The 57,671-nt window shown below is 61.8% G+C and carries 45 protein-coding genes, 2 tRNA genes and 3 rRNA genes (1 of these 50 only partly in view); 17 read left to right on the plus strand and 33 right to left on the minus strand.

Going from position 1 to position 57,671, the window contains the following annotated elements; translation table 11 throughout:
* Nucleotides 1–216: 216 nt before the first annotated feature.
* The 4 genes from ACZ5BO_RS29635 to ACZ5BO_RS29650 are packed head-to-tail and all read right to left on the minus strand — an operon-like array spanning nucleotide 217 to nucleotide 6,059.
* The gene (locus ACZ5BO_RS29635; RefSeq protein WP_025131777.1) at nucleotides 217–3,381 is read right to left on the minus strand and encodes an efflux RND transporter permease subunit; all 3,165 of its coding nucleotides are present in this window, start codon (nucleotides 3,379–3,381) and stop codon (nucleotides 217–219) included.
* Between the two features lie 43 nt (nucleotides 3,382–3,424).
* Nucleotides 3,425–4,609, minus strand: coding sequence for an efflux RND transporter periplasmic adaptor subunit (locus tag ACZ5BO_RS29640; protein WP_464697251.1), 1,185 nt, complete (start codon nucleotides 4,607–4,609; stop codon nucleotides 3,425–3,427).
* 17 nt (nucleotides 4,610–4,626) lie between these two features.
* Nucleotides 4,627–4,812 carry a hypothetical protein gene (locus ACZ5BO_RS29645; protein ID WP_081818730.1) on the minus strand — a complete coding sequence of 62 codons (186 nt, stop codon included), beginning with the start codon at nucleotides 4,810–4,812 and terminating at the stop codon, nucleotides 4,627–4,629.
* Entirely contained in the window at nucleotides 4,809–6,059 is a 1,251-nt protein-coding gene (locus ACZ5BO_RS29650) for a TolC family protein (RefSeq protein WP_025131775.1), read from the minus strand. Before ACZ5BO_RS29650 ends, ACZ5BO_RS29645 begins: the two co-directional genes overlap by 4 nt.
* A gap of 398 nt (nucleotides 6,060–6,457) precedes the next feature.
* On the opposite strand from ACZ5BO_RS29650, the gene ACZ5BO_RS29655 reads away from it, so the two are divergent.
* Nucleotides 6,458–7,132 carry a heavy metal response regulator transcription factor gene (locus tag ACZ5BO_RS29655; RefSeq protein ID WP_025131774.1) on the plus strand — a complete coding sequence of 225 codons (675 nt, stop codon included), beginning with the start codon at nucleotides 6,458–6,460 and terminating at the stop codon, nucleotides 7,130–7,132.
* Between the two features lie 51 nt (nucleotides 7,133–7,183).
* Here ACZ5BO_RS29655 and ACZ5BO_RS29660 read toward each other — a convergent pair whose 3' ends face one another.
* Entirely contained in the window at nucleotides 7,184–8,080 is an 897-nt protein-coding gene (locus ACZ5BO_RS29660) for a cation diffusion facilitator family transporter (protein WP_025131773.1), read from the minus strand.
* A gap of 317 nt (nucleotides 8,081–8,397) precedes the next feature.
* Between ACZ5BO_RS29660 and ACZ5BO_RS29665 the strand changes: the two genes are divergently transcribed.
* Together ACZ5BO_RS29665 and ACZ5BO_RS29670 are read left to right on the plus strand one after the other, a co-directional pair.
* Entirely contained in the window at nucleotides 8,398–9,768 is a 1,371-nt protein-coding gene (locus ACZ5BO_RS29665; RefSeq protein WP_025131771.1) for a GntT/GntP/DsdX family permease, read from the plus strand.
* Nucleotides 9,769–9,840: 72 nt separating this feature from the next.
* Nucleotides 9,841–10,257 (plus strand): lysozyme inhibitor LprI family protein, encoded by a 417-nt coding sequence (locus ACZ5BO_RS29670; protein WP_464697252.1) that lies wholly within the window; start codon nucleotides 9,841–9,843, stop codon nucleotides 10,255–10,257.
* 63 nt (nucleotides 10,258–10,320) lie between these two features.
* Here ACZ5BO_RS29670 and ACZ5BO_RS29675 read toward each other — a convergent pair whose 3' ends face one another.
* A complete protein-coding gene (locus ACZ5BO_RS29675; RefSeq protein ID WP_051586123.1) occupies nucleotides 10,321–10,848 on the minus strand; it encodes a hypothetical protein in 528 nt (175 codons plus the stop codon).
* Nucleotides 10,849–11,025: 177 nt separating this feature from the next.
* The gene (locus ACZ5BO_RS29680; protein WP_025131768.1) at nucleotides 11,026–12,345 is read right to left on the minus strand and encodes an MFS transporter; all 1,320 of its coding nucleotides are present in this window, start codon (nucleotides 12,343–12,345) and stop codon (nucleotides 11,026–11,028) included.
* A 174-nt stretch (nucleotides 12,346–12,519) separates the two neighbouring features.
* On the opposite strand from ACZ5BO_RS29680, the gene panB reads away from it, so the two are divergent.
* Nucleotides 12,520–13,347, plus strand: a complete 828-nt coding sequence (gene panB / locus ACZ5BO_RS29685; RefSeq protein WP_025131767.1) for a 3-methyl-2-oxobutanoate hydroxymethyltransferase — start codon at nucleotides 12,520–12,522, stop codon at nucleotides 13,345–13,347.
* On the opposite strand, the gene ACZ5BO_RS29690 is transcribed toward panB, so the two are convergent.
* Entirely contained in the window at nucleotides 13,335–14,723 is a 1,389-nt protein-coding gene (locus ACZ5BO_RS29690) for an aminotransferase-like domain-containing protein (RefSeq protein WP_464697253.1), read from the minus strand. The genes panB and ACZ5BO_RS29690 overlap by 13 nt on opposite strands.
* A gap of 4 nt (nucleotides 14,724–14,727) precedes the next feature.
* On the minus strand, nucleotides 14,728–14,961 hold the full coding sequence (locus ACZ5BO_RS29695) for a helix-hairpin-helix domain-containing protein (protein ID WP_464697254.1): 234 nt from the start codon (nucleotides 14,959–14,961) through the stop codon (nucleotides 14,728–14,730).
* A gap of 114 nt (nucleotides 14,962–15,075) precedes the next feature.
* Here ACZ5BO_RS29695 and ACZ5BO_RS29700 point away from each other — a divergent pair, with 114 nt between their 5' ends.
* From ACZ5BO_RS29700 to ACZ5BO_RS29720, 5 genes are all read left to right on the plus strand, one after another.
* On the plus strand, nucleotides 15,076–16,494 hold the full coding sequence (locus tag ACZ5BO_RS29700; RefSeq protein WP_025131764.1) for a short-chain fatty acid transporter: 1,419 nt from the start codon (nucleotides 15,076–15,078) through the stop codon (nucleotides 16,492–16,494).
* Nucleotides 16,495–16,689: 195 nt separating this feature from the next.
* Nucleotides 16,690–18,390: an acid phosphatase gene (locus ACZ5BO_RS29705; RefSeq protein ID WP_025131763.1), complete on the plus strand. Its 1,701-nt coding sequence runs from the start codon at nucleotides 16,690–16,692 to the stop codon at nucleotides 18,388–18,390.
* Nucleotides 18,391–18,663: 273 nt separating this feature from the next.
* On the plus strand, nucleotides 18,664–20,361 hold the full coding sequence (locus ACZ5BO_RS29710) for a molecular chaperone HscC (protein ID WP_025131762.1): 1,698 nt from the start codon (nucleotides 18,664–18,666) through the stop codon (nucleotides 20,359–20,361).
* A gap of 11 nt (nucleotides 20,362–20,372) precedes the next feature.
* Nucleotides 20,373–22,031: a J domain-containing protein gene (locus ACZ5BO_RS29715; RefSeq protein WP_464697255.1), complete on the plus strand. Its 1,659-nt coding sequence runs from the start codon at nucleotides 20,373–20,375 to the stop codon at nucleotides 22,029–22,031.
* Nucleotides 22,032–22,149: 118 nt separating this feature from the next.
* Entirely contained in the window at nucleotides 22,150–23,322 is a 1,173-nt protein-coding gene (locus ACZ5BO_RS29720; protein WP_025131760.1) for a hypothetical protein, read from the plus strand.
* Nucleotides 23,323–23,498: 176 nt separating this feature from the next.
* On the opposite strand, the gene can is transcribed toward ACZ5BO_RS29720, so the two are convergent.
* Nucleotides 23,499–24,143: a carbonate dehydratase gene (gene can / locus ACZ5BO_RS29725; protein ID WP_092305967.1), complete on the minus strand. Its 645-nt coding sequence runs from the start codon at nucleotides 24,141–24,143 to the stop codon at nucleotides 23,499–23,501.
* A gap of 152 nt (nucleotides 24,144–24,295) precedes the next feature.
* On the opposite strand from can, the gene ACZ5BO_RS29730 reads away from it, so the two are divergent.
* Nucleotides 24,296–24,634 carry a hypothetical protein gene (locus ACZ5BO_RS29730; protein WP_025131758.1) on the plus strand — a complete coding sequence of 113 codons (339 nt, stop codon included), beginning with the start codon at nucleotides 24,296–24,298 and terminating at the stop codon, nucleotides 24,632–24,634.
* A gap of 138 nt (nucleotides 24,635–24,772) precedes the next feature.
* On the opposite strand, the gene rimI is transcribed toward ACZ5BO_RS29730, so the two are convergent.
* Together rimI and ACZ5BO_RS29740 are read right to left on the minus strand one after the other, a co-directional pair.
* Nucleotides 24,773–25,225, minus strand: coding sequence for a ribosomal protein S18-alanine N-acetyltransferase (gene rimI / locus ACZ5BO_RS29735; RefSeq protein ID WP_025131757.1), 453 nt, complete (start codon nucleotides 25,223–25,225; stop codon nucleotides 24,773–24,775).
* 8 nt (nucleotides 25,226–25,233) lie between these two features.
* A complete protein-coding gene (locus tag ACZ5BO_RS29740; RefSeq protein ID WP_043274727.1) occupies nucleotides 25,234–26,022 on the minus strand; it encodes a hypothetical protein in 789 nt (262 codons plus the stop codon).
* A 178-nt stretch (nucleotides 26,023–26,200) separates the two neighbouring features.
* Between ACZ5BO_RS29740 and mksB the strand changes: the two genes are divergently transcribed.
* From mksB to mksF, 3 genes are read left to right on the plus strand one after another with little or no spacing between them, the layout of a single operon-like run.
* A complete protein-coding gene (mksB, locus tag ACZ5BO_RS29745; RefSeq protein ID WP_043274734.1) occupies nucleotides 26,201–27,478 on the plus strand; it encodes an Mks condensin complex protein MksB in 1,278 nt (425 codons plus the stop codon).
* A complete protein-coding gene (gene mksE / locus ACZ5BO_RS29750) occupies nucleotides 27,468–28,175 on the plus strand; it encodes an Mks condensin complex protein MksE (protein WP_025131754.1) in 708 nt (235 codons plus the stop codon). The genes mksB and mksE overlap by 11 nt, the downstream gene beginning before the upstream one ends.
* Complete coding sequence (mksF, locus tag ACZ5BO_RS29755; protein ID WP_464697256.1) at nucleotides 28,172–31,021, plus strand: Mks condensin complex protein MksF; 2,850 nt, start codon at nucleotides 28,172–28,174, stop codon at nucleotides 31,019–31,021. The genes mksE and mksF overlap by 4 nt, the downstream gene beginning before the upstream one ends.
* Before the next feature lie 117 nt (nucleotides 31,022–31,138).
* Here the strand turns inward: mksF and ACZ5BO_RS29760 are convergent, their stop codons facing one another.
* The 17 genes from ACZ5BO_RS29760 to mrcB form a co-directional block, all read right to left on the minus strand.
* Complete coding sequence (locus tag ACZ5BO_RS29760) at nucleotides 31,139–33,442, minus strand: PqiB family protein (protein WP_025131752.1); 2,304 nt, start codon at nucleotides 33,440–33,442, stop codon at nucleotides 31,139–31,141.
* Complete coding sequence (locus ACZ5BO_RS29765; RefSeq protein ID WP_464697257.1) at nucleotides 33,435–34,058, minus strand: paraquat-inducible protein A; 624 nt, start codon at nucleotides 34,056–34,058, stop codon at nucleotides 33,435–33,437. The genes ACZ5BO_RS29760 and ACZ5BO_RS29765 overlap by 8 nt, the downstream gene beginning before the upstream one ends.
* Nucleotides 34,045–34,704, minus strand: coding sequence for a paraquat-inducible protein A (locus tag ACZ5BO_RS29770; RefSeq protein ID WP_025131750.1), 660 nt, complete (start codon nucleotides 34,702–34,704; stop codon nucleotides 34,045–34,047). The genes ACZ5BO_RS29765 and ACZ5BO_RS29770 overlap by 14 nt, the downstream gene beginning before the upstream one ends.
* A gap of 148 nt (nucleotides 34,705–34,852) precedes the next feature.
* Nucleotides 34,853–34,968: ribosomal RNA gene (gene rrf / locus ACZ5BO_RS29775) — 5S ribosomal RNA — on the minus strand.
* 134 nt (nucleotides 34,969–35,102) lie between these two features.
* A 23S ribosomal RNA gene (locus tag ACZ5BO_RS29780) occupies nucleotides 35,103–37,994 on the minus strand.
* A 233-nt stretch (nucleotides 37,995–38,227) separates the two neighbouring features.
* Nucleotides 38,228–38,303 (minus strand) — tRNA-Ala (locus tag ACZ5BO_RS29785).
* A 10-nt stretch (nucleotides 38,304–38,313) separates the two neighbouring features.
* A tRNA-Ile gene (locus ACZ5BO_RS29790) sits at nucleotides 38,314–38,390 on the minus strand.
* A gap of 123 nt (nucleotides 38,391–38,513) precedes the next feature.
* A 16S ribosomal RNA gene (locus ACZ5BO_RS29795) occupies nucleotides 38,514–40,052 on the minus strand.
* The 16S, 23S and 5S rRNA genes sit together here with 2 tRNA genes alongside, the layout of an rRNA operon.
* 554 nt (nucleotides 40,053–40,606) lie before the next feature.
* Nucleotides 40,607–41,227 (minus strand): protein-methionine-sulfoxide reductase heme-binding subunit MsrQ, encoded by a 621-nt coding sequence (gene msrQ, locus ACZ5BO_RS29800; protein ID WP_025131293.1) that lies wholly within the window; start codon nucleotides 41,225–41,227, stop codon nucleotides 40,607–40,609.
* On the minus strand, nucleotides 41,227–42,240 hold the full coding sequence (msrP, locus tag ACZ5BO_RS29805; protein ID WP_464697258.1) for a protein-methionine-sulfoxide reductase catalytic subunit MsrP: 1,014 nt from the start codon (nucleotides 42,238–42,240) through the stop codon (nucleotides 41,227–41,229). The genes msrQ and msrP overlap by 1 nt, the downstream gene beginning before the upstream one ends.
* A 63-nt stretch (nucleotides 42,241–42,303) precedes the next feature.
* Entirely contained in the window at nucleotides 42,304–43,161 is an 858-nt protein-coding gene (pssA, locus tag ACZ5BO_RS29810; protein ID WP_011063487.1) for a CDP-diacylglycerol--serine O-phosphatidyltransferase, read from the minus strand.
* Nucleotides 43,162–43,307: 146 nt separating this feature from the next.
* A complete protein-coding gene (gene ilvC / locus ACZ5BO_RS29815) occupies nucleotides 43,308–44,324 on the minus strand; it encodes a ketol-acid reductoisomerase (protein ID WP_007959661.1) in 1,017 nt (338 codons plus the stop codon).
* Between the two features lie 45 nt (nucleotides 44,325–44,369).
* The gene (gene ilvN, locus ACZ5BO_RS29820) at nucleotides 44,370–44,861 is read right to left on the minus strand and encodes an acetolactate synthase small subunit (protein WP_011063488.1); all 492 of its coding nucleotides are present in this window, start codon (nucleotides 44,859–44,861) and stop codon (nucleotides 44,370–44,372) included.
* A gap of 1 nt (nucleotide 44,862) precedes the next feature.
* Entirely contained in the window at nucleotides 44,863–46,587 is a 1,725-nt protein-coding gene (locus tag ACZ5BO_RS29825) for an acetolactate synthase 3 large subunit (RefSeq protein WP_025131291.1), read from the minus strand.
* 625 nt (nucleotides 46,588–47,212) lie between these two features.
* A complete protein-coding gene (locus ACZ5BO_RS29830; RefSeq protein ID WP_025131290.1) occupies nucleotides 47,213–47,548 on the minus strand; it encodes a YqcC family protein in 336 nt (111 codons plus the stop codon).
* Nucleotides 47,548–48,279: a tetratricopeptide repeat protein gene (locus tag ACZ5BO_RS29835; protein ID WP_464697259.1), complete on the minus strand. Its 732-nt coding sequence runs from the start codon at nucleotides 48,277–48,279 to the stop codon at nucleotides 47,548–47,550. Before ACZ5BO_RS29835 ends, ACZ5BO_RS29830 begins: the two co-directional genes overlap by 1 nt.
* Nucleotides 48,280–48,295: 16 nt before the next feature.
* Complete coding sequence (mrcB, locus tag ACZ5BO_RS29840; protein WP_025131288.1) at nucleotides 48,296–50,620, minus strand: penicillin-binding protein 1B; 2,325 nt, start codon at nucleotides 50,618–50,620, stop codon at nucleotides 48,296–48,298.
* A 115-nt stretch (nucleotides 50,621–50,735) separates the two neighbouring features.
* Here mrcB and ACZ5BO_RS29845 point away from each other — a divergent pair, with 115 nt between their 5' ends.
* The 4 genes from ACZ5BO_RS29845 (at nucleotide 50,736) to ACZ5BO_RS29860 (ending at nucleotide 54,042) form a co-directional block, all read left to right on the plus strand.
* A complete protein-coding gene (locus tag ACZ5BO_RS29845) occupies nucleotides 50,736–52,292 on the plus strand; it encodes a bifunctional aminoglycoside phosphotransferase/ATP-binding protein (protein ID WP_464697260.1) in 1,557 nt (518 codons plus the stop codon).
* 93 nt (nucleotides 52,293–52,385) lie between these two features.
* Nucleotides 52,386–52,730, plus strand: a complete 345-nt coding sequence (locus ACZ5BO_RS29850) for a pentapeptide repeat-containing protein (RefSeq protein WP_025131286.1) — start codon at nucleotides 52,386–52,388, stop codon at nucleotides 52,728–52,730.
* A gap of 225 nt (nucleotides 52,731–52,955) precedes the next feature.
* A complete protein-coding gene (locus ACZ5BO_RS29855; RefSeq protein WP_025131285.1) occupies nucleotides 52,956–53,228 on the plus strand; it encodes a TfoX/Sxy family protein in 273 nt (90 codons plus the stop codon).
* A 13-nt stretch (nucleotides 53,229–53,241) separates the two neighbouring features.
* On the plus strand, nucleotides 53,242–54,042 hold the full coding sequence (locus ACZ5BO_RS29860) for a Crp/Fnr family transcriptional regulator (protein ID WP_464697261.1): 801 nt from the start codon (nucleotides 53,242–53,244) through the stop codon (nucleotides 54,040–54,042).
* A 236-nt stretch (nucleotides 54,043–54,278) separates the two neighbouring features.
* Here the strand turns inward: ACZ5BO_RS29860 and ACZ5BO_RS29865 are convergent, their stop codons facing one another.
* The 4 genes in view from ACZ5BO_RS29865 to ACZ5BO_RS29880 are tightly spaced (at most 24 nt apart) and all read right to left on the minus strand, a layout consistent with a single transcriptional unit that may run on beyond the window.
* The gene (locus tag ACZ5BO_RS29865; RefSeq protein ID WP_464697262.1) at nucleotides 54,279–55,136 is read right to left on the minus strand and encodes a ChaN family lipoprotein; all 858 of its coding nucleotides are present in this window, start codon (nucleotides 55,134–55,136) and stop codon (nucleotides 54,279–54,281) included.
* 24 nt (nucleotides 55,137–55,160) lie between these two features.
* On the minus strand, nucleotides 55,161–55,928 hold the full coding sequence (locus tag ACZ5BO_RS29870; RefSeq protein WP_025131282.1) for a heme ABC transporter ATP-binding protein: 768 nt from the start codon (nucleotides 55,926–55,928) through the stop codon (nucleotides 55,161–55,163).
* On the minus strand, nucleotides 55,928–56,965 hold the full coding sequence (locus tag ACZ5BO_RS29875) for a FecCD family ABC transporter permease (protein ID WP_025131281.1): 1,038 nt from the start codon (nucleotides 56,963–56,965) through the stop codon (nucleotides 55,928–55,930). Before ACZ5BO_RS29875 ends, ACZ5BO_RS29870 begins: the two co-directional genes overlap by 1 nt.
* Nucleotides 56,962–57,671, minus strand: the 3' portion of a protein-coding gene (locus ACZ5BO_RS29880; RefSeq protein WP_025131280.1) for a heme/hemin ABC transporter substrate-binding protein. Its footprint extends 166 nt past the window's final position; only the last 710 of its 876 coding nucleotides appear in the window; its start codon lies beyond the right edge, outside the window; the stop codon is at nucleotides 56,962–56,964. Before ACZ5BO_RS29880 ends, ACZ5BO_RS29875 begins: the two co-directional genes overlap by 4 nt.

Below are 57,671 nucleotides of genomic sequence, written 5' to 3' on the forward strand. Positions count from 1 at the left end.
CGTCACTGGTTCATCGCCACGGCGAGGCCTCCTGCCGAACCGCCCTCGATCCCTGGGTCGCTGCTCGCCTGCCCGTCGGCCACGGCCCGGTGGACCCAGCGCCAGCGGTGCCGGGCCAGGCCGGGGCAGGCCAGGCCAGGCCGGGGCAAACAGCGGGGCAATAAAAAGCCCCGCCCCTGGATCACAGGGGCGGGGCCGGTTGAAGCCGAGCCAGCGTCAGTCGCTCAGCATGTCCTGCAGCTCCTGTTCTTCCTCCTTGCGATGAGCCCAGTAGTACAGGGCCGGCAACACCAGCAGGGTCAGGGCCGTGGAGGAGATGATGCCGCCAATCACCACGGTGGCCAGCGGTCGCTGTACCTCGGCGCCGGTGCCAGTGGCCAGGGCCATGGGAATGAAGCCCAGGGAAGCCACCAGCGCGGTCATCAGCACCGGGCGCAGTCGGGTCAGCGCCCCCTCGTTGACCGCCACCGACAGCATCCGCCCTTCTTCACGCAGGTTGCGGATGAAGGCAATCATCACCAGGCCATTGAGCACCGCCACCCCTGACAGGGCGATGAACCCCACCCCCGCCGAGATCGACAAAGGAATGTCCCGCAGCCACAGGGCCATGATCCCGCCAGTGAGGGCGAAGGGAATGCCGGTGAACACCAGCAGGCCGTCCTTGAGGTTGTTGAACATCATGAACAGCAAGCCGAACACCAGCAGCAGCGCCACCGGCACCACGATCTCCAGGCGCTGGGAGGCTTCCTGCAACTGCTCGAACTGGCCGCCCCAGGTGATCCAGTAGCCACTCGGGATCTGCACCTGGTCAGCGATCGCCTGGGTGGCCTCCTCGACAAAGGAGCCCATGTCACGCCCCCGCACGTTGGCGCTGACGATCACCAGGCGCTTGCCGTTCTCGCGGCTGACCTGGGCCGGGCCGAGCACCAGGTCGACGCTGGCCACTTCCGACAGGGCAATGAAACCCAACTGGCCATTGCTGCTGCCCGCCGTGGCTGCCACCGGAATCAGCAACCGCGACAGCCCGTCGATATCGGTGCGCAGCTTGTCGGACATGCGCACCAGCATGTCGAAGCGACGGTCGCCCTCATACAGGATGCCGGCCTTGCGTCCACCGACGGCAATCGCCACGGCGTCCTGCACATCGCCGACGTTGAGGCCGAAACGCGCAGCCTTGTCGCGGTCGACATTCACCGTCAGCACCGGCAGGCCGGAGGTCTGCTGCACCTTCACTTCAGCGGCGCCATCGATCTTCTGCAAGGTCTGCGAGATCTCTTCAGCGGTCTTGTTCAGCACGTCCATGTCATCGCCGAAGACCTTCACCGCGACATCGCTGCGCACCCCGGAAATCAGCTCGTTGAAGCGCAGCTGGATCGGTTGCGACAGTTCATAGACGTTGCCCGGCAGGCTGTTACTGACCCGCTCGATATCGGCAATGATCGCCTCGCGCGACTTGCGCGGGTCCGGCCACTGGTCCTTGGGCTTGAGCATCAGGTAGGCATCGGAGATGTTCGGCGGCATCACGTCGGACGCGATCTCGGCGGTGCCGGTACGGGCGAACACCCGCTCGATTTCCGGCACCTGGGCCACCAGGGCCTTTTCCAGGGTCTTTTGCATCTCCACCGATTGGGTGAGGCTGGCATCGGGCACCCGCATCGCCTGCTGGGCGAAGTCGCCCTCGCTCAGGCTGGGAATGAATTCACTGCCCATGCGGCTGGCCACCAGGCCCGACAGGAGCACGCTGAGGAACGCCAGGCCAAAGGCCAGGGAGCGATGGCTCATGACCCAGTTGAGCACCGGCTCGTAACCACGCCGGGCACTGCGCATGACCAAGTTCTCTTCTTCCTTGACCTTGCCGGTGACGAACAGCGCAATGGCTGCCGGAACGAACGTCACCGAGAGAATCATCGCCCCCAGCAAGGCGATCACCACGGTGAAGGCCATCGGGTGGAACATCTTCCCGGCCACTCCGGACAGGGCAAAGATCGGCAGGTACACCACCATGATGATCAACTGCCCGTAGATCAGCGCACGCCGGGCTTCCTTGGCCGCGGCAAAGACTTCGTGCAGGCGTTCGGAGCGGGTCAGCATCCGCCCGTGGTGCTGCTGTGCATGGGCCAGGCGGCGGATGGCGTTCTCGACGATCACCACTGCGCCGTCGACGATGATCCCGAAATCCAGTGCCCCCAGGCTCATCAGGTTGGCGCTGACCTTGTTGGTGAACATCCCGGTAAAGGTGAACAGCATGGCCAGGGGGATCACCATCGCGGTGATCAGCGCTGCCCGGATATTGCCCAGGAACAGGAACAGGATGGCGATGACCAGCAACGCGCCTTCGATGAGGTTCTTCTTCACCGTGGCCACGGCCTTGTCCACCAGGTTGGTGCGGTCGTAGACGGTCACCGCCATCACGCCCTTGGGCAGCGAGCGGTTGATTTCCGCCAGCTTGGCGCCGACCACCTGGGACACCGTGCGGCTGTTTTCCCCCACCAGCATGAACACCGTGCCAAGCACCACTTCACGGCCGTTTTCGGTGGCCGCGCCGGTGCGCAGCTCACGGCCGATGTCCACGGTCGCCACGTTGCTGACACGGATCGAGGTGCCGTCCACGGTGTTGATCACGATGTTGGCGATGTCTTCGATGGACTTGACCTGGCCCGGCGCGCGAATCAGCAACTGCTGGCCGTTGCGCTCGATGTAGCCGGCGCCGACGTTGGCGTTGTTGCGCTCCAGGGCGGTCATCAGGTCGGTCAGGCTCAGGTTGTAGGCTGCCAGGCGCTTGGGGTCCGGGGCGATCTGGTAGACCTTGGCAAAACCGCCGATGGTGTTGATCTCGGCCACGCCCGGCACGTTGCGCAGTTGCGGGGCAATCACCCAGTCCTGGATCACCCGCAGGTCGGTCGGGGTGTAGGGCGTGCCGTCTTCCTTGAGTGCGCCCTCCTCGGCCTCCACGGTCCAGAAGAAGATCTCGCCCAGGCCGGTGGAGATCGGCCCCATGCTCGCCTCCACCCCTTCGGGCAATTGCTCGCGGGCCACTTGCAGGCGTTCGTTGACCAACTGGCGGGCGAAGTACAGGTCGGTGCCTTCCTTGAAGATCACCGTGACCTGGGACAGGCCCGAGCGTGAGGTCGAACGGGTCTGCTCCAGCCCCGGCAGGCCGGCCATCGCCACCTCCACCGGGTAGGTGATGCGCTGCTCGGTTTCCAGCGGCGAATAGCCGGGCATCGAGGCGTTGACCTGGACCTGGACGTTGGTGATGTCCGGCACCGCGTCGATCGGCAGTTTCTGGTAGCTGGCGATGCCCACCCCGGCCATCAGCAGCACCGCAAGCAGCACGATCAGGCGCTGCTCGATGGCGAATTGAATGATGCGTTCAAACATGGGAAGTCACTCTGTAGGTGAAGCCGCTCGGTAGTGCAGCGAATCAATGGCCGTGTTCGGCCGAGCCCTTGCCCAGTTCGGACTTGAGGATGAAGCTGCCGGTCGTGGCCACCTGGGCCCTGGCCTCCAGCCCTTGCTTGATTTCGACGAAGCCCGCCTCACTGCCCCCCAGCACCACCGGCGTGGCCTGGAAGCCTTCGGCGTTGCGCACGAACACCGAGGGCTTGTCTTCCACGGTCTGGATCGCGCTCTGCGGCACCACCACCTCGGCCTCATAGCTGTCGGTCGCCACCTGTACCGCGACAAACAGCCCCGGGCGCCAGGCATCGTCGGGGTTGGGCACCGTGACCCGCACCGTGGCGGTCCGGGTCTGCTCCCCCAGCAGGCTGCCGACATAGGCCACCCGCCCCTGTACCTGGGTGCCCAGTTCGGTGGAATGAACCAGCACCGGCTTGCCGACCTGGACCTTGTTCAAGTCCTTGGGGAACACACCGAACGTGACCCAGACCTGGGACAGGTCCGACAAGGTGAATGCCGCGCTGGTCTCGCTGACCACTTCGCCGACACTCAAGTGCTTTTCCACCACCACGCCGTCGAACGGCGCGCGCATTTCATAGCGATTGCCCCCCGCCAGCTGGGCGCTGCCACTCAGGGCGTTCATCTTCTGCCGGGCGTTGTTGAGGGCAATCTCCGCCTCTTGCAAGGATTGGCGAGCCAGCAGGTAGTCCTGCTCGGCGGAAATCTGGTCCTTCCACAACTGGCGCTCACGCTCGAAGGTGGTACGGGCCAGTTCGACCCGTCGACCGGCTGCGGCCAGCTCGCTGCGCAGGTCGGAAATCTGCTGGCTGGCGATGACCGCCAGCAGGTCGCCCTTCTTCACGCTCTGACCGAGGTTGGCTTGCACCGTCTCCACCACCCCGGCGGCCCGCGGCACGATGTGCGAGGTGCGGTCTTCGTCGAAACGGATTTCTCCCGGCAGGCTGATCAGCCGGCTGATTGCCCGGGGACCGGCTGCGGCCAACTCGATCCCGGCGCTCTTGATCTGCTCGGCACTGAGTTCCAGGTGACCTTCCGGTTCTTCCTCGGCATGCCCGGCCTGCTCGGGGGCGGCGGGAGCCTGGATGCTGGCGGGGGCCGGATTGGCAAACAGGTCCGGTAGCAGCAAGGCCGCCAGGCCCAGGCCGGCCACTGCCGTGATGGCCACAACGAGGCTGCGTTTTTTGTCCATGGGTGCTCCTGAAGGAATCAAGGGTCGGCGGCGCCAGGCGCAGCCTCATGAGGTAGACGGAAAAAGAATTCGCCAAGGGCCCGGTGCCACTCGTGCACGCACCAGTGCCGGGGCGGTTCGTCGCCGGGCACTGGCGGCGCGCCGTTGCGGTCGCCGAGCAGCAACGCGGCGATGCACGCCAGGCCAAACAGCCAGGCTTTCACCAACGGCGCAGATCCCCGTAGATACGTTCGATCCGCACCCAGGCGTCAGTGGTTTGCGCCACCGCGGCAAGGTACTGGCTGCGCGCGTTGATCAGCGTGCGCTGGGCATCGAGGACATCGATGAAACTGAACTTGCCCATCTCGAACCCGCGGGTGGCGCTGTCCACTGCAGTTTGAGCACCGGGCAGGATGGTCTGGTTGAATGACAGCACCTCACCCCGGGCGGTGTTCCATTGCTCCAGGGCCTGGCGGGTTTCAGTGCGCAGGCGCAACTCGGTGGCGTTGCGCAGGTCTCGGGCCTGATCGGCCCGCCGGGCGGCGGACAGCACATTGCCCTGGTTGCGGTTGAACAGCGGCAAGGGCATCGACACCCCCACCAGGTTGATCCTTTCACGGGTGCTGGCGTCGTACTGACTGCCGAAGCTGACATCCAGATCGGGAATCCGCTGGGCCTTTTCCAGCCCCAGGGAAGCCTCGCGCTGCACGATCTCCTGCTCCGCCAGGCGCAGCTCCGGGGTTTGCGGCAGGCGGTCCAGCAACTGCGCCGACGCCGGCACCGAGGCCACTATCAGCGACTGCTCCTGCACCGAGGCAAAGTCCGTGGTCGCGGTGCCTGTAACCATGGCCAGGCGCCGATAGGCATTGTCCTGCTCCATCTGCCCACGGCTCAGTTCCAGGCGCACCTCGGCCAACTGCACCTGGGCCCGCGTGGCTTCCACCGGCGAGGCCTTGCCCGCGTTGACCCGGCCCTGGGCCACACTGACCCCGCGTTCGGCCAGAGCCAGGGAACGCCCGGCCAGCTGGGTACGCTCCTGGGCCCGCTGGGCCGAGGAATAAGCCTCCAGGACATCGGCCCGCAGCTGGTTGCGCCGACGCTCCAGTTCCAGGGCGGCCAGCTCCTGGCCGCGACTGGCCACCTCGACCCGGGCGCCACGCTTGCCCCCCAGTTCCAGGGCCTGGCTGAGCTTGATCGAGGTGGTGCGCGAATCGCGCCGGGTGTCCTCGGCGTCCACCGACAGCACCGGGTTGGGAATCAATCCGGCCTGCTGGCGGGCCCCCTGGGCGATATCGATTTCCCAGGCGGCAGCGGCCAGTTCGGGGTTGTTGGCCAAGGCCTGGGCCAGGGCCGTGTCGAGGCTCAATGAGGTGGGTTCAGCGGCGCGCAAGGGCTGGCTCGCCAGGGCCAGCAAAAGCATCAAGGCGCAGCTCCGGGCGGCCCGGAGCGGTGTTCTCGGGAAAGTCGACATAACAGGTTCCGGCCCCTACAAAGGCAAGGTTTCTGCGAAGGCGCGGCGGAACCTATCGATACTTGTTGAAATGCACTTCAACAACCCAGCCTGACCGATATGAAACTGCCACATCCCGCTTATTCAAAGGGAGAGTTTCAATATCGGCCAACTTTAACTTTCACTCCTTATCAACAGGGTGGCGCAAAGATTACAAATCCGTTAGCAAAGGCTCTGGATCAAGGTTCTGTATTAACATCACGGCCTTCAAACAGCGTTCACGGGGTTATTTCAATAACACTTCGACGCGCAATATAAACATCAACAAAACGATAAGCCGGCCAACTTCACGACTACTGAGATAGTTATTCACAGGGTGCAGTGCCGACTGCCCTTTATCCTCCGAGAGTCTCATCAACATGCGTATTCTGGTCATCGAAGACGAACTCAAGACCGCCGACTACCTGCATCAGGGATTGACTGAAAGCGGCTATGTAGTGGACTGCGCCAACACCGGCGCGGACGGTCTGCACCTGACGCGCCAGCATGCCTATGACCTGGTGATCCTCGACGTCAACCTGCCGCAGATCGACGGCTGGGGAGTGCTGTGCCAGATCCGCGAGAACAGCAACACCCGGGTCATGATGCTCACCGCCCAGGGGCGGCTGGCCGACAAGATCAGGGGCCTGGACCTGGGCGCCGACGACTACCTGGTCAAGCCTTTCGAGTTCCCCGAACTGCTGGCCCGGATCCGCACCCTGATGCGCCGCAGCGAGCAGGCGCCGGTACCGGACGTGCTGCGGGTGGCCGACCTGGAGCTGGACCAGGGCCGGCACCGGGCGTTTCGTGGCAAGCGTCGCATTGACCTGACCACCAAGGAGTTCGCCCTGCTGCACTTGCTGATGCGCCAGAGTGGCGTGGTGCTGTCTCGCACCCAGATCATCTCCTTTGTCTGGGACATGAATTTCGACTGCGACACCAACGTGGTGGAGGTGTCGATCCGCCGCTTGCGAGCCAAGATCGACGACCCGTTCGAGACCAAGCTGATCCATACCTTGCGCGGCGTCGGCTACGTGCTCGAAGAGCGCGACTGAGGGACCGGGCCCACTGCAGCGAACCTGCCCGGAAGCAGACCGGCATCGGGCTCAATGCTCGGGCAACTGCTGGTGAAACCCCGCCTGCTCCACCTGCAAGGTGACGTGGGCGATCTCGAACCGCTCCTGCAGCAACTCGCTGACCTGCGCCAGGATCGCTTGCTCGTCACGCCCCTCCAACTGTGCCACCAGGTGTGCACTGAGCACGTTCTTGCCACTGGTCAGGGCCCAGATGTGCAGGTCATGCACCTCGCTGACCCCAGGCACTGCGCGCATGGCCTGCTCTACCTGATCGATGTCGATTCCGTCCGGCACCCCTTGCAGCAACACGTTCATGCTTTCCTTGAGCAGGGTCCAGGTCCGGGGCAAGACCCAGAAGCCAATGGCCGCGGCCACCAGGGAATCGACCCAGCCCCAGCCGGTGAACATGATCACCAGCGCGGCGATGATCACCCCCAACGAGCCGAGCATGTCGCTCCAGACCTCCAGGTACGCACCCTTGACGTTGAGGCTTTCCGTGCTGGCCGAGGCCAGCAGGCGCATGGAGATCAGGTTGACGATCAACCCCAGCACCGCGATCACCAGCATGCCCATGGACTGGATCTCGGCCGGTGCCTGCAGCCGTTGCCAGGCCTCGTAGAGGATGTAGAACGCCACCACGAACAACAGCAAGGCGTTGAACGCGGCGGCGAGGATTTCAAAGCGGGCATAGCCGAAGGTGCGCTTGCGGTCGGCCGAACGCTTGGCCACCTGGATCGCCACCAGGGAAATGGCCAGTGCCAGCGTGTCGGTGAGCATGTGCGCGGCATCCGACAGCAGCGCCAGGCTGCCGGTGACAAAGGCGCCGATGACCTCGGCGATCATGAAACTGCCGGTCAACCCCAGGGCCAGCCACAACTTGCGTTCATGCCCGGCCCGTACCTCGCCATGACTGTGTCCTGCGCCCATGGAACAACCTCCGCTGACCGAAAACCTGATGATAGTTCGATTGCCCTTCGTGTCCGCCCTGGATAAGCAGATTGTCATCGGCCCGCCATCCGGCGGTTATCTGTGCTGGAGTTTCCCGGGCCGGTTGATCGCGGTGCGGTGGCAACAGCAGAGGGCTGAGCCCGAACCACAGGGGGAAATCAGCTGGCGGGATCGTTAGCAGGCTACTTAATGCACCAAAAACGGGCAAAGGCCCTCTGTATCGGGCACCTCAGGTATGCTCCGAAAAAGTGAAACAAAACGTAACAAAGAAAAATAGCCGATTGAGGAGCCCTGCCTTGGAAGTATCGACTGTCGCCTGGATGGTGCATGACACCCGCCTGATCCTCTGCTGCCTGCTGGCCATTGCCAGCATCATCGTGCTGATCAGCGCCACCAAACTGCCGCCCTTCCTGTCGATCCTGATCGGCACCTTCATCGCCGGGGTTGGCGCCGGCCTGCCGCCGGAAGAGGTGGCCAAGGCCTTCAGCAAGGGCGCCGGGGCGATTCTCGGCGAAGCCGGAATCATCATCGCCCTGGGCTCGATGCTCGGTGCGCTGATGGCCGAGTCCGGCGCCGCCGACCGCATCGCCTCCACCCTGCTGGGGCTGGGCAAGGGCAAATCGCTGCCCTGGGTCATGGCCCTGGTGGCGATGGTCATCGGCCTGCCGCTGTTCTTCGAAGTGGGGCTGGTGATGATGGTGCCGATCATCTTCGTCATGGCCCGTCGCTCGGGCCTGCCCCTGCTGAAAATCGCCATCCCGGCCCTGGCCGGGATGACCACCCTGCACGCCCTGATGCCACCGCACCCGGGGCCGCTGATTGCGGTCAGCGCCCTGCACGCCGACCTTGGCCTGACCATGCTGCTGGGGTTCAGCATCGCCGTACCCGCGGTGATCCTGGCCGGCCCGCTGTATGGCAACTGGCTGTCCAAACGGATGCAGGTGGAGGAACCGGCAGAGCTTGGCGCCCTGTTCAGTGCCCCACCCAAGGCACCGCGCCAGCCGAGCTTCGCGGTGTCGCTGCTGATCATCCTGCTGCCGGTGCTGCTGATGCTCGGCAGCACCCTGGCCAAGGTGGCCATGAGCCCGGAAAACACCCTGGCCCTGACCCTGAGGTTTCTCGGCGAGCCGTTGATCGCCCTGGGCATCGCGGTGATCGCTGCGGTGATTTGCCTGGGCTGGGCCAATGGCATGGCCCGGGACCAGGTGGGCGGCACCTTGCGCAAGAGCCTGGCGCCAATTGCCGTGCTGCTGCTGACCATCGGTGCCGGTGGCGGGCTCAAGCAGACCCTGCTGGACGCCGGGGTCAGCCAGACCATCAGCAAGGTCGCTGAAGGTGCGCACCTGCCCTATATCCTCCTGGCCTGGCTGATTGCCGTGGCCCTGCGCCAGGCCACCGGCTCGGCCACAGTGGCCACCACCACGACCGCGGGTATCCTGGCGCCGATGATGGCCGGGCTGGCGGCCACCCAGAGCTCCCTGGTGGCCCTGGCCATTGGCGCAGGCTCGGTGTTCTTCTGCCATGTGAACGATGCCGGGTTCTGGATGGTGCGTGAGTACTTCGGCCTGCAGCTCAAGCAGACGCTCTGGGTCTGGTCGGTGCTGCAAAGTATCGTCTCGCTGGTGGGCCTGGCGGGTACTTTGCTGCTCTGGCACTGGCTGCAGTGAGCACGTCTGCTCTTTTGCATCGGCGGTGGCGCTGTAGAATGCGCGCTTCATTCTCAGCGCGAAGGGACCGTCATGCATCATCAGCCCTGGATCTTCGGCCTTGCGACTGCCCTGTTGCTCGGGGTCGGCGGCTGGACATCCGCTCAGGCCGCCTCGCTGGACTGTACCCAGATCAGCGTCAGTGAACAGGTCGACCGCTGCGCCCAGCAAGACAAGGAGCGCGCCGACGCGGCCCTCAACCAGAGCTACCAGGCACTGCTGGAACGGGTCCACAACCTCTACCCCAGCAGCCTGTTGCAGGAGCAGGAATACCTCGGCAAGTTGAAGAACGCCCAGCGCGCCTGGATCAAGTACCGCGACAGCACCTGCGTGCTGGAGGCCTTCGAGGTAGAACCGGGCAAGCCGGCCCATGCGACCCTGATCAACCTCTGCGTGACCCGCCTGAGCAACGAACGGACCCGCTACCTGGATCAGCTACTGGCCCCATAGCCACGCGCTCCCGGGGCCTGCGCCCACCGGCGGGCGCAGGCACCATCCGCAGAGCGCCTGCGCTCATGACTGGCGCCGTCGGCACGCCAGCTCCTGCAGGCGGTTCTTCAGGAACCAAAGCACTACGCAAGCGAGGCTGGCGAGCCAGGCAAACCCCAGCATGCCCAGGGACGACTGGCTCTGGCGCAGACGCTCCTGGCACTGCTCGGCACTGGAGCATTGTGCCGAGCACCACGGCTGAGCGTCCCGTGAGCACTGCAGCAGATACCCCCGCAGGTGACTGAACACCAGGGTCTGGCCAGGCAGTTGGGAGAGCGGCACTTGCAGTTGGGTCAGCTCACGGACCAGGCGCAGACGCTGGCGCTCACCGCTGTCCGGATCCTCGACCAGCAGCGCGCCGGTCTCCACCGCGACAACCCGGGCCCTGAGGCTGTCGAGGCTGGCGCCTTCCAGACCGTAGTCCAGCCCATTGCAGGTCCAGGCTTCGATCAGGGCGAAGGCCAGCCCCACGGCAAAGCTCACCAGGGCCACTTGCAACAGTGGCCCCAGGCTGGAGAAATTTCGCAAGGAACACAGCGTCGAACGAATCAAGACAGCTCCCGCAAACCCCTGCGCGAGTCGCGCATTCCGGGAGAGTAGCGGGAAAAACACTCAGGGCTGAAGGTGAATTTTCAACCCGATTTCAGGCTGGATTCAGACACTCCGTGGCGAAGGCTCTAGCTCGCTGCTTCGCCTGATCGCCACTGTTTACCGGGGTTTACCCCCCCCTCAACGGCACCAGCTTTCCTGCGTCGGGGCCGGCTGGTCCTCGCCCACACGCCCACCGAAGTAGGCGGCACTGGCCACCCCCACCGCGCCCATCACCGCGCAATAGATCACGCAGATCCACGGGCTCCAGGGCATCAAGGCGATCAGCAGCAACGGCGTGGTGCTGGCCCACAGGGCATAGGCGATGTTGTAGGTGAAGGAAATGCCCGACACCCGGATCCGCGCCGGGAACAGGCTGACCATCACCGACGGCACCGCCCCCACCACGCCGCAGCCCAGGCCGGCGATGGCGTAGGCCAGGCCGATCCAGTCACCGCCGTTGATCAGGCAGCCATAGAGCACGGCAATGCCCAGGGGCAGCAGCAGGCTGTAGAGCATTACCGTGCGCCAGGCGCCGAGGCGGTCGACGATCAGCCCCGCCAGCACACAGCCGATGTTCAGGAAAACGATCCCCAGGCTGCTCAGGGCAAAGGTATGGCTGGCGCTCATGCCGAAGCTTTTCTGCATCATGGTCGGGGTGATGACCACGAACACCACCACCGCGGAGGTCAGTACGCAAGTGAGGATCAAGGCCGGCAGGATCGCCAGCCGGTGCTCGCGCAGCACCGTGCGCAGGGGCAGCTCAGCGGCGCTGTCGCGCTGGTTCTGCAGGGCCACGAACACCGGGGTCTCGCTCAGCCAGCGACGCAACCAGACACCGATCACGCCGAACACGCCCCCCAGCAGGAAGGGGTAGCGCCAGGCGTAGTCGAGGATTTCCTCGGGGCTGAAGACCCGCGCCAGCAAGGTCGCGGTCAGGGCGCCGAGCAAGTAGCCGAAGGTCAGCCCGGCCTGGAGAAAGCCCAGGGCATAACCGCGATGGGCCCGTGGCGCATGCTCGGCGACAAACACCCAGGCGCTGGGCACTTCGCCGCCGACCGCGGCGCCTTGCAGCACCCGCAGCGCCAGCAACAGCAGGGGCGCGAAATAACCGATCTGGGCATAGGTGGGCATGATCCCGATCAGCAGACAGGGCAGCGCCATCATCAGGATGCTCAGGCTGAAGACCTTCTTGCGCCCCAGGCGGTCGGCGAAGTGGGCCATGAGGATTCCGCCCAGGGGCCGGGCCAGGTAGCCGGTGACAAAGATCCCGAAGCTTTGCAGCAGGCGCAGCCACTCGGGCATTTCCGGGGGAAAGAACAGCTGGCTCAGGGTCAGGGCGAAGAATACGAAGATGATGAAATCGTAGATTTCCAGGGCTCCGCCCAGGGCGGCCAGGCCCAGGGTCTTGTAGTCGGAGCGGGAAAAACGCGCCGGCGACGATGCTGTGGAGGGGGTCATAAAGGCAACTCAATGGCAGCACAAAGCAAAGGCGCCATGGTCTACGCAAAAGATCCCTGGAACAACCCGTTCACCGCCCTGGGTCGGTTTTCTGTGGTTTTCTGTGCATTGAATGCCCGGGCGCCAGGCCAATAATCAGGCACTTTCCAACCCAGCAGAACCAGGAAAGTCATCATGAGCATTCACTCCCGCACCCGCCGCCTGAGCGTCCCGCAACTGGTGGCCATGAAAGGCCGGCAGAAGATCGTCTCCCTCACCGCCTACACCAGCCACATGGCACGGCTGATGGACCCCTTCGTCGACTTCATCCTGATCGGGGATTCCACTGCCATGGTCGGCTATGGCCGCACCTCGACCCTGGACATGAGCCTGGCGGAAATCATCGCCCATACCCGGGCCGTGGTGGCCGGCAGCCGTCTGGCCTGCGTGATCGCCGACATGCCCTTTGGCAGCTACCAGGAGTCGCCGCAGCAGGCCTACCGCAATTGCGCCGAAGTCATGGCCCGCAGCGGCTGTGACGCCCTCAAGCTGGAGGGCGGCCGGGCCCTGGCGCCCACGGTGGAATTCCTGGTGCAACGGGGCATCCCGGTAATGGCCCATATCGGCCTGATGCCGCAGTACGTCAACCAGATGGGCGGGTTCAAGGCCCAGGGGCTCGACGACGAGGCTGCGCGCAAGATCGAGGACGATGCCCGTGCCCACCTCGACGCCGGCGCCTTCAGCCTGTTGCTGGAAGGGGTGGCGCAAGGCCTGGCGCGGCGCATCAGCGACTTCTCGCCAATGCCGACCATCGGCATCGGCGCATCCCCGGCCTGCGACGGCCAGGTGCTGGTGACCGAGGACCTGCTGGGGCTGGGCGGGCCCCAGGTGCCGCGCTTCGTCAAGCAGTACGCGGATGCTGGGGCGCTGATCAGCCAGGCGTGCGAACGCTTTGCCGCAGAGGTGCGCGACGGCGTCTTCCCCGAAGCGCGGCATTGCTACGGGATGCCTCAGGAAGGCTGATCGAGCGCCTGGGCCAACTGGTGAATGGCGCCGGCAACATCCCGGCTCCAGTCGAGGGTGAAACTCAGGCGCAGGTGCTGTGACCACAAGCCTTGCTGGCTGAAGATCTGCCCCGGGGCAATGACAATGCCCTGGGCCAGCAGCCGCTCATACACCCGGACCATGGCCACCGGCCGCTGCGCCTCGACCCACAGGGTGGCGCCGCCCGCGGCGGGCACTGCCTGCAGCGGCTGGCCGGGCAGCCCATCCAGCAGGGCCAGCATCTGGCCCATGCGCTGCTGCAGCATGCCCCGCAGCTTGAGCAGGTGCTGATCAAGCCGCCCGGAGCTGAACAGGCGGGCCACGGCCTTCTGGCGAATCGGTGAGAGGCGGAACCTGCGCTCGAGAAACTGCCGATGCAACGGGGCCCCCAGATTGCGGCACAGCACATAGCTCAAGGGCGCTTCGGCGCCGATGGCCTTGTCCAGGCTGGAGAACACCAGCAACCGCTCGGGGTCGGCGAAATCCCGGTAGCGGGCGGCATCGGGCACAAAGCTGAATTCGCCGTAACTGTCGTTTTCCAGCAACCAGATCCCGTGCTCGGCGAACCAATGGCACAACTGCTGTTTGTCGGCGGCGGGCATCAGGCTGCCATGGGGGATGCTCACCGTCGAGGACAGCACTGCCAGGCGCACCGGTTGCTGCTTGAGCAGCGCTCGGACCTGCTGCAGGTCGAAACGTCCGGCGGCATCGATGGGCAGCTCGATGATCCGCAGGCGCGCCGCCCGCAACTGGCGCAGGATCGCCCAGGAACACGGAGACTCCACCAGCGCCACGCCCCCGGCCAGGTCCAGGGCTTGCAGCGACAACTCCACCACGCTGCGCAGATCGGGCCCCAGGTAGACCTGGTCGGCCTGCCAGTAATCATCCGTGGAACGGGTGTAGCGCCGGGCCAGTTCGCTGCGCAGTTCCGGCTCGCCGAACGGCTGGTACAGCGGCGCCTGGGTGCGCGGGTATTGCCGGGCCAGCTCGCGCTCGGTCATCAGCAGCGGCTGCTCCAGGGACAGCAGCATGGCCGGCGCATCGCTGCACAAGGCCAGGCGGCCGGGCTGGCGGGCATGGGCATAGAGGTCGTCGAGCAGAGAGCGGCCCGTGTCGGCCAGGGGCACGGCCGGCGCCACCCGGGTGAAATAGCCCTGCCGAGGCCGGGAATGGATGCGCCCTTCGTCTTCGAGCAGGGCGTAGGCGTACTTGGTGGTGGACAGGGACACATCGAGACGCTGCGCCAGCTCGCGCAGCGACGGCAGGCGTTGCTCCTCGCCGGGCCCGGCGTTGTCGATCCACTGCAGCAGATAGCGATACACCGCCTGATAAGCGAAGCCGTGCCCAGCAGCCACTGCCTCAGTTGCCCTTGGCCAAGGCGATCGCGGCCTGGATCGCGCCGCGGGCCTGGGGGCTGTTCTTCCAGCAGCTGGAACCCAGCAGCGCCGAGGCCTGGGTGACGATGTCCAGGGCATCGGCGCCCGCCAACTGCGCCAGCGAGTGGATGCCCAGTTGCTCCAGCCGGCCCACCACGGTTGGGCCGACACCCTTGACCTTGAGCAGCGCGGCGCGTTCTTCGGGGGAAAATGACATGGGTGTTCAGTCCTTTGCAGTCCGTGGCAATTGCCGCATTCTTGCACAGTTCTCGGCCGCCTCTGCCAGGGGCGGCCGACCTCCTTATAAACATAAGAAACTCGAGGTATCCACGTGGCCGCTGATATTCAAGATAGCCGCTCCGCCCGCTTCGCCCTGCGCTGCTCGAACTGGGCCGAACGCTGGTTTCCCGACTCCTGGGTGTTCGCCGCGCTGGCGGTGATCATCGTCGCCCTGGCCACCCTGGCCATGGGCGCCAAGCCCACCGACGCCGCCATGGCGTTTGGCGACGGCTTCTGGAGCCTGATCCCCTTCACCATGCAGATGGCCTTCGTGGTCATCGGCGGTTACGTGGTGGCCAGCTCACCGCCGGCGGTGAAGCTGATCGACAAGCTGGCGCGCATCCCCAGGAACGGCCGCTCGGCGGTGGCCTGGGTGGCGCTGATCTCCATGGTCGCCTCCCTGCTCAACTGGGGCCTGTCCCTGGTGTTCGGCGGCCTGCTGGTACGGGCCCTGGCCCGGCGCACCGAGTTGCGCATGGATTACCGCGCCGCCGGTGCCGCCGCCTACCTGGGACTCGGCGCCGTCTGGGCCCTGGGCCTGTCGTCGTCCGCCGCGCAACTGCAAGCCAACCCCGGCAGCCTGCCGCCGTCGATCCTGGCCATTACCGGGGTGATTCCCTTCACCCAGACCATCTTCCTCTGGCAGTCAGGGGTCCTGTTGCTGGCCCTGGTCCTGGTGTCGCTGGCAGTGGCCTATGCCACCGCACCCGGGCCCAGCAGCGCCCGTGATGCCCAGGCCTGCGGTGTCGATCCGAGTTTCAGCATGCCCAAGCCGCAACCCCGCACCCGCCCCGGCGAGTGGCTGGAGTACAGCCCGCTGCTGACCCTGCTGCTGGCGCTGCTGGCCGCCGGCTGGCTGTATCACGAGTTCGCCACCAAGCCGGCGATCACCGCGATCTCCGGGCTCAACACCTACAACTTCCTGTTCCTGATGGCCGGTGCCCTGCTGCACTGGCGCCCGCGCAGTTTCCTCGATGCAGTGGCCCGGGCCGTGCCCACCACCACCGGCGTGCTGATCCAGTTCCCGCTGTACGGTTCCATCGCCGCGCTGATGACCGTGGTCAAGGGCGTGGATGGCCAGACCCTGGCCCATCACATTTCGACCTTCTTCGTGCAGATCGCTTCCCACGACACCTATGCCCTGCTGATGGGGGTGTATTCGGCGGTGCTGGGGTTCTTCATTCCGTCCGGTGGCGGCAAGTGGATCATCGAGGCGCCCTACGTGATGCAGGTGGCCAATGACCTGCAGTACCACCTGGGCTGGGCGGTGCAGATCTACAACGCTGCCGAGGCCCTACCGAACCTGATCAATCCGTTCTACATGCTGCCGTTGCTCGGGGTACTGGGCCTGAAGGCGCGGGACCTGATCGGTTTCTCCTTCGTCCAGTTGCTGGTGCATGCCCCCTTGGTGCTGGTGCTGCTCTGGGCCCTGGGCACCACCCTGGCGTACCTGCCCCCGGTGATTCCCTGAGGTATCCGCAGGCCCGCTTCCGGCTACGGTCGCGGGCCTGTGATTAACGCTTATCTGCTGAATTTTCAGAGATTTCCCCGCTCAACCCGAGGGACAGGAGCAGCATTCCTGTAGTCTTTGCGTCATGTTCGGTTGTTACCGTGCGACCGAAATACTTTGTAACGAATTATCAGAGAGACCGAGCAAGGAGCCTATATGAGCGACGACACCGACCTGCACGACACCCCCGCATCCGCCCCCGACCAGCCCGCCGATACCAGCCGCCGCCGCTTTCTAGGCGGCGTTGCCGTTCTGGGGGTAGGCGCCACCCTGAGCGCCTGTGGCCAGCCTGGCGAGCCGGGGGAGAAGCCGCAGGAACGTCCGCTGTCCCCAGCCGAACTGGACAAGGCCCTGCAACAGCAGGTGAAGAATGTGGTGGTGGTGTTCGCCGAGAACCGCAGCTTCAACAACCTCTTCGCCAACTTCCCGGGGCTGGAAAATCCGCTCTCGGCGGTGAAGCCCGAGCAGACCCAGCAACGGGACCGCGACGGCAGCCTGCTGGCAAAACTGCCGCCGATCTGGGGCGGCATCCTGCAAGTCGGCCCGCAGACCCTGGACGGCGTCACCTACCCGGTGGAAACCCAGTTCCAGGAAAACCTGCCCAATGCCCCCTTCGCCCTCAAGGGGCCGAGCGGCGAGGACCTGCCCCTGGGGCTGGTGACCCGCGACCTGTGGCACGTGTTCTACCAGAACCAGATGCAGATCAACGGCGGCAAGAACGACAGTTTCGTGGCCTGGGCCGACTCCGGCGCCCTGACCATGGGGCACTATGCCCAGACCCGGTATTCCTTGCGCCTGTGGGATGTGGCCCGGGAGTTCGTGCTCTGCGACAACTTCTTCCAGGGGGCCTTCGGCGGTTCGTTCCTCAACCACCAGTACCTGATCAGCGCCAAGGTGCCGTTCTACCCGGACGCCGCCAATTCGGTGGCCAAGTCGCAGATCGCCACCTTGCAGGGCGACGATCCCAAGGGCACTCGCCTCAAGCCGCTGGACAAGTCCCCGGCCAGTGCCATGGACGGTGCCCCGCAGTTCGGCCCCAGCGCCCTGACCCCGGACGGCTACGCGGTCAACACCATGGCCCCGCCCTACTGGCCAACCTGGATCCGCGACCCGGAGCGCCCGGACTACGCCAAGCCCGACCTGCCCAGTGTGCTGGTGCCCCAGACCCACGAGCACATCGGCGACAAGCTGTCGAAGAAAAACGTCGACTGGGCCTGGTACGGCGGCGCCTGGCAGGCCACCCTGGAACAGTTCAAGGATTCGGGCGGGATCCCCAAGATCCCCAACTTCCAGTACCACCACCAGCCGTTCAACTATTTCGTGCGCCAGGGCCCGGAGAACCCGGCCGAACGCGCCAAGCGCCTGCGTGATGGCGGCCTGGGGGATGAATCGGCCACCAACAAGTTCTTCGCCGACGCCGAGGCCGGCAAGCTGCCGGCGGTGACCTTCTACAAACCCCAGGGCAACCTCAACCTGCACGCCGGCTACGCCGACGTCGCCGCCGGCGACCGACACCTCGACCGGGCGCTGAAAGTACTGCGCGAGAGCCCGCAATGGAAAAACATGGTGGTGATTGTCACGGTCGACGAAAACGGCGGCTGGTGGGACCACGTGGCACCGCCCCAGGGCGATCGCTGGGGCCCGGGCACGCGGATCCCGGCACTGGTGGTGTCGCCGTTCGCCCGCAAGGGCACGGTGGACCACACGGTCTACGACACCGCCTCGATCCTGCGGCTGATCACCCGGGTGTTCCAGCTGGAGACCCTGGACGGCATCAAGGAACGTGACCAGGCAATGATCGCTCGCGGCCAGAAACCCATGGGCGACCTGACCAACGCTCTGCACTTCAGCGCTTGAGCCCTCCCGGCCGGGGCACTCGCCCCGGCCACTGGCGCCACTCCTCCATTCCACAGCCAGGAAAGCCCGGCGTCAGGCCCAAGGCCCGCCCAAACCGCGCAGCGGTCACAACGGGCAATGACGCGCCGGCGCGGTCGGCTTTCTGCAATCTTCATGCGGCCACGATAGTGGCAAAAAGACATCGCCTACTTTACCCATTCACTCGCGGGGTAATATCCTGCGCGCCACCTGTCTGTTTCATTTGTTTTCCGATTGGAAAGGGAGTTCGTCGTCATGATCGTAGGCATCGACCTGGGGACCACCAACAGCCTGGTCGCCGTCTGGCGCGAAACCTCCAGCGAACTGGTACCCAACGCCCTGGGCCAGTTCCTCACTCCCAGCGTGGTGGGCCTGGATGAACAGGGCCGGGTCCTGGTGGGGCAAGCCGCCAGGGAGCGCTTGCACACCCACCCGCATCTGACCGCTGCGCTGTTCAAGCGCTACATGGGCAGCGCCACCGAGGTGCGCCTGGGCGAGCGTCTGTTCCGTCCGGAAGAGCTCTCGGCCCTGGTGCTCAAGAGCCTCAAGGAAGATGTCGAGCGGGCCTATGGCGAACCGGTGGAGGAAGCGGTGATCAGCGTGCCGGCGTACTTCAGCGACGCCCAGCGCAAGGCCACGCGGATCGCCGGCGAGCTGGCGGGGCTCAAGGTGGAAAAGCTGATCAACGAACCTACCGCCGCCGCCCTGGCCTACGGCCTGCACCAGCGCGACAAGGAAACCTCGTTCCTGGTCTTCGACCTCGGCGGCGGTACCTTCGATGTGTCGATCCTGGAGCTGTTCGATGGGGTCATGGAGGTGCGTGCCAGCGCCGGTGACAACTTCCTCGGCGGCGAGGATTTCGACAGCCTGCTGCTGGAGCACTTCCTTGAACAGCAGGCCGGGGTGGCGGACTTCCCCGAGCGCCAGACGGTGCTCCAGGCCCTGCGCCGGGAAGCCGAGCGGGTGCGCCGCGCCCTGGGCCAGGACAGCAGCGCCGAATTCAACTTGCGGGTCGACGGCCGGCAATGGACCCAGACCATCACCCAGGCGCAACTGGCAACCCTCTATACCCCGCTGCTTGAACGCTTGCGGGCCCCCATCGAACGGGCCCTGCGCGATGCGCGAATCCGCGTCAGCGACCTGGATGAGATCCTCCTGGTCGGCGGCGCCACTCGCATGCCCCTGGTGCGCAAGCTGGCAGCCGGGCTGTTCGGGCGTTTTCCCTCCATCAGCCTCGACCCCGACCAGGTGGTGGCCCAGGGAGCGGCGGTCCAGGCCGCCCTCAAGGTGCGCTCCGCCGCCCTGGAGGAAGTGGTGCTGACTGACGTCTGCTCCTACACCCTGGGCATCGAGACCTCCCAGCAGTACGGCAGCCAGATCGAGAGCGGGCACTACCTGCCGATCATCGAACGCAACAGCGTGGTGCCGGTGAGCCGGGTCAAGACCGTGCAGACCCTGCATGACCATCAGGAACAAGTGCTGCTGAAGATCTTCCAGGGCGAAAGCCGATTGGTGCGCGACAACGTCGCCCTCGGCCAGTTGGAGATCAAGGTGCCCAAGCGCAAGGCCGGCGAAGTCTCGCTGGATGTGCGCTTCACCTATGACATCAACGGCCTGCTGGAGGCTCAGGTGAGCATTCCGCTGACCGGAGAAAGCCATTCCCTGGTGATCGAGAACAACCCCGGCGTACTGACCCCGGAAGAGATCCGCGAGCGTCTCAAGGCCCTGGAACAACTGAAGGTCCACCCCCGGGACCAGCAGGTCAACACCTTGCTCAGTGCCCGCCTGGAACGGCTCTACCAGGAGAGCCTGGGCGAGTTGCGCGAGCAGATCGGCTACTGGGCCGGGCAGTTCCAGCAGGTGCTGGAGACCCAGGACGAACGCAAGATCCGCGAGGTGCGCACTCAGCTCAGCGAGCAACTGCAGCGGCTGGAAAACGGCCACTGGCACTGAGGAGCCACGACATGGATTGCTGGACTCTCCTGGGGCTGACCGCGGATGCCGACGAGCGCAGTATCAAGCGCAGCTATGCCCGGCGGCTCAAGAGCACTCGCCCCGACGAGGATGCCGAGGGATTCCAGCGCCTGCGCGAAGCCTATGAGCGAGCCCTGCAACTGGCTCGCTGGCGCGCCGATGAAGCGGCGGCCGAGGACGATGCCCCCGTGGTCATCAGCGCCCCCCTCGCGGCCACCCAGCCCCCGGACAACCTGCAGCACTGGTCAAGTTTGTTGGAGCTGCACCCGCTGATCGTCGAGCCCCTTGCAGACTGGACCCCGGAGCCGTTGCCGGAACTGGCGCCAGCGCCGCCACAGCCTGACCCATGGCCATTGCTGGAGGGCCTGAGCGCCGAGAACCTGCCACAGCGCTGGCAGCAGGCCGAACAGCAGGCCTGCGACCGGGAGTTCCTCAAGCATCTGCTGGCCCGCTGTTATGAACAGCCCGAGCAGCACATGGCGATGATCCTCTGGGCGATCCAGCACCTGGATTGGCTGACGCCCTGGCAGCGCCCCTGCATGACCGTCCTGCAGGAGGCCGTGCTGGTGCAAGCCGTGTTGCAAGAGTACCGCCGCACGCTGGAAGCCCACCTGGAAGCTGGCCAGGAACGGGCATTCCTGACGCAACTGGCCAACTATTGCGAGCAGCCCTGGCTGCGCATCTTTGACCATCGTCAGTACTGGCAGAACGAGGTACTGGAGCTGCTGCACGAACAGCGCTGGCAGTTGCCGTTGTTCGACCGGGTGTGCCAGTTGTTCGGCTGGGACGACCGGCGCGGCGCCACCCCTGAACCGTCATGGATCTGGCAGTCGCTGATCGAGCGCTGCCAGCAGGAAGCCTTCTATCAGAAGCTGCTGGCCAATGCCGCGAAGACTCACGATGCGACGCCGGAAGTTGCCGCCGCGCGGCTGTTGCTCAATCCGCAACCGTGCCGGCGCCAGATCGCCCTGACCCGTCACTTCGAAGACGAACACTGGCTGGCCTGCATGGAGCTCTCCCAGACCCTGGCTTCACGTTTTCCTGCACTGCTGGAACGGCTGCCTCGTGCGGACGTGTTTTTCTGGCAGGAACTGATGCCGCGCCCCCTGGGCGTGGATAACTGGATTCGCTGCGGCGTCGGCAGCAGCCTGGCCCTGGGCCTGTATTTCATGGGCAAGCCCGAGTACAGCAAGGAAATGGCGCTGATTCTGGCCATGGGTTGCGCGGGGGTCCTGGCGATTTTCGCCCTGATCCTGCTCAACACCTGGGAACCGGTGGCCGCCCGCCTGCTGGCGCTGGACCTGTGGTTGAGCGAACGCCTGGTCCCCAAGCGCCTGAACCCGCAGCAACAATGGCTGGTGCTGCGACACGGCGTGCCGCAAGTGACGATACTGAGCGTATTCGGCTACTGGCTGGGGGCACTGGGCATGCTCGCCTACCTGGGCTTTGCCCTGATCGGCGTGCTGCACTCGGGGCGAATCGGTCAGCCGAACCCGGACTTCTGCGCCCGACATCCGTGGCTCGGCGCCTTGCACTGGAATCATTTCAGCCCCTGGCAACCGGCCTACCTGTTGCTCATGGTGGTGCTGATCCGGGTCTGCCAGGTCCACGCCCCCGGCTTTCCCCTGACCCGGCTGTTCCCCGGCTGAACGCTCGCCAATCCACCAAGGCGGATATTTTTTCGCTCCCGGCTGTTTCTCCAGGCGGCGCTGTTTCAGTATGTCCTGCCCCCCCTTCGAAGGGGTTCACGCTGAAAAGGATCTGAGCATGTTCAAATTCGCAGGAATGACCCTCGCGCTGACCGCTGCCGCCCTGAGCGCGACGGCCCAGGCCGATGTCGAGGTCAATCTGGGCAGCCCCCAGCGCGTCACCCAGCTCTTCGCCTACCCCAACAACTGCAACGTCATCTGCTTTCGCAACTGGACCCTGGAACAGACGGTGGAGCATTACCTGACCCAGAGCGTGCAACGCGACGGCTACAGCGCCGCCAAGGTCAGCGTGAAGACTGCCGGCGACCAGGTCCTGGCCTCGATCACTGGCGTGCCGACCGGCTACGACAAGCCCTTGAACGCTCTGCTGGATGCCGGCGACCTGGCCTACAACGGCGCCAGCCAGCTCAACAAGGACGGCAAGTGGGCCTACAGCTGGTACCTGTTCCTGCCCCTGGGCATGGCACTGGAAAATCGCAAGAGCGTCGAGTTGCTGCACTTTCCACCGGACTACTCGCTGACCCAGGCCCAGGACTACCTGGAGTCGGCCACCACCGACCGCTGGGCCACTCTGCTGACCGCCAACGGCATCGCCGCCGAGCAGACCCCGGCCTACCAGACCATCGTCGACATCGCGCCGATTGCTGCGCCGTCCAATGCCGGCAAGGATCTGGAGGGGGTCTACAGCTATTTCAACAGCTATCAAACCACCATGGTCAAGCAGGTCAGCCAGAACGCCGGCGGCGCGGCCCTGCCGATGGTGGCGTTTGGCGCGCCGGTGCGCAATTGGCTCAAGCAGCAGTACGGGGTCACAGTGAATGTGCTGGGCCTGGCACAGATCAGCCCCAGCGAAGGGGTGAAAGTGCCGGTGCTGGGCTCCAACCACCCCAGCTATATCTGGTACGCGGCGGACCCGGCCAACTATGACAACGACCAGGCCAAGGCCGATGCCGCAGGCCTGAAGGTCATGGGCCAGGACCTGAGCGCCGCCTGCTGGCAGGCGGGCATGGGCAGCAAGCCGGGGAGCGATGCCAGTGCCCTGCTGAGCAGTTGCACCCAGACCTGGCAAGTAACCCAGAAGGCGCAGACCTGCGAGCTGTTCTACACCTCGGTGCGCAAGCTGACCGAGCAGCAAGCCGCGGCCAAATGCACCAGTGCACCGATCAAGACCCAGCTCAACCAGCTCAAGGCCCCGGCACCGGCGCCAAGTACCGAGGTGCCGCATCTGTAATCAAGCAGCGCCGACAAAGCCGCTGGGCTGCCAAAAGAGCTGTCGCGGCGGCTGCAAACCATAACCGCCCGGGGCAACACGCCTTCAGTCACAGGCGTGTACCCAGGGTCGGGAATGGCTCATGGAGCCTCGTCAAGGCCTGAGCTAGCGGCTACAGGCCGCTGTGCCCAGTCGCCTCAGACGGCGCCGACCGGACGCAGGCGGTACTGCGGCGGCAGCTGTTCAAAGCCGCTGATGGTGGCGTTCAGGCTCTTCCAGCGACCGTCCTTGATCCCGTAGATGCAACCATGGATCGACAGGCTCTGCCCGCGATGCCAGGCGTTCTGCACGATGCTGGTATGGCCGACGTTGGCCACCTGCTGGATCACATTCAACTCGCAGAGACGGTCGACCCGCTCTTCTTCCGTGGCCAGTTGTCCCAGCGCTTCACGGTGCTCGTAGTACAGGTCGCGGATCGAACGCAGCCAGCCATCGATCAGGCCCAGCTGGCGATCCTGCATTGAGGCACGCACACCGCCACAGCCGTAGTGGCCGGTGACCAGGATGTGCTTGACCTTGAGTACATCCACCGCGTACTGGATCACCGACAGGCAGTTGAGGTCGGTGTGCAGTACCACATTGGCCACATTGCGGTGCACGAACAGGTCGCCCGGCAGCATGCCGACGATCTCGTTGGCCGGCACGCGGGCGTCCGAGCAGCCGATCCACAGGTATTCCGGGGTCTGCTGGCGAGCCAGCTTGGAGAAGAAGTCAGGGTCTTCCTGCTTGATCGCCTCGGCCCAACGCTCGTTGTTATCAATCAGATCTTGTAGTTCGTTCATGCTGTGAAGCCTCAAGAATGATGCGCTGCTTTGACAGACGAGCGCCTGTCGGGGTCACGCGTATGGCTGCAGATACCGGTCATCCGTCGCCGGGGAATCTTGCCGGGCGCCATGGGTCCACCCTTTGAACCCCTGAAGTATGAGCATTTGCCATGACTGAATCACGACGCCCCTACGGTGCACCGCAACCCGAACCCATCGACGACGACCAGGACCGCATGGGTTCCATGGAAGAACTGCATTTCGATGATCAGGACAACGACATCCGCAGTGGCCGCCCGGGCCAGCCTACCGACGACGGCTCCACTGACGACGACCTGAGCCCGGAAACCCTGATCCGTGAGGACGGTGCTCGCTCCGCCCGGGAAACCGGTTCCGGAAAACCGGCCGACTGGGATCTGAGTATTGTCGAAGAAGCGCAAATCGGCGGTGGAAATGGCCTGGATGAAGCCGAACTCGCGCGCCGCGACCCGCTGGACGGCAAACCCTGAGCGTGGCGCTGCATTCAATGACGCCTTCTCCCGTAGCAGCCGGCTTGGCGGCTAGGAGGCCGTCGAGCCATGCATCACCCCGATTGGCGCCTTCGCTGGCAAGCCAGCTCCTACAGCAGCCAGCGTGCGCCTTAAGGCTTAATCCACCAGGGTGCAGGCCATGACCAGGGCGTCTTCGCGCCCGCCTACCGCCGGGTAGTAGTCGCGGCGGCGCCCTACTTCATTGAAGCCGTAGCGCTCGTACAACCGGTAAGCACTCTGGTTGCTGGAGCGCACTTCCAGGAAGCACTCCCGGGCGTCCTTCTGATAGGCGCGCTTCATCAGTTCTTCCAGCAGCCGCAAGCCCAGGCCGCGGCCCTGGCTTTCCGGCTTGACGGTGATGTTCAGCAGGTGCGCTTCGTCGATGATCACCTGGATGACGCCGTGTCCCACCTGCTGGCTGCCTTCGAACATCAACCAGACTTCATAGGACTTGAAGGCATCCATGAAGATGCCCCGGGTCCAGGGGTGACTGAACGCCGCATATTCGATTTTCAGGATGGCTTCCAAGTCCGCCTCGGTGGCCAGGCGGAAGGTCAAGGCGTCACTCATTGGTACTTTTACTCATCAGTGCTCTTCCAGCGCGCCATCAGCCGACGCATGGCTTGCCAGACATCAGCCTTACGCTGTGGCTCTTCCATTAATAGTTCCAGGCCGGGCAAGGCCCAGGCCGAACCCAGGCCTTCGACCTGGAGCTCGCGGTTGTAGGATTGCGCATCGGCTTCGCCGGCAAAACGCACCGCCGGCAAGCCGATCAGCCACAGGCAGACGCAGGGCTCTTCCTCGATCCGCACCCCGACGAATGCCTGGACGAAATCGCGGGCGGCTTCGGGGCCCTGGTCCAGGTTGCCCCGGGTCAGCATCGGCCAGCGCACCGGTTCGGCGAGGATCTGCGGGCTGTCCGGCAGGCCGGCGGCACGCAGCATGTCCTTGAGCAGCAGGTAGGCCGGATCGCGGCTCTGGAAAGCTTCGCCTGTGGGTAACTCCACCAGCAGCAGGCAGCGACCGGCCCGCAGCAGTTGCAGGGCAAAGCGCGGTGGCGGTACGACCGGGGCCTTGACCACCGGTGCCGGGGCCTCTTCACCCTCGGTTGCCGGCTTGCTGGCCAGGCGCGAGGAGGTGACGGAGGGACGCGGGACTTCGATTTTCGGCCGTTCGCCCGGCTTGGCCACCGGGGCTGCCGGGGCTTTCGCCTCTGCCACGGGCGCAGGCGGCGCCTCCACCACCGGCTCGGGCAGGGCCAGCAACTCGGGGCGCGACGGGGCGGCAAAGGGCAATTCGCTGCGCGGCAGCCAGCTGACCACCTGCATGGCGGACAGATAAGCGCGACGACGGGACTCGATAAGCAAAGGTCGGCCACTTGTGGATAACTGAGGTGGGGATTCTACCGCCCTTCGCGCAAGATCGCCCGCAGTTGATTGCGCGCCAAAGCGACAGTCTGTCCCCTGACTGGACCGAGGGGTGAATCGCCGGGCCCCTGATGCAGTACAATCGCCGCTTTTCATTGCCAACCAGCCGGCCATTCCGATGATCGAACCCAAGCGCGTCTTGCGCGCCCTCGCCGAACACTGGGCACTTCTGGAGCCGCTGTGCGAGCACTTCGACCAAGGCACCCTGAGTCTTGCCGAACTGCGTTCACAGCTGGCTGCCCAACAATTGGACAGCACGCCCCAGGACATCACCCAACTGCTGGACGTATGGATACGCCTGGACATCCTGGTCCCGGTGGCGAAAAGCCCGAACCGTTTCGAGCTCAATGCGCAGATCCATGACTTCCTCGCCTACCTGCGCCGTGAGCACCGCCTGGGCCTGTGCCTGGAGATCGAGGCCTACCTGCGTCACCTGGAGCGTCTGGCCGGGTACATCCAGGACGCCTTCGACGTGCGCGACGGCAACGACCTGGCGCGCCAGCTGCGGCTGCTGGACATGCGCGTACGCGATGTTCTGAAAAAACTCGCCAACGATGAGCAGGCCCTGGTGGCCGTGGCCGAACGGGCCAAGACCAGCGACCGGCAGATCCCCCTGCGCCAGCGCTACGCCGAGGTGCTGGCCACCTGGGATGAATACGTCGAGCCGATGATCCAGCTGGTGAACGCCGACGGCGCCTTCGAACAGGGCGTGCGCAAGGTGGAGAACGTCCTGCTGCGCATGCTCACCGAGCAGCAGCGCCTGGGCCACCTGGTGGACGACGACATGCTGCTGCGCACCCACGCGCGGATCCTGGAAATGCAGACCAGCGCCCAGCTGACCCTGCGCCATGCCCGGGAACTGCTGCTGCCGCTGCGCGAGGAAGCCCGCCGGCACAACGCCGTGACCCGCGGCGCGGCCCTGGCCCTGTCGGCGATCCGGCGCAAGGGCATCGACGCGGTGCCACAAGCGGCCATGCCAATGTTCACCCGTCCGCAGAGCACCTTCCTCGGCAGCTCCGGCCAGGTAGAGGCCTATGTCTATGCCCTGGCCCGCTTCGAGCCCAAGCCGGCGCGCTTCCCCAAGGCCCACAAGACCCACAAGGGCCTGGCGCCCAAGGCGCCGCGCACGGTCCGGGAAATGCTCGAGCGCTGCGAAGACGCCCTGCCAATGCCGGACCTGATGAGCTGGCTGCTGGACCAGGAGCCCGACGGTGCCACCGACGAACTGCTGTACTGGTTCTCGCGCCTGTCCCGGGAAAAACGCTTCAAGCGCGAGCGCCTCGAACGCCGCGACTACCACACCCAGGAGCACCAGGTCAGCCTGCGCTCCTTCGCCCTGCTCTCGGCCCGCGATGACGCCGCCGAGCATTCTGCGAGCAACGCCAATGCATCTTGATCTTTCCGAACTGTCCCAGCTGGCGCCGATCTTCCGCGAGCTGTTCAAGGGTTACCACGTCAGCCGCCGCGACCCGGAGCTGTATGCCCAACTGTCGAACTTCCAGGATCAGTACCGCACCCTGTTCAAGGCCCTGGGCTTCGAACTGGTGTGTGATACCCGAGGTTTCTACTACTTCGTCCCGGACAACGCCGCCGCCCAGGTGAACAAGACTGCCCAGCGCCTGGCGCTGTTCACCTTCATCCTGGTGGAACACCTGGCCGACCAGGGCCGCGACCCGATCGCCGTGCTCGATGGCGGCAGCCTGGGCCGTGACGAACTGCCGTCCATGCTGGAAAAGTACCGCGACCTGTTCATCCAGGCCGAAGTGCAGACCCAGGAAGAGCTGGAAGAAAAGATCATGCGCCGCATGACCCAGCTGGGCTTTGCCGTCGAGGAGCCGGGCATCTACCGCTTCTTGCCGCCGATGCACCGTTTCCTCGACGTCTGCCTGTCGGTGCAGCAAGACCGCGACCTGGCTGCCAGCCTGCACAGCGTGCTGCCGTTGCCGACGCCGGTGCTGGTGGACCACGACAGTGACGAGAAACTGCTGCAGACCGATGACCCGCTGGACCTGAGCGAATTCGACGAGTCCGAAGAAAGTGAAGAAGACGCCTTGGCTCGCGCCATCGCCGAAGAACAGGAGCTCGACGCATGAGCAAGGAACGCTACGGCATCCGCCGCTTTGCCCTTTTGAATACCGCCGGCTACAGCCTCGGGCTGTTTCCCCTGGAAGAACCGCTGTCGGTCTATGGGGCCAACAACCTGGGCAAGTCGGCGTCGATCAACGCCCTGCAGTTCCCGATCCTGGCGCGCATGTCGGACATGAGCTTCGGCAAGTACAGCCTGGAACAGTCCCGGCGCTTCTACTTCGCCTCCGATACCAGCTACATCCTGGTGGAAGTCTCGCTGCCTCACGGCCCCCATGTGATCGGTGTGGCCGGACGTGGTCCCGGTGGCGGCTTCGGCCACCAGTTCTTCGCCTATGCCGGCCAACTGGACCTGGCTCACTACCAGAAGGACGACACCTGCCTGCGGCAGAAAGAGCTGTTCACCAACCTTGAGCGCCAGGGCCTGAAAGCCTACGAGCTCAAGCCGGACGAACTGCGCCGGTTGCTGGTGGGCGGGCACACCTCGATCCCCCTGGACCTGACCCTGATTCCGCTGCGTTCCACCAGCGAGCAGAGCCTGAAGACCTTCCGGGCCCTGTTCATCAACCTGCTGCACATGCGCGAGATCACCGCGGCCAAGCTCAAGCAGCTGTTCCTCGACGCCTTCGAGCACAGCCTGCGCTCCGGTAGCGTCGACTACATTGCCGCTTGCGACGAAGCCTTCCGCGACGTGCGCCGCATGGAGCAGGACTACAACTCCCTGGTGTCCGCCGGCCCCCTGGTGGAAGCCCTGGCCAACGGTGTGAAACAGCGGGACATCCTGCGTGGCAAGCTGCACCGCCTGTCGCCCCTGCTGGATTCGCTGCTGGGCACCTGGTCGGACTATGCCGGCGCGCGCAAGGAAGAGCTGACCATCCAGGCCGAGCACTACCGCAACGAACAGGATGCGCTGCAGAACGACCAGCGCAGCAGCACCCAGGAAATGATGCGCCTGGAGCGGGAAATCACCGGCACCCAGCGCTGGCTCGGCGAGCTGTCGGTGCTCAAGCACCGCTTCGCCCTGGTGGACGACGTCAAGGTCCTGGAGCAGCAACTGCTGGCGGCCAAGGATGCCCACGATGAGCTGGCCGGCGCCCTCGCGCAGTCACGGCAGTTCTCCGCCGAAGACCTGGAAGAACGCCTGCGGGACCTGGAAAAACGCCTGAAGTCGGTGAAGCAGCAGCTCGACCACGCCGACAACAACAGCTATGCCCGGCTGCGGGAGGAATTCTCCCAGCAGGACGTGGAACGCCTGATGCGCCTGTTCAACAGCGCGCTGTTCAGCCTGCCCCTGGGCGAGCACGGCATCGCCCTGGACGACAACGGCGAGTGGGTGAAGTCGGTGGAGCTGATTCTCGACGGCTTCAAGGGCGAACGTTTCGAAGTGCCGGGGCTGTCCATCGACATCTCCCACATCGAGCCGCCAGCCTTGCAGGCCCTGGCCGACCGCGCGGCCCTGCGCGACCAGAAGGAGCGCCTGGAAAAGGAACTCAAGCAGCTCAAGACCCAGGCCGCCGTGGCCGCCGACCGCGCCGCGAGCAAGACCCAGACCGAAGCCCTGTACCAGCAGGTACTGGATGCGCAGAAAGCCCTGGAAGACTTCCGCCGCGCCCAGACCCTGAGTGCCGAGGAAGGCGAGAAGCTGGAGCAGCTGGCACAGATGGAAGCCGCCCAGGACGAACTCAAGCGCTCCAGCGACGCCTTCACCGAACGCGTCCAGCAACTGTCGGCCAAGCTGCAACTGGTGGGCCGGCAGATCGCCGACATGGAAGCCAAGCAGCGCACCCTCGACGACGCCCTGCGCCGTCGCCAGTTGCTGCCGGCGGACTTGCCATTCGGCACGCCGTTCATGGACCCGGTAGACGATTCGATGGACAACCTGCTGCCCTTGCTCAACGACTACCAGGACAGCTGGCAGGGCCTGCAGCGGGTCGACGGCCAGATCGAGGCGCTGTATGCCCAGGTGCGCCTCAAGGGCGTGGCCAAATTCGACAGCGAGGATGACGTCGAGCGTCGCCTGCAGCTGTTGATCAACGCCTATGCCCACCGCACCGACGAGGCCCTGACCCTGGGCAAGGCGCGTCGCGCTGCAGTCACCGATATCGCCCGGACCCTGCGCAATATCCGCAGCGACTACGACAGCCTGGAACACCAACTGGTGCTGTTCAACCGCGAGATCAACAAGCGCCAGGTGTCCAACCTGCAGAGCTTCCGCATCGTCCTGGCGCCGAACAAGGAAGCCCTCAAGCACATCGACCAGATCATCCACAGCGCCGGCCAGTACGAGGAAGGCGAGACCCTGTCGGTGTTCGACCTGAGCCAGAGCGCCGAACAGGACAACAAGAACGAAGAGGCCAAGGAGTACCTGGCGCGGCTGGTGGCAGCCAACCACAACCAGCTGGGCCTGAAGGACCTGTTCGAACTGGCGTTCGAGATCACCAAGGTCAACGGCCAGCCGGTGATCCACACCGACATCGATGGCGCGGCGTCCAACGGCACCACCATGACCATCAAGGCGCTGACCAACATGTACCTGTTGCTGCACTTGATGGACCGCGACCAGGCCGGGCGCATCCGCCTGCCCTACTACCTCGACGAAGCAGCGGACATCGACGAACGCAACCAGGCGGCGCTGCTGGAAACCAGCCTGCAATTGGGCTTCGTGCCGATCCTGGCCAGTGTGAAGCCCCAGGTCTCGGCCCAGGTGGCCATCGACCTGGAAGGCGGCAGTGGCCCGAACGGCATCTACATCGACGAGGCGGACTGGAAATACATCCGTCGTCACGATCAGGTCAAGGCCACCCTCAACGAGGAAGCGCAAGACGAAGCAGAAGCGGAGCTGGACGAGGTTTGATCCGCGCCGTTTGAAAAGCAAAGGCCGCACTCTTTCGAGTGCGGCCTTTTTTGTTGGAGCCTATGAAGCGGCGCTCGATGCGCTGCCCTGAACTGCCATTGGCTGGCGTTACGGCAGCTATTTACCGAGGGGAATCTTCGGTGCCCAGGTCAGCCATTCCTCCTCGAACTTGTCGAACAACGGGAACGTTTGCTGTGGGCGCGCCGGGTTGCCCATGCGCTCGCCATCCGGGGTAGCGAAGGCAATACCGCCCTGGATCAGAGTCTCCAGTGACTCGGTACGCACCGTGGCCCCCTTGAACAGGCCGAAGTCGACGCCGAACCCGCTGCTGTTCCAGAAGCGCGTGCCACCACGAATCAGCGGCGCGTACTTGGGTTCGATAAGGATATGGATCAGCACGCGGTCGGCGGTCTGCCCCAACTCGTAACCGGTAACCTTGCCCACGGCGACCTCACGATAGGTCACCGGTACGCCGACCTTCAGCGAACCACGTCGTGCAGCGCTCAGCACCAGGCTCAAGCCGGCCTCTTCGACGCTGTCTTGCGGCGGCTGGGCCAAGGCGACAAAGCTGGTTTGCGCGCCCAGGTTCTTCACCGGGGGCTGGACTTCTATGTACTGGCCTGTGACCAGGGTTTCCAGGTTCGAGGTCTTCATCAACCCCAGTTCCGGCTTGACCACCCAGAACTGGCTGCCAACCCGGGCGATGCGCTCGGGCACTTCGGTGATCCGTGCCTTGAGCATCACCGACTGCATGTCGGCGCTCAAGGTCACCTCTTCCAGCTTGCCCACATCCAGGCCCTTGAAGCGCACCGGGGTGCCGGCACGCAAGCCATCGGCACGATCGACCTTGATGTTCAGCAGAATGCCTCGCTGCGCCGCTTCTTCCTGGTTGGCGAACAGGCGGAAACGCGGGATGCGTTTTTTCAGCGGCACATTGGGTTGCGGCGTCTCGAAGGCTATCCCGCCAGCCATCAGGCTCTGCAAGGATTCACTCTTGACCTGAATCCCGCCGGTCAGGCCACCGGTCAGGGTGATACCGCTGGCATTCCAGAAGCGCGTCGAGCCATTGACCAGGCCCTCGTATTCTTTCTCGATGTGGACGCCGATCACCAACTGCTTGCGGGTATGGGAGAACTGGTAACTCTGTACCGAACCGACCTTGACCTGCTTGTAGAGAATCGGACTGCCGACCTCCAGGGAGCCGAGGTTGTCGGTGAACAGCACCATGTGCAGGCCCGGGGCACGCAGGTCCAGGGGCGGGGCCTTGGCCCGCGCCTCGAACTCACGCTGCGGTGCTGCACCCTTGTCGCCGGGGCGAATGGCGATGTAGTTGCCTTTGACCAGCGCTTCGAGGCCGGTGATACCAGCCAGGGAGATCGAGGGCTTGACCGTCCAGAACTGGGTACCCTGGACCAGGTAGTCTTCGGCCAGAGGGTCAAGGGTCAGCTCGGCGGTGGCGCTGGAGAGATCGGGATCGACTTTCAAGGCCTTGAGGCTGCCGACCTGGATGCCCTTGTACATCACCGGGGTACGGCCGGCCTGCAAGCCTTCGAAATCACTGAGCTTCACCTTGACCCGGATGCCTGCCTGCGCCGCATCGAAGTCTTCGTAGAGGCGGAACGGCAGGCTGGGATCAGTAGGCGGGCTATCCTTGCGGTTCTCCGGGGTGGCGAAGGCGATACCACCGGCAACGATGCTGGACAGCGATTCGCTGCGCACTTTCACACCGGACAGGTTGGCGTCGATGCTGATGCCGCTGGCGTTCCAGAAACGTGTGTGTTTGCGCACCAGGCTGGCATAGGTCGGCTCGATATAGACCTTGAGCTCGACAGTGCTCTGGTCTTCAGAGAGCAGGAAGCTCTTGATCTGTCCAACCTGGATCTGCTTGTAGAACACCGGACTGCCACGGTTCAACGAGCCCAGTCGTTCAGCCTTGATGGTCAGGTGCAAACCGGGCTTGGCATCCGACAAGGGAGGCTCTTCGGCCAGGGCCTTGAACTTGCGCGTCGGCTCCCCGTCCCCAGGATTGACCGCGATATAGTTGCCTGACACCAGGGTTTCCAGACCGGTGATCCCGGCCAGGCTGACACTGGGCTTGACCAGCCAGAAGCGTGTATTGGTCTTCAGGTACTGCTCGACGTCCTTGTTCATCTCCACGGTGGCGATCACCCCCTTGGAGTTGCCTTCGTCATCCAGGGCCAGGGTCTTGACCTTGCCCACCGGCATGCCTTTGTAGACCACTTCGGTCTTGTTGGCCTGGATCCCTTCGCCGCTTTCAAAGCGCAACTGAATCTCGATGCCGGTCTGGCTGTAGGCACGCCAGCCCAGCCAGCCTCCGATGATCAACGCAATCAGGGGCAGGACCCAGATGGCCGACCAATTGGAGGCCGGTCGGGTTTTGGCGGTAGGCAAATCACTCATGGTCGTCGTCCGACTCCGTGTTGTCCCAGATCAGTCGGGGATCGAAAGTTACTGCAGCCAGCATGGTCAGGATCACCACACTGGCAAAGGCTACGGCACCGAGATTGGCTTCAATGCTGGCCAAGCGTCCAAAGTTGACCACGGCCACCAGGATGGCGATGACAAAGATGTCCAGCATCGACCAACGGCCGATGAACTCGATGAAGCGGTACATGATGATGCGCTGCCGCGCCGATAGCGGCTGGTGCCGCTGAACGGAGAACAGCAACAGGGCGATGCCCACCAGCTTGAAGGTGGGGACCAGAATACTGGCGACAAACACCACCGCGGCGATCGGAAGCATGCCGTGCTGCACCAACTGGATGACACCCGACATAATGGTGCTGGGGTCACCCTGGCCCAGGGAACTGACGGTCATGATCGGCAGGAGGTTGGCCGGGATATAGAGAATGGCAGCGGTAAGCAGCAACGCCCAGGTCCGCAGGATGCTGTTGGGGCGACGGGGGTGAACCATGGCTCCACAGCGAGTGCAGGTCTGTCCGTCGCTGTCAGCTTCTCGCCGATTCAACTCATGGCATTCGGTACAAATCAGAATATCTGCATCAATCGCCCGCATGTACGTCCTCTCCCGATAACGCCTGCCAGATCTGGTGAGGCGACATCACCACTTCCAGCCAGACTTGCACCAGCAACAGACTGACAAAACACACCAGCCCGAGGCCTACAGTGATGGACGCCATATCGGCCAGCTTGACGATGGCCACCAGCACCCCCATCAGATAGACCTCGAGCATGCCCCAGTCACGCAGATGGTGATAAATGCGGTACAGCAGCAGACCGTAGCTGCGACCTATGTCCCAGCGGATGCTCAGCAGGACCAGCAACTGGCAAACCAGCTTGAGCAGCGGGATCCCCATGCTGCACAGGAACACCACCAGCGCCACGCCTTCCATTCCGGTATCGAACAGGCCTTGCACGCCACTCCAGACCGTATCTTCGGAAGACTGTCCCAGTAGATTGAGCTGCATGATGGGAAGAAAGTTCGCCGGTACAAACAACAACAAGGCAGCAATCACCAACGCCAGGCTGCGTTCGACAACATTATGCCGATGCGCGTACAACTCGTAGCCGCAGCGCGGGCACTGGGCTTTCTCACCGTGGGCGAGCCTGGGCTTGCGCATCAGCAAGTCGCACTCATGGCAGGCAACCAGGTCGTCCAGTGGTAATTCTGACAACCCGGGGGCGTCAACCGGATCTGGCATAGAGGGCTCTGGAGGTGGAGAAAGTAGCGGCTATTCTAGTGTTCCAATTCGAAAATAACTGTGCAAATTTGTTTGCGAATAAGAGCAAATTTTCTTTGGACAAAAACAAAACCCCAACTGCTTTCGCAATTGGGGTTTCGGAATTTAATCTTGACGATGACCTACTCTCACATGGGGAAACCCCACACTACCATCGGCGATGCATCGTTTCACTTCTGAGTTCGGGATGGGATCAGGTGGTTCCAACGCTCTATGGTCGTCAAGAAATTCGGGTACTGAGCCGTCTTTCGACGTATCAGCAAATTGGGTATGTAATAGCTTTGTGTGTTTGCAAACTTTCGGTTCGTTTCGTCTTCACACACCGCAATTCGCTTCTAAGCAAATTGCTTGGGTGTTATATGGTCAAGCCTCACGGGCAATTAGTATTGGTTAGCTCAACGCCTCACAGCGCTTACACACCCAACCTATCAACGTCGTAGTCTTCGACGGCCCTTTAGGGGATTCAAGATCCCAGTGAGATCTCATCTTGAGGCAAGTTTCCCGCTTAGATGCTTTCAGCGGTTATCTTTTCCGAACATAGCTACCCGGCAATGCCACTGGCGTGACAACCGGAACACCAGAGGTTCGTCCACTCCGGTCCTCTCGTACTAGGAGCAGCCCCTCTCAAATCTCAAACGTCCACGGCAGATAGGGACCGAACTGTCTCACGACGTTCTAAACCCAGCTCGCGTACCACTTTAAATGGCGAACAGCCATACCCTTGGGACCGGCTTCAGCCCCAGGATGTGATGAGCCGACATCGAGGTGCCAAACACCGCCGTCGATATGAACTCTTGGGCGGTATCAGCCTGTTATCCCCGGAGTACCTTTTATCCGTTGAGCGATGGCCCTTCCATACAGAACCACCGGATCACTAAGACCTACTTTCGTACCTGCTCGACGTGTCTGTCTCGCAGTCAAGCGCGCTTTTGCCTTTATACTCTACGACCGATTTCCGACCGGTCTGAGCGCACCTTCGTACTCCTCCGTTACTCTTTAGGAGGAGACCGCCCCAGTCAAACTACCCACCATACACTGTCCTCGATCCGGATAACGGACCTGAGTTAGAACCTCAAAGTTGCCAGGGTGGTATTTCAAGGATGGCTCCACGCAGACTGGCGTCCACGCTTCAAAGCCTCCCACCTATCCTACACAAGCAAATTCAAAGTCCAGTGCAAAGCTATAGTAAAGGTTCACGGGGTCTTTCCGTCTAGCCGCGGATACACTGCATCTTCACAGCGATTTCAATTTCACTGAGTCTCGGGTGGAGACAGCGCCGCCATCGTTACGCCATTCGTGCAGGTCGGAACTTACCCGACAAGGAATTTCGCTACCTTAGGACCGTTATAGTTACGGCCGCCGTTTACCGGGGCTTCGATCAAGAGCTTCGCGTTAGCTAACCCCATCAATTAACCTTCCGGCACCGGGCAGGCGTCACACCCTATACGTCCACTTTCGTGTTTGCAGAGTGCTGTGTTTTTAATAAACAGTCGCAGCGGCCTGGTATCTTCGACCGGCATGAGCTTACGGAGCAAGTCCTTCACCCTCACCGGCGCACCTTCTCCCGAAGTTACGGTGCCATTTTGCCTAGTTCCTTCACCCGAGTTCTCTCAAGCGCCTTGGTATTCTCTACCCAACCACCTGTGTCGGTTTGGGGTACGGTTCCTAGTTATCTGAAGCTTAGAAGCTTTTCTTGGAAGCATGGCATCAACCACTTCGTCACCTAAAAGGTAACTCGTCATCAGCTCTCGGCCTTAGAATCCCGGATTTACCTAAGATTCCAGCCTACCACCTTAAACTTGGACAACCAACGCCAAGCTGGCCTAGCCTTCTCCGTCCCTCCATCGCAATAACTAGAAGTACAGGAATATTAACCTGTTTTCCATCGACTACGCTTTTCAGCCTCGCCTTAGGGACCGACTAACCCTGCGTCGATTAACGTTGCGCAGGAAACCTTGGTCTTTCGGCGTGGGTGTTTTTCACACCCATTGTCGTTACTCATGTCAGCATTCGCACTTCTGATACCTCCAGCAAGCTTCTCAACTCACCTTCACAGGCTTACAGAACGCTCCTCTACCGCATCACTTACGTGATACCCGTAGCTTCGGTGTATGGTTTGAGCCCCGTTACATCTTCCGCGCAGGCCGACTCGACTAGTGAGCTATTACGCTTTCTTTAAAGGGTGGCTGCTTCTAAGCCAACCTCCTAGCTGTCTAAGCCTTCCCACATCGTTTCCCACTTAACCATAACTTTGGGACCTTAGCTGACGGTCTGGGTTGTTTCCCTTTTCACGACGGACGTTAGCACCCGCCGTGTGTCTCCCATGCTCGGCACTTGTAGGTATTCGGAGTTTGCATCGGTTTGGTAAGTCGGGATGACCCCCTAGCCGAAACAGTGCTCTACCCCCTACAGTGATACATGAGGCGCTACCTAAATAGCTTTCGAGGAGAACCAGCTATCTCCGAGCTTGATTAGCCTTTCACTCCGATCCACAGGTCATCCGCTAACTTTTCAACGGTAGTCGGTTCGGTCCTCCAGTCAGTGTTACCTAACCTTCAACCTGCCCATGGATAGATCGCCCGGTTTCGGGTCTATTCCCAGCGACTAGACGCCCTATTAAGACTCGCTTTCGCTACGCCTCCCCTATTCGGTTAAGCTCGCCACTGAAAATAAGTCGCTGACCCATTATACAAAAGGTACGCAGTCACAGAACAAAGTCTGCTCCCACTGCTTGTACGCATACGGTTTCAGGATCTATTTCACTCCCCTCTCCGGGGTTCTTTTCGCCTTTCCCTCACGGTACTAGTTCACTATCGGTCAGTCAGTAGTATTTAGCCTTGGAGGATGGTCCCCCCATATTCAGACAAGGTTTCTCGTGCCCCGTCCTACTCGATTTCATGACTAAGAGATTTTCGCGTACAGGGCTATCACCCACTATGGCCGCACTTTCCAGAGCGTTCCGCTAATCTCAAAGCCACTTAAGGGCTAGTCCCCGTTCGCTCGCCACTACTAAGGGAATCTCGGTTGATTTCTTTTCCTCAGGGTACTTAGATGTTTCAGTTCCCCTGGTTCGCCTCTTGCACCTATGTATTCAGTACAAGATAACCATCTTATGATGGCTGGGTTCCCCCATTCAGACATCTCCGGATCAAAGTCTGTTTGCCGACTCCCCGAAGCTTTTCGCAGGCTACCACGTCTTTCATCGCCTCTGACTGCCAAGGCATCCACCGTATGCGCTTCTTCACTTGACCATATAACCCCAAGCAATCTGGTTATACTATGAAGACGACATTCGCCGAAAATTTGCATTCTTAATTAAAAGAGAACTCACAAATTTTACCTTAGCCTGATCCGTTACCAGTGAAAGTAACGTTCAGTCTATCTTTCTATCACATACCCAAATTTTTAAAGAACGATCTAATCAAAAGACTAGAAATCAACATTCAAAATGAATGCTCATTTCTAAGCTTTCAGAAGCAGTTTATGGTGGAGCCAAGCGGGATCGAACCGCTGACCTCCTGCGTGCAAGGCAGGCGCTCTCCCAGCTGAGCTATGGCCCCATAACAAAATTGGTGGGTCTGGGCAGATTCGAACTGCCGACCTCACCCTTATCAGGGGTGCGCTCTAACCAACTGAGCTACAGACCCAATTTCGAGCTTGTAACTGTTAGCTTGGAGCTATCAGCTTGGAGCTTAAAGCTGCTTCTATCGTCTTCTTCAATGAATCAAGCAATTCGTGTGGGAACTTATGGAGCAGCTGATGTCGTCGATTAAGGAGGTGATCCAGCCGCAGGTTCCCCTACGGCTACCTTGTTACGACTTCACCCCAGTCATGAATCACACCGTGGTAACCGTCCTCCCGAAGGTTAGACTAGCTACTTCTGGTGCAACCCACTCCCATGGTGTGACGGGCGGTGTGTACAAGGCCCGGGAACGTATTCACCGCGACATTCTGATTCGCGATTACTAGCGATTCCGACTTCACGCAGTCGAGTTGCAGACTGCGATCCGGACTACGATCGGTTTTATGGGATTAGCTCCACCTCGCGGCTTGGCAACCCTTTGTACCGACCATTGTAGCACGTGTGTAGCCCAGGCCGTAAGGGCCATGATGACTTGACGTCATCCCCACCTTCCTCCGGTTTGTCACCGGCAGTCTCCTTAGAGTGCCCACCATAACGTGCTGGTAACTAAGGACAAGGGTTGCGCTCGTTACGGGACTTAACCCAACATCTCACGACACGAGCTGACGACAGCCATGCAGCACCTGTCTCAATGTTCCCGAAGGCACCAATCTATCTCTAGAAAGTTCATTGGATGTCAAGGCCTGGTAAGGTTCTTCGCGTTGCTTCGAATTAAACCACATGCTCCACCGCTTGTGCGGGCCCCCGTCAATTCATTTGAGTTTTAACCTTGCGGCCGTACTCCCCAGGCGGTCAACTTAATGCGTTAGCTGCGCCACTAAGAGCTCAAGGCTCCCAACGGCTAGTTGACATCGTTTACGGCGTGGACTACCAGGGTATCTAATCCTGTTTGCTCCCCACGCTTTCGCACCTCAGTGTCAGTATCAGTCCAGGTGGTCGCCTTCGCCACTGGTGTTCCTTCCTATATCTACGCATTTCACCGCTACACAGGAAATTCCACCACCCTCTACCATACTCTAGCTTGCCAGTTTTGGATGCAGTTCCCAGGTTGAGCCCGGGGCTTTCACATCCAACTTAACAAACCACCTACGCGCGCTTTACGCCCAGTAATTCCGATTAACGCTTGCACCCTCTGTATTACCGCGGCTGCTGGCACAGAGTTAGCCGGTGCTTATTCTGTCGGTAACGTCAAAACAATCACGTATTAGGTAACTGCCCTTCCTCCCAACTTAAAGTGCTTTACAATCCGAAGACCTTCTTCACACACGCGGCATGGCTGGATCAGGCTTTCGCCCATTGTCCAATATTCCCCACTGCTGCCTCCCGTAGGAGTCTGGACCGTGTCTCAGTTCCAGTGTGACTGATCATCCTCTCAGACCAGTTACGGATCGTAGCCTTGGTGAGCCATTACCTCACCAACTAGCTAATCCGACCTAGGCTCATCTAATAGCGTGAGGTCCGAAGATCCCCCACTTTCTCCCGTAGGACGTATGCGGTATTAGCGCCCGTTTCCGGACGTTATCCCCCACTACTAGGCAGATTCCTAGGCATTACTCACCCGTCCGCCGCTCGCCACCAGGTACAAGTACCCGTGCTGCCGCTCGACTTGCATGTGTTAGGCCTGCCGCCAGCGTTCAATCTGAGCCATGATCAAACTCTTCAGTTCAAACATCTTTGGGTTTTGAGAAAACCCTAAACTTGGCTCAGCAATCGTTGGTTACATCTTTGATTTCTCGCGGAGTAACTTGTGATGCTGATAATCTTTTTGACTATCAGTCTGACTCCACAAGCACCCACACGAATTGCTTGATTCAGTTGTTAAAGAGCGGTTGGTTAAGATCTTTCGTCTCAACCGAGGCGCGCATTCTACAGCAGCCTCATTTGCTGTCAAGTGATTTTTTAAGAAGTTTTCAAAGTTTCGCTTGGAAATCCTTAACAACTTCAACCACTTGCGCTTCCGATCTCTCGTTAGCGGGAGGCGAATTCTACAGCGTTACACGCTGCTGTCAACACCTCTTTTTCACCGCTTTCGACCGAGAGGATCGAATCGTTAATAGGGCGAAAACACACTGCCTTATTAACTGCTTCTGGCTTCGATGAACTGAAGCGTAACCGCTGTCGAAAACTGCATAACTCGTTGAGTTTCAAGGAGTTTTCCGTTTCGACTGCGCCGGAAGTGGGGCGAATTATAGACCTGTAGAATCTGCCGTCAACCCTTAATTACGCTTTTGTTGCAGAAGATGCTTTTCGCGCAATTAAACGGGGAATTCGACGCATCACCGGAGGCACACGCAGCAGCAGTAACATCCCACCTATAAAGGCATAGACCGCCCACTCCTTCAGATCTGCGCGGACGATCCACAGCATATGCAGCAATCCCAATCCCAGGACGACATAGACCAAACGATGCAGCTTCTTCCATCGCGCCCCCAGGTGACGCTGGCTATAGCGATTGGATGTCAGCGCCAGGACCAATAACAAGAGGAAGCCCAGACTGCCAACAAGGATGTAAGGCCGCTTGCGCAACTCCACACCCAGCTGTGACCAGTCCAACCCCAGAATGAACACCCCGTAGGCACTCAGGTGCAGCACCACATAAGCGAAGCACCACAAGCCCAATTGCCGACGCAGTGCAATCCAGACCGGCCACCCCGTAAGCTTCTGCAATGGCGTCATGCCCAAAGTGATCAGGAGCAACACCAACGCCCCCAATCCCAAGCGATCAACCATCACCTTGCCTGGGTCTGGCCCCAGGGCCTGTGCCCAAGCTTCATACAGCCAATACAGCGGCAAGGCAGCTGCGGCAAGAAAGACGCCTACACGCCAAAACGGATAACGCATCAGTAGTTCTTCCGCAAATCCATGCCGCTATATAAAGCAGCGACTTCATCGGAGTAGCCATTGAACATCTGCGTTTCCCGCACATTGGGACTGAACAGACCGCTCGGCAGCCGCCGCTCACGTGCCTGGGTCCAGCGTGGATGATCGACAGTAGGGTTCACATTTGCGTAAAAACCATACTCGTTGGCCGCAATGCTCTGCCAGGTCGTTTTTGGCTGCTCGCTAACCAGGCTGATACGGACAATGGACTTCACGCTTTTGAAACCGTACTTCCAAGGCACGACCAAACGCAGCGGCGCACCATTTTGATTGGGCAACTCACGCCCATACATACCCACCGCCATGATCGCCAAGGGGTTCATCGCCTCATCAAGACGCAACCCTTCCACATAGGGCCAGTCGATCAAGGCAAAACCCGAGCGCTGGCCTGGCATGCTCTTGGGATCCTGCAAGGTTTCAAAACGAATGTACTTGGCCTTTGACGTCGGCTCCACCTGCTTGAGCAATGCAGAAATCGGAAAGCCAATCCATGGAATCACCATCGACCAAGCCTCCACACAGCGCAATCGATAGATACGCTCCTCCAACTGGTAAGGCTTCATGAAGTCTTCCAGGGCGTAACGGCCCGGCTTCCCCACTTCACCATCCACCACCACACTCCAGGGCTCGGTTTTCAGCGCCCCCGCATTGGCAGCGGGATCACCTTTGTCGGTTCCGAACTCATAGAAGTTGTTGTAATGGGTGGCGTCCTTGAAAGGAGTGATCGCCTCTCCCTGAACGGTAACGGCCTGCCAACGGGTACTCGGCAACTTGTCAGCAAACCACGCAGGTGCCCTGCCCGGCTCGACCTCCGCGTATTGACCAGCAACATCTGCACTGGCCCAACGAGGCAAGCCCGACAGCGCGACACCTGCCGCTGTTGCGCCTAGAAGCTGGCGACGAGAGATATAGAGGGATTCTGGCGTGACATCCGACTCTTTCGAATCCGATGCCTTGGGGAATTTGAACAGCATGGCAACTCCGCAGTATTGGAGGACAGATGCACCAATAGACTGCGGAGTATGGGGGAAATTACATCACTCGACGCTTTTGCGGCGACGAAGGTGCAACAGGTACTGAATCGGGCCGGAAGCTGCGTACGCAAGGAACACCAACAGCAGGATACGCGGCGGATCGCTGAACACCACGGCGAACACCAGCACCACCGCCAGGATCGCCACAAAAGGCACGCGACCTTTCAGGTCCAGGTCCTTGAAGCTGTTGTACTTGATGTTGCTGACCATCAGCATGCCGGCAGCCGCCACCATCAAGGCCACCAGGAAGGACATCTTCGAGCCCTGGATCCCGTAATCGCTGAAGGCCCAGACGATACCCGCCACCACACCTGCAGCCGCGGGACTGGCCAGGCCGATGAAGTAGCGCTTGTCCGCCGTACCGACCTGGGTATTGAAACGCGCCAGACGCAGGGCGGCACCTGCCACATAGATGAAGGCGACCATCCAGCCCACCTTGCCCATGTCTCCCAGCGCCCAGCCGAAGGCCAGCAACGCCGGCGCTACGCCGAAGGCAACCATATCCGACAGCGAGTCGTACTCGGCGCCGAATGCACTTTGAGTGTTGGTCATCCGGGCTACGCGCCCGTCCAACCCGTCGAGCACCATGGCGACAAAAATGGCAATGGCCGCAAAGGCGAAGTACTTGCTCGCCCCCGCCGCATCTCCGGCGCTCATCGCACTCTGGGCGCTCATGGAACTGATGATGGAATAGAAGCCTGCGAACAGGTTCGCAGTGGTGAACAGATTCGGCAGAAGATAGATACCACGATGCCGGACTTTACGGCCTTCAGCGTCATGCCCTTCTTCGACATGCTCATCGATCGGTAGCAGGCTTTCGGCGTCAGAGGCCTGGTTTGGCTCTTCGGGACGTTCGCTCATGGACAATACCTTGCAACGGTGTGAAAAGTTTCGACAGATACCCAGGACCGCGATTCGGCCACAAAGGATCCAGCTTTATACCAGAACCTATCCGTCCAAACGAAAAAACGCGGCCTAGGCCGCGTTTTCCCTGACAAGACTCGAACTTAGTTCTTGGCTTTGTCGACGATCTTGTTGGCACCGATCCACGGCATCATCGAACGCAGTTGCTCGCCGATGATTTCGATACCGTGAGCGGCGTTGTTACGACGCTTGGCGGTCATCGATGGGTAGCCGGTAGCACCTTCGCTGATGAACATCTTGGCGTATTCGCCGTCCTGGATGCGCTTCAGAGCGTTGCGCATGGCCTGACGGGATTCGGCGTTGATGACTTCAGGGCCGGTCACGTACTCGCCGTACTCGGCGTTGTTGGAGATCGAGTAGTTCATGTTGGCGATACCGCCTTCGTACATGAGGTCAACGATCAGCTTCAGTTCGTGCAGGCACTCGAAGTAGGCCATTTCTGGCGCGTAGCCCGCTTCAACCAGGGTCTCAAAACCGGCCTTGACCAGCTCAACGGTACCGCCGCACAGAACAGCCTGCTCGCCGAACAGGTCGGTTTCAGTCTCGTCCTTGAAGGTGGTTTCGATGATGCCGGTACGGCCGCCGCCGACGCCTGCGGCGTAGGACAGGGCAACGTTCTTGGCGTTGCCGGAAGCGTCCTGGTAGATCGCGATCAGGTCAGGGATACCGCCGCCCTTGACGAACTCGGAGCGCACGGTATGGCCCGGGGCCTTCGGCGCGATCATGATCACGTCGAGGTCGGCACGTGGCACAACCTGGTTGTAGTGGATCGCGAAGCCGTGGGAGAAGGCCAGGGTGGCGCCCTTCTTGATGTTCGGCTCGATTTCATTCTTGTACAGCTGGGACTGGAACTCGTCCGGGGTCAGGATCATGACCAGGTCGGCGCCGGCAACGGCTGCGGCAACGTCGGTCACTTTCAGGCCGTGGGCTTCAGCCTTGGCAACGGTAGCCGAGCCCTTACGCAGGCCGACAGTTACGTCGACGCCAGAGTCTTTCAGGTTGCAGGCTTGAGCGTGGCCCTGGGAACCGTAGCCGATGATGGCAACTTTCTTGCCTTGGATGATCGACAGGTCGCAGTCTTTATCGTAGAAAACTTTCATGAATTTCCCCTATATCAGGCCGTTCCGGCCATTGGCTAATTTGAGTTAGATGCTCAGTACTTTGTCGCCACGGGCAATCCCGGTGACACCACTGCGTACGGTTTCCAGAATCGATGCGGTGCCGATCGATTGAATGAAGCTGTCGAGCTTGTCGCTGGTACCGGTCAGTTGCACGGTATACACGCTGGCGCTGACATCAACGATCTGCCCACGGTAAATATCGGTGGTGCGCTTGACCTCGGCACGCTGGGCGCCGGTGGCCTTGATCTTGACCAACATCAGCTCGCGCTCGATGTGAGCACTTTCCGACAGGTCCACCAATTTCACCACTTCGACCAGCTTGTTCAGGTTCTTGGTGATCTGCTCGATGATCTCGTCGTGACCGACAGTGGTGAGGGTCAGACGCGACAGGGTCGGATCTTCGGTCGGCGCCACAGTCAGGCTTTCGATGTTGTAGTTACGTTGCGAGAACAGGCCTACAACACGGGACAAGGCGCCCGGTTCGTTTTCCAGAAGCAGGGAGATAATGTGCCGCATGTTAAGTACGCTCCGTCTTGCTCAGCCACATATCGCGCATGGAGCCGTCTTTGATCTGCATCGGATAGACGTGCTCGCTGGTGTCGACCTGGATATCGAGGAACACCAGGCGATCCTTCATCGCGAACGCTTCTTCCATCTTCGGCTTCAGATCCTTCAGATCCGTGATACGCATGCCCACATGACCATAGGCCTCGACCAGCTTGACGAAGTCAGGCAGCGATTCCATGTAGGAATGCGAGTGGCGGCTGCCATAGCTCATGTCCTGCCATTGGCGCACCATGCCCAGCACACCGTTGTTCAGGTTGATGATCTTGACCGGCAGATCGTACTGCAGGCAGGTGGACAGCTCCTGGATGTTCATCTGGATACTGCCTTCGCCGGTAACGCAGGCGACATCACTCTCCGGGAAGCTCAACTTGACGCCCATGGCTGCCGGGAAGCCAAAGCCCATGGTCCCCAGGCCGCCGGAGTTGATCCAGCGATTGGGCTTGTTGAACTTGTAGTACTGCGCCGCGAACATCTGATGCTGCCCCACGTCGGAGGTGACATAGGCATCGCCCCTGGTCACTTCGCACAGGGTCTCGATCACGGTCTGTGGCTTGATGATGCTGCCGTCGCCCTTGTCGTACGGGAACAGGCCGCGATCACCGCGCCACTCGTCGATCTGCTTCCACCAGCTGGCGACCGTGTCCTTGTTCGGGGTTTCGCCGATCTCCTTGAGGGCCGCAACCATTTCGGTCAGCACGCTCTCCACCGGACCCACGATCGGCACGTCGGCCTTGATGGTCTTGGAGATGGAGGCCGGGTCGATGTCGACATGGATGATCTTGGCGTTCGGGCAGAACTTCGGTGCACCGTTGATCACCCGGTCATCGAAGCGCGCACCCACGGCCAGGATCACATCGGCATGGTGCATGGTCAGGTTGGCGGTGTAACTGCCGTGCATACCCAGCATGCCGACGAACTGGCGATCGGTGCCCGGGTAGGCGCCCAGGCCCATCAGGGTGTTGGTCACTGGCAGATTGAGCATCTTGGCCAGTTCGGTCAGCGGTGCGGAGCCGCCACCGAGGATCACGCCGCCGCCTGCATAAAGCACAGGACGCTTGGCCGCCAGGAGCATTTCTGCTGCCTTGCGAATTTGCCCGGAGTGACCGCGAACAGCTGGGCTGTAGGAGCGCAGCTTGGCTTTCTTGGGAAAAACGTATTCGAACTTTTCAGCCGGGTTGGTCATGTCCTTGGGAATATCGACCACGACAGGGCCAGGACGACCGGATTGCGCCAGGTAGAACGCCTTCTTCATGACTTCCGGGATTTCCGAAGCGTGCTTGATCATGAAGCTGTGCTTCACGATCGGCCGGGAGATACCGATCATGTCGGTTTCCTGGAACGCATCGGTGCCGACCATGGTGCTGGGCACCTGACCGGAAATGATCACCATTGGAATCGAATCCATATAGGCGGTGGCAATGCCGGTAATGGCATTGGTCGCGCCCGGGCCGGAAGTCACCAGTACCACACCGGCTTTACCGGTGGCACGGGCGTAGCCGTCAGCCATATGGGTTGCCGCTTGTTCGTGGCGAACCAGGATGTGGGTCACTTCCGGCTCTTTGAACAGGGCATCGTAAACATGCAGGAGAGCACCACCCGGGTACCCGTAGATATACTTGACGCCTTCGTCACGCAAAAAGCGGACGAGCATGTCACCGCCAGATAAAAGCTCCACGTTGTTCACCTCTAAAACGCCAGAATACCGCCCTCAAAAGGGAGCGGGTCTTAATAGGTTTACTTCTCAGCAGAGCATGAGCGACGGTGGTCGCCGACTACGTCAGCACTGACTGAGCAAGTATTGGGAGCCCCCCAAAGTGTTGCGGGGTTTTCCCACCCAGCGCGAGGTAACGCGTTGCGGGTGTAGCACTTCGGCGCGGATGTGCGCCTCATGATCTGCTGAGTGGGTCTGCTTCTGGCAGTCCCTCTACAGCGGACTTTGGATTCTTCTGTTTCGTCCTCTTCAAGTCAAGCCGTCTATGTAGTTAATTCGAACTAAGCGCATGAGAACGCAAGAAAAAACCCAAAAACGACAGCTGCCTGCGCTTCAATTGCGCATTCCTCGACAAGCAACTCAGAAATGCGAACCCCGACTTTAGTCATCGACCTATTGATCAACTCTAATGCTCCATGGCAAAGGCAGCCGCAAGCCAGCCCCCGACGCGACAGAACGCTCGGAACTCATCAAAGAGGGTTTGACTGAAAGAATGCGCAATCCGCGGGAAAGAGCGACCGTGATCGCTCATGAGTGATCAGCACGGGACAATGCAGAACGACTGCCAGGGGCACCTGGCAGTCCTGGATCAGCGGGTGGTGACGATCAACTGATCAAACTCTTTGAGCAAGACCCGAAGTTGACGATCACGCCCTTGCATCGAACGAGCGGAGAACACCATCTCGGCCATTTCCTGGATCCCGGACGCGTTGGGCAGGGGTAGATTCTGCTCCAGGATCATTTTCATCCGTGGCAGGAAGATCCATTGCAGCCACTGTTCGAATTCCAGGGTATCCACGGCGAAAGGCTCGGTGCTGGCAAGGGCCTCGGTGCTGGGTGCAGCCTCATCCCACAGCTCTTGAGCCCTCATCTCGCGCTCGATCAGCAACAGTTGTTCGGCGATCCGGGGCAAGCGCTCATCCATCACAGCGAGACCCGGGCTTTCTGCCGAGCCTGGGCAGCACCGGCAGCGTCACCCTGCTTCTCACGTGCCTGGGCAATCAATTCCCACAGGCTCGCCTGAAGGTCGGGACGACCATTGGCGAAACTCAGGCCACGACGAGCAAACTGCTCGGCTTGCGGTGCGTCGCCCTGCGCCATGCGCACCTGGGCCAGACGATAGAGCACCTGCGGCTCACGGGGCGCCACTCGCTGCGCACGCTCGAGACTGGAGGAGGCACCGTTCAGGTCGCCACCGGACTGCTGCTGCTGAGCGGTCGTCAACAATGCCAGCACCGGGCCGTCCAACTGCTCATCGGCAGACAAGCCACCGGCGCGCGCCGAAGGAATTCCACTCGGTGTCGAAGGCATGTTGTAAGTGCCCTGACTGATTGGCGCCGACTGATAGTTCGCGCCATCCACCGGGCCCGGAGTGATCGGCCCCGGCGTAATGGGGGTGCTGCTGATCGGCGCCGAGGCGGTTGCACCACCACCCGGGACCATGACCACGACCCCGGAGTCTTCTGGAATAGCCTGAGCCTGGGCTTGTGCCGGGCGCTTGATGGTCGTCTGGCGGAAGCCTCCGGAAGCGGAGATCCGCTCACTGTTGGACACGGCGGTGCCGGAGTCCACGACGGGAATGGAGCCGCGCTGCACACTGGCGCAACCGTTGAGCAATGCCAGAGCTGTAATAGCTGGAACCCACCACTTGTTCACGTCAAACCCTCATCGCTTAGTTCATCCAGCCCTTGACCCAATCCATCACCGATTCGCCATCTGCAGGGGTTCCCCCTCCACAAGACGCGCCAGGAGGCGGTTCGCTGCCGCGAATATACGGCATCTGCACCGCCCCCGGACAGTTGGCATCGGAGCCTTGCCCGGTGCGCGAATCGATCCACGCCTGAACCACGTTATCCGGCTGCGGCATATCCAGCGGCAACGGGTCGGCCTTGCGCATGAAACTGGTCCACACCTGCAGGGCACCGGTGGCACCGGTGAACGGAGTCTTGCCATTGTCGTCGCGGCCCAACCACACCACCGCCAACAGATCCTGGCTGAAGCCGGCGAACCAGCTGTCACGGGAATCGTTACTGGTTCCGGTCTTGCCCGCCAGCGCCAGGGTTTTGGGCAGCACGTTGTACACCGAACTACCGGTGCCTTCGCGCATCACCCGCTGCATCGCACTCTGGATCAGGTAGATCGAGCCGGCATCGAAACGCTGCTGGATCTGGAATGGGTAGCGCTTGAGCGGCTCGCCCTCGGCGGTCAGCACACTGCGAATCCCACGCATCGGCGTATTGAAGCCGCCATTGGCCAGGGTCTGGTACATGGTTGCCACTTCTATCGGGCTCATGCCCCCCGCCCCCAGCAACATCGAGGGAAAGGCCGGGAACTCCCGGGTCACGCCCAAGCGCCCAAGGGTCTTCAAGACATTGGGTACCCCTACTTCCAGACCCAGTCGGGCAGTGGAGAGGTTGTAGGAATGGGCCAGCCCCTGATACAGGAAAACCGTGCCATGGGAACGCCGATCGTAGTTCTGCGGCTTCCACACTTGGCCATCGGCCCCCTTGACCGAGAAGGCTTCATCGGACAGCCAACTGGTCAAGGTGTACTGGCTAGGCTTTTCCAGGGCGGTCAGGTAGACCGCCGGCTTGATCAGCGAGCCGATCGGGCGCACTGCGTCCAGTGCCCGGTTGAAGCCGGCAAAGCTGGCCTGGCGACTGCCAATCATGGCCTGGACTTCACCGGTTTCCGGGTTGGTCACCACCATCGCCGCCTCGACGTCTTCCGAACCCTTGCGCCCTGCCAGGCGCTTGAAGGTGTCGTTGACCGAGGCCTCCGCCTTCATCTGCAGGATCGGGTCGAAACTGGTGAAGATACGCAGGCCTTCTTCGGTCAAGTCCTCGTCGCGGTAGTCTTCACGCAACTGGCGCTTCACCAGATCAAGGAAACCGGGGAACGAGCTGTCGGCCAGGCTGCCGCGCTTGGTGACGCCCAGGGGCATCTTCTTCGCTGCTTCGACCTGCTCGGCCGTGGCCACGCCCTGCTGTTCAAGCAGATCAAGCACCAGGTTGCGCCGCTCCATCGCACGTTCCGGATAACGCCGCGGGTTGTAATAGGAAGGTCCCTTGACCATGCCCACCAGCAACGCCACCTGATGCAACTTGAGCTCGGACAGCGGCTGGCTGAAGAAGAACTGACTGGCCAGCCCAAAACCGTGCACCGCACGCTGACCGTCCTGGCCGACGAATACCTCATTGAGGTAGGCCTCGAGAATCTCGCGCTTGTCGTAATGCAGTTCCAGCAGCAGCGCCATCATCGCTTCATTGAGCTTGCGCGACAGGCTGCGCTCGTTGGTCAGGAAGAAGTTCTTCACCAACTGCTGGGTCAGCGTACTGCCGCCCTGGCGCATCTGGCCCGACGAGGTGTTGACCCAGATCGCCCGGGCAATCGACTTCGGCGATACCCCATGGTGCGAATAAAAGTCACGGTCTTCCACCGCCACCAGGGTTTCCAGCAGATACGGCGGGACCTGGTCGATTTTGATCAGGATCCGGTCTTCAAGGTTCTTCGGGTACAGGCCGCCGATCAACAGCGGCTCCAGGCGTACCACAGCCAGCTTGGCGCCCTTGCTGCCGGAAAGCTCCGCCACATAGTCGCCGGAGAAGCGCACGCGTACCGGCTGTGCCTGCTCCAGCCCTTCATAGAACTGGAAGCCACGGGTATTCAAGTCAACGGTATTGCCGCTCACCGCCGCGGCGCCTGGGCCGTTGGCGATACTTTCGCGACGATAGCCCAGGGCATCGAGTTCCGTCAGGAAGTCGTCCTTGCTGAGCTTTTGTCCGACGAACAGCTCAAGCGGGCGCGCATAGACCTTGGCTGGAATGGTCCAGCGCTTGCCGGAGAACTTTTCCTGGACCACGGCATCGAGGTAAACCGCAAAGCCGGCGAGCACCACCAGACCGACCAGACTGAGCTTGAGCGCCCAGCCCAGCCAGGGGCGCAGGCCACCAGACGGAGTTTTTTTAGCGGAACGGGGGGATCGGGTACGAGTCATGGCGGCGGATTATACGCACTTTATTCATCCTCAACATGTGCCGGCCGAGGTTTGCCTTAGCGCCTGCAGCGGCCATAATGACGCCCTCGATTTTCCCGACTCTGAAGGATCGCCCGTGAGCCAGTCCCTGATCGCCGCCCTGCAAAACCCCGCTTTGTACCCGCATCCCGTAGATGGGTTCCAGGTCATCGAAACCCACATTTCCTGGGTACTGCTCACCGGTCCCTTTGCCTATAAAGTGAAGAAGCCGGTCAACTTCGGTTTCCTTGACTTCACCAGCCTGGATGCTCGCGAACACTTCTGCTCTGAAGAACTGCGCCTGAACCAGCGTCTGACCGATGACCTGTACCTGGAAGTGCTGCCCATCACCGGCAGCAGCGAGGCCCCAGAACTGTGCGGCAGCGGCGCGGCCATCGAATACGTCCTGAAAATGCGCCAGTTTCCCCAGAGCCAGTTGCTCAGCACCCTGCAAGCCAACAGCGAACTGACCACTGCCCACATCGACGAGATGGCCCAGCAGATCGCCCAGTTCCACCTCAGCGCCCCCAAGGTGCCGGCCGACCACGAGGCAGGGACCCCAGAAAGCGTGATGGCCCCGGTGCGTCAGAACTTCGAGCAGATTCGTCCATTCCTCAGCGACAAGGCCGACCTGCAGCAGCTCGAAGCCCTGGAAGCCTGGGCTGAAGCCAGTTACGAGCGCCTCAAGCCACTGCTGGCTCAACGCAAGAGCGAAGGCTTCATTCGCGAGTGCCACGGCGATATCCACCTGGGCAACGCCACCCTCATCAACGGCAAGGTGGTGATTTTCGACTGCATCGAATTCAACGAACCGTTCCGTTTCACCGATGTGTACGCCGATACCGGTTTCCTCGCCATGGACCTGGAAGACCGTGGCCTGAAAAGCCTGGCACGGCGTTTCATCAGCCAATACCTGGAGCTGACCGGCGACTACCAGGGCCTTGAGCTGCTCAACTTCTACAAAGCCTATCGCGCCCTGGTGCGCGCCAAGGTCAGCCTGTTCAGCATGCCTGCCGATGCCACTCCGGTACAGCGCGCCACCACCCTGCGCCAGTACCGCAACTACGCCAACCTGGCGGAAAGCTACAGCACCATTCCCTCGCGTTTCCTGGCCATCACCTCGGGTGTCTCGGCGGTCGGCAAGAGCAGCGTGGCCATGCGCCTGGTGGAAGCCTTGGGCGCCATCCGCCTGCGCTCGGACGTGGAGCGCAAGCGCCTGTTCGGCGAGCAGCAAGTACCCAATGACGTGCATGCCGGCATCTACAGCAGCGAGGCCAGCAATGCCACCTACACTCGCCTGCATGAAGTGGCCGAAATCATCCTGCGCGCCGGCTTCCCGGTGGTGATCGATGCCACCTACCTCAAACGCGCCCAACGAGATGCCGCGGCCAAGGTCGCTGAAGCCACCGGGACGCCGTGCCTGATCATCGACTGCAATGCACCTGAGGCGGTGATCGCCAGCTGGCTGGCGCAACGCCAGGCCGATCAAAACGATCCGTCCGATGCCACCCTGGAAGTGATCGCGACCCAGCAAGCCACTCGCGAAGCCTTGACCGACGAAGAACTGTTGCGCAGCAAACGCGTCGAAACCAACGAAAGCGGTAGCCTGGACGCCCTGGTCGCCAACATTCGCCAGCGTCTCCCCGGCCTGTAATCGACTATTTCAGCCGTGAAGCGGCAAAGACTTCACGGCTGAAAAATAGTGGCACTATACTGGCGTCATAAATCCAACACGGATGACGTCGCCATGAGCCAACCAAAACTTCTCGATACTCCGCTTTACGCCCTGCTGCATAAAGACGACATCGTCGGCTTCAACCGCGAACGTCCGAAGGATCAGCCCATCGACATGCGAAGCGGTGACTTCCGGGGCCTCGATCTGCGGGAACTGAACGCCGAAGGTGTCGACTTCACCGATGCTTATTTCCGCTCTGCCGATCTGCGCGGCCTGGATCTCAGACACTCCTCCATGGAAGGTGCCAGCCTGGCCCATGCACAGATTTCCGGTGCCTACTTCCCGGTAGAACTGAGTGCCGACGAGATTCTCATGTCAGTCAATTTCGGCACCCGCCTGCGTTACCGCACCCGCTAGGCCAGTTCGTCCTGCCCTGTCCGGTGCCCACTTCGCGCCGGACTGTGGATCCCCGCTCCCTCGCTTCCCCCCCTCCTCCCTCCTCTTTCAAGGCTTTCCGGGCCCCGATGTGCCCGCCTTAGAAGCATTTGCGTCCAAACCGACCAAAGAACAGCGCGTTTTCTACTGAGCGCTACACTCCTTTGAGGCTGCCCACTCACCATTCGGCCATCGCCAGGAGGCTTAATGAATGATGAACTGCAACACTTGAAGAACCTTGGCAAGACATCTGCACAATGGCTGCATGCAGTGGGCATCCACAGTGCTTCCGACTTGCGTCGCCTGGGCGCAGTGGATGCTTATCGGGCAGTGCGCACCCGCGGCTTTCGTGCCTCCAAGGTTCTCCTGTATGCCATCGAAGGCGCATTGATGGACATGCACTGGAACGATCTCCCTGCCGAACGCAAAGAGGCGCTGAACAAGCAGTTGGACGCCATTTCCACTCGTCATAAAAACTGACCGGCAGAACCTTATGTATCTATTGGGGGAGCAACCGGCCTACGCCGATGCCTTGATCAATCGGCTGCAGAGCCTTCCAGCCCAAATGCTGGAAGGCCTCTCGCCTGCTGGTCCGAAGCTGGATCTAGCCCCAGTGGCCGATCTCTCCGGCGCTTTGCCCGGGCACCAGTTGTTCCTGCTGGACAGTGGCGTGATCCAGGCCCGTGTCGAAGAGCGCCCCCTGTTTTATCTGCACGAGGGCGACCTGGTAGGGTTGCGGCGCGGCATCGAGCATCCGCAGTGGCAACTGGGATGCGACACCCCGCTACAGCTGATTCCCTACCTGAGGACCGAAGTGTTCCGGCATATCTATGCCGATGAACAACGCTCGGAGCTGCTGCTGCAATACCTGATTGGCCAGACGGCTTTGCTGTCCGATGCGGTCGCCCGTCTGAAGCCGCCGGAGCTGCGCAGCAGCAACGGCTTCAAACGGGTGGAAACCGGCGAGCTGCTGATTGCCCAAGGTGATGAGGCCGATCATGTGTTCGTGATTCTCGAAGGCCGGGCAGAGGCCTTCGTCGACGGGCACAAAGTGGGCGATGTACCCAAGGACGAGATTTTCGGCGCCATGGCCGTCTTTACCGGAGAAAAACGCAGTGCCAGCGTCATTGCCAGTGAACCCAGCACGGTCATGCTGATCCCCAAGGAGCAGTTTCTCAGTCTGACCCAGAGCAACCCGCGGATCGCCCACAGCCTGATTGAAAGCATGGCCCGGCGCATTGACCTGCTGAACAAGGAAGTGACCCGGCTCATGGCTCTGAACCAGCCGGACTGAGGTCGGTTTACGAGGATCCAAACAAGCGTTTGGCGAAATATGCAAAAAACTGAAAAAGCTTTGTTGACTTCGAAATGAGAATCGTTATGATTATCACAACTGGTCGCGAGATCAGTTGGATAACCTGGAAGACCAGTGGTTCGGACTCTCAGATTATCTCCTCATCAGGCTAATCACGGTTATTTGACCCGGCTCTTGCCGGGTCTTTTTTTGTCCGTAAAAAGGCATCGCGATCATCACCGCAATGCCGCGCAATAATCCTTGGCCGGCTGGGCCGGTGTGTACCAGACAAAGTCGGCGGACGAGGCCGCCACCGGAGTGCCCCGCTCCGCCAGGATCAACACCACGACTTCCTGCTTCTGGTCCAGATCCGCCACATGCAAGGGCACCCCGAGGTCCTTGCGCCCGTGGAAGGTTCCAGCAAACAACAGGGCCGGGGTCGGTGCCGCCAGCAGTCGCTCGGCCATCCGCCGATCACGCTGCTGCTGCACGGCAAGCATGGCCGGCACCTGGCTATCTGGCAGCAAGCCACAATGGGATTCACGGATCTGCGTCGACAAGGCCTCTGTCACCGCAGGAGCGCCGGCCCGCTCCCCCGAGAGCAATGGCGCGCGCCCGTAGACTTCTCGCACTTCCTGGCGATCCAGGTTGGCAGCCAGCAACGGGTAGGGCTGCCTTAGCGCATACCCCACCAACGGACCGTAAAGGCTCCACTGCCAGCCTGACTGCCAGGCCAGCAGGCCGGGCAGATCATCAGGCAGGCGAGCGCCCTCAAGAGAACGCTTCAGCGCATCGACTTTTGGCTGCTGATCGGGATTGAGCATTTCCAGTAGCAGGCTGCCCTGAGGTCGCGCCACGACCATTGAACGCAACAACCACAATTGCACGGCATGGTGGTCGGCATTGTCGTGCTGTTCGCCGACGATCACCCGCGGGATAACGGCCAGGCGGGCCACCAGTTCGTCCGGGGCAAGCACCTGACCACTGCGCAGATCGATGATATTGCCGGAATAATCCTCCACCGGAGGCGGCAAGAGCTCGAGCGAGCTCCGACAGCCGGCCAGCAGGATTGCCAGCAGCAGGAGTGCACGCATCCTTTCTTCTCCCCAGGTTTCAGATCAACGGGCAATGATCAACGGATGCCCCCGTTCAGGATGCTCCTGCACCAGGACTTCCAGGCCAAATACCTCTTTCAACGGTTCAGGACGCAGCACCGCAGCCGGCGTCCCCAGCGAATGGGGGCGCCCGCCCTCCAGCAACAGCACGCGATCACAGTAGCGTGCTGCCAGATTCAGGTCGTGGAGAATGATCAGCACCGCCGCACCGCGATCGGCAAACGCCCGAATGGCTTGCAATGTAACGTGCTGGTGCAAGGGGTCGAGAGCCGAGGTGGGCTCGTCGAGCAGCAAGTTATGCCCCGCTTGCCCCGGCCATAGTTGCGCCAGGACCCGAGCCAGGTGCACTCGCTGGCGCTCGCCTCCCGACAGCGCCAAGTAGCTGCGTCCCCACAGGTGGGTGACATCGGCCGCCTCAAGCGCAGCATTGACGATCTCTTCATCACGCGCACGGCCACTCTGATGGGGCAACCTTCCCAGCCCCACCACTTCTTCGACTCGAAAGGCGAAATCCAGGCTGGACGCCTGGGGCAGCACGGCCAACCGTTGCGCGCGCAACGCCCCTTCCCACTGCGCCAGCTCACGCTGATCCAGCGATACCCGGCCCTGGTGGGCTGCCAGCTCGCCACTCAAGGCCCCCAGCAGGCTGCTTTTACCCGCACCATTGGGCCCCAGCACCCCTAGTACTTCCCCGGGCAACAGCTGCAGATCGATACCGGCCAATACGTCTTTGCCACCACGTCGGACGTGCAGGTTCTCCACTCGCAACATCAGGCTCGCCCTCGCAACAACAGATACAGAAAGAACGGCGCACCAATGAATGCAGTGACAATCCCGATAGGCAGCTCGGCCGGCGCCAACGCCAGGCGAGCCACCAGGTCCGCCAGCAGCAGCAGGCTGGCTCCCGCGAGGATCGATGCGGGCAGCAAGGTCCGATGATCCGGCCCCGACAACAGACGCACCAGATGCGGCACCACCAGACCAACAAAGCCGATCATCCCCGCAGCAGCAACCGCGGCGCCCACACCCAGGGCGGTACAGAACACCAGTTCGCGCTTGAGCCCTTCAACATCGATCCCCAGGTGCTTGGCCTCGGACTCCCCCAGCAGCAGCGCATTCAGCGCCTTGGCCCGGCGCGGCAACCACAGCGCCACCGCGGTGGTCACCAGCAGCAACGGCCACAGGCGCTGATAACTGGCGCCGTTGAGGCTGCCCAGGTTCCAGAAGGTCAAGGTGCGCAGGGTGGCGTCATCCGCCAGATAGGTGAACAGCCCCACGGCCGAACCGGCCAGGGCGGTTAACGCGATCCCCGCCAGCAGCATGGTCGCCACGTGGGTCTGGCCATTGCGCCGTCCCAGGCGATAGACCAGCGCCGTCACTCCCAGCCCACCCAGAAAGGCACAGAGTGAAAGCAGATAGGGGCCAATGGCCTCTGGCAGGCCACCGAACATCGAGCCACCGACAATCGCGACGGCTGCGCCCAATGCGGCACCGCTGGACACTCCCACCAGCCCCGGATCCGCCAGGGGATTGCGAAACAGCCCCTGCATGGCCACCCCGGACAAGGCCAGGACTCCGCCCACAGCCAGCCCCAGCAGCGTCCGTGGCAGACGGATCTGCCCAAGGATCAGCTCCGCCTGCTCCAGCCCCTGCCCATCGATCGGTAGCCCCAGCAACCGCAGGGCGGCACGCAAGGTATCGAACAACGGCAGACTGACCGGCCCCAGGGCCAGAGACAACCAGATGGCCAGGAGGCACAGGGCGCCCAGCCCGAGAAACAACGCTCTTGGTTTGACCAGACGACTCATTGGGCCGGCTTGGCCTGGGGATAGAACGCGGTCGACAGACGCTTCAGGCTGTCCGGCAGACGGGGGCCCAGGCCGCCCACCAGCAAGGTCGGATCCAGCTCGACCACACGCCCGGCCTTGGCCGCCGCTGTGGCCGCCAATACCGGATTCTCCTTGAACAGGGCCGCACGGGCCGCATCACCGGTCAGGCTGCGATCGGAGAACACCAGCACCTGGGGGTTCAAACCCGCCAGGGACTCCACCGAAAACGGCTTGTAACCGGTATGAGTCGCCAGATTGCGTCCGCCCGCCTGCTGCAGCAACCAGTCCGCAGCGGTGTCCTTGCCTGCTATCAGGGGTTTTCCACCGGCATGCCCGAGCAACAACAGCACCCCGGGCGCAGCCTGTTGCGCCTGGGCCTGGGCGACCCAGGCCTTCTGCTGTTCGAGTTGCTGTTGATATCCCTGAAACAGCTCTGCGGCCTGTCCCTCACGCCCCAGAAGCTGTCCCAGGTGCTGCAGGGTGTGCTGCAGGGTCGGCAGGTCCGCTTGCGCGGAAAACAGCTCGACCTGGACCCCGGCACTGCGTATCTGCGACAGCACTGGCGGCGGGCCCATCTCTTCGGTGCCCACCAGGATCTGCGGTCGCAGGCTGAGGATGCCTTCGGCCGACAACTGGCGCTGATAACCGATGCTCGGCAATGCCTTGAGAGAAGCCGGGTGCTGGC

The organism is Pseudomonas sp. FFPRI_1 (assembly GCF_055384485.1).

Excerpts from the sequence above, each read along its gene's own strand:
- ACZ5BO_RS29635 (WP_025131777.1), bottom strand. The coding sequence starts at position 3,381 with ATGTTTGAACGCATCATTCAATTCGCCATCGAGCAGCGCCTGATCGTG.
- ACZ5BO_RS29640 (WP_464697251.1), bottom strand. The coding sequence starts at position 4,609 with ATGGACAAAAAACGCAGCCTCGTTGTGGCCATCACGGCAGTGGCCGGC.
- ACZ5BO_RS29650 (WP_025131775.1), bottom strand. The coding sequence starts at position 6,059 with ATGTCGACTTTCCCGAGAACACCGCTCCGGGCCGCCCGGAGCTGCGCC.
- ACZ5BO_RS29655 (WP_025131774.1), top strand. The coding sequence starts at position 6,458 with ATGCGTATTCTGGTCATCGAAGACGAACTCAAGACCGCCGACTACCTG.
- ACZ5BO_RS29660 (WP_025131773.1), bottom strand. The coding sequence starts at position 8,080 with ATGGGCGCAGGACACAGTCATGGCGAGGTACGGGCCGGGCATGAACGC.
- ACZ5BO_RS29670 (WP_464697252.1), top strand. The coding sequence starts at position 9,841 with ATGCATCATCAGCCCTGGATCTTCGGCCTTGCGACTGCCCTGTTGCTC.
- ACZ5BO_RS29680 (WP_025131768.1), bottom strand. The coding sequence starts at position 12,345 with ATGACCCCCTCCACAGCATCGTCGCCGGCGCGTTTTTCCCGCTCCGAC.
- panB (WP_025131767.1), top strand. The coding sequence starts at position 12,520 with ATGAGCATTCACTCCCGCACCCGCCGCCTGAGCGTCCCGCAACTGGTG.
- ACZ5BO_RS29695 (WP_464697254.1), bottom strand. The coding sequence starts at position 14,961 with ATGTCATTTTCCCCCGAAGAACGCGCCGCGCTGCTCAAGGTCAAGGGT.
- ACZ5BO_RS29705 (WP_025131763.1), top strand. The coding sequence starts at position 16,690 with ATGAGCGACGACACCGACCTGCACGACACCCCCGCATCCGCCCCCGAC.
- ACZ5BO_RS29710 (WP_025131762.1), top strand. The coding sequence starts at position 18,664 with ATGATCGTAGGCATCGACCTGGGGACCACCAACAGCCTGGTCGCCGTC.
- ACZ5BO_RS29715 (WP_464697255.1), top strand. The coding sequence starts at position 20,373 with ATGGATTGCTGGACTCTCCTGGGGCTGACCGCGGATGCCGACGAGCGC.
- ACZ5BO_RS29720 (WP_025131760.1), top strand. The coding sequence starts at position 22,150 with ATGTTCAAATTCGCAGGAATGACCCTCGCGCTGACCGCTGCCGCCCTG.
- can (WP_092305967.1), bottom strand. The coding sequence starts at position 24,143 with ATGAACGAACTACAAGATCTGATTGATAACAACGAGCGTTGGGCCGAG.
- ACZ5BO_RS29730 (WP_025131758.1), top strand. The coding sequence starts at position 24,296 with ATGACTGAATCACGACGCCCCTACGGTGCACCGCAACCCGAACCCATC.
- rimI (WP_025131757.1), bottom strand. The coding sequence starts at position 25,225 with ATGAGTGACGCCTTGACCTTCCGCCTGGCCACCGAGGCGGACTTGGAA.
- mksB (WP_043274734.1), top strand. The coding sequence starts at position 26,201 with ATGATCGAACCCAAGCGCGTCTTGCGCGCCCTCGCCGAACACTGGGCA.
- mksE (WP_025131754.1), top strand. The coding sequence starts at position 27,468 with ATGCATCTTGATCTTTCCGAACTGTCCCAGCTGGCGCCGATCTTCCGC.
- mksF (WP_464697256.1), top strand. The coding sequence starts at position 28,172 with ATGAGCAAGGAACGCTACGGCATCCGCCGCTTTGCCCTTTTGAATACC.
- ACZ5BO_RS29760 (WP_025131752.1), bottom strand. The coding sequence starts at position 33,442 with ATGAGTGATTTGCCTACCGCCAAAACCCGACCGGCCTCCAATTGGTCG.
- ACZ5BO_RS29765 (WP_464697257.1), bottom strand. The coding sequence starts at position 34,058 with ATGCGGGCGATTGATGCAGATATTCTGATTTGTACCGAATGCCATGAG.
- ACZ5BO_RS29770 (WP_025131750.1), bottom strand. The coding sequence starts at position 34,704 with ATGCCAGATCCGGTTGACGCCCCCGGGTTGTCAGAATTACCACTGGAC.
- msrQ (WP_025131293.1), bottom strand. The coding sequence starts at position 41,227 with ATGCGTTATCCGTTTTGGCGTGTAGGCGTCTTTCTTGCCGCAGCTGCC.
- msrP (WP_464697258.1), bottom strand. The coding sequence starts at position 42,240 with ATGCTGTTCAAATTCCCCAAGGCATCGGATTCGAAAGAGTCGGATGTC.
- pssA (WP_011063487.1), bottom strand. The coding sequence starts at position 43,161 with ATGAGCGAACGTCCCGAAGAGCCAAACCAGGCCTCTGACGCCGAAAGC.
- ilvC (WP_007959661.1), bottom strand. The coding sequence starts at position 44,324 with ATGAAAGTTTTCTACGATAAAGACTGCGACCTGTCGATCATCCAAGGC.
- ilvN (WP_011063488.1), bottom strand. The coding sequence starts at position 44,861 with ATGCGGCACATTATCTCCCTGCTTCTGGAAAACGAACCGGGCGCCTTG.
- ACZ5BO_RS29830 (WP_025131290.1), bottom strand. The coding sequence starts at position 47,548 with ATGGATGAGCGCTTGCCCCGGATCGCCGAACAACTGTTGCTGATCGAG.
- mrcB (WP_025131288.1), bottom strand. The coding sequence starts at position 50,620 with ATGACTCGTACCCGATCCCCCCGTTCCGCTAAAAAAACTCCGTCTGGT.
- ACZ5BO_RS29850 (WP_025131286.1), top strand. The coding sequence starts at position 52,386 with ATGAGCCAACCAAAACTTCTCGATACTCCGCTTTACGCCCTGCTGCAT.
- ACZ5BO_RS29855 (WP_025131285.1), top strand. The coding sequence starts at position 52,956 with ATGAATGATGAACTGCAACACTTGAAGAACCTTGGCAAGACATCTGCA.
- ACZ5BO_RS29860 (WP_464697261.1), top strand. The coding sequence starts at position 53,242 with ATGTATCTATTGGGGGAGCAACCGGCCTACGCCGATGCCTTGATCAAT.
- ACZ5BO_RS29865 (WP_464697262.1), bottom strand. The coding sequence starts at position 55,136 with ATGCGTGCACTCCTGCTGCTGGCAATCCTGCTGGCCGGCTGTCGGAGC.
- ACZ5BO_RS29870 (WP_025131282.1), bottom strand. The coding sequence starts at position 55,928 with ATGTTGCGAGTGGAGAACCTGCACGTCCGACGTGGTGGCAAAGACGTA.
- ACZ5BO_RS29875 (WP_025131281.1), bottom strand. The coding sequence starts at position 56,965 with ATGAGTCGTCTGGTCAAACCAAGAGCGTTGTTTCTCGGGCTGGGCGCC.